Annotated in this window: 20 protein-coding genes; 5 read left to right on the forward strand and 15 right to left on the reverse strand. The window is 44.5% G+C overall.

The genetic code is table 11. From position 1 onward, the window contains the following. Window positions 1-550: 550 nt before the first annotated feature. The gene (locus QUB16_RS06020) at window positions 551-2,749 is read right to left on the reverse strand and encodes a transglycosylase SLT domain-containing protein (RefSeq protein WP_333314822.1); all 2,199 of its coding nucleotides are present in this window, start codon (window positions 2,747-2,749) and stop codon (window positions 551-553) included. A 338-nt stretch (window positions 2,750-3,087) separates the two neighbouring features. On the opposite strand from QUB16_RS06020, the gene QUB16_RS06025 reads away from it, so the two are divergent. Next, a complete protein-coding gene (locus QUB16_RS06025) occupies window positions 3,088-4,566 on the forward strand; it encodes a leucyl aminopeptidase (protein ID WP_333314825.1) in 1,479 nt (492 codons plus the stop codon). A gap of 411 nt (window positions 4,567-4,977) precedes the next feature. Then, window positions 4,978-7,200: a PAS domain S-box protein gene (locus QUB16_RS06030; protein WP_333314827.1), complete on the forward strand. Its 2,223-nt coding sequence runs from the start codon at window positions 4,978-4,980 to the stop codon at window positions 7,198-7,200. 235 nt (window positions 7,201-7,435) lie between these two features. Here the strand turns inward: QUB16_RS06030 and QUB16_RS06035 are convergent, their stop codons facing one another. The 13 genes from QUB16_RS06035 to QUB16_RS06095 all read right to left on the reverse strand — a co-directional run bounded on the left by QUB16_RS06035 (window position 7,436) and on the right by QUB16_RS06095 (window position 33,573). After that, window positions 7,436-12,778, reverse strand: coding sequence for an AAA family ATPase (locus QUB16_RS06035; protein ID WP_333314828.1), 5,343 nt, complete (start codon window positions 12,776-12,778; stop codon window positions 7,436-7,438). Window positions 12,779-12,939: 161 nt separating this feature from the next. After that, window positions 12,940-14,223: a response regulator gene (locus QUB16_RS06040; protein ID WP_333314831.1), complete on the reverse strand. Its 1,284-nt coding sequence runs from the start codon at window positions 14,221-14,223 to the stop codon at window positions 12,940-12,942. Window positions 14,224-14,232: 9 nt separating this feature from the next. After that, the gene (locus tag QUB16_RS06045; RefSeq protein ID WP_333314834.1) at window positions 14,233-16,428 is read right to left on the reverse strand and encodes an ATP-binding protein; all 2,196 of its coding nucleotides are present in this window, start codon (window positions 16,426-16,428) and stop codon (window positions 14,233-14,235) included. Then, window positions 16,425-17,390, reverse strand: coding sequence for a phosphate/phosphite/phosphonate ABC transporter substrate-binding protein (locus QUB16_RS06050; protein WP_333314836.1), 966 nt, complete (start codon window positions 17,388-17,390; stop codon window positions 16,425-16,427). Before QUB16_RS06050 ends, QUB16_RS06045 begins: the two co-directional genes overlap by 4 nt. 204 nt (window positions 17,391-17,594) lie before the next feature. Continuing rightward, on the reverse strand, window positions 17,595-22,973 hold the full coding sequence (locus tag QUB16_RS06055) for an AAA family ATPase (protein ID WP_333314838.1): 5,379 nt from the start codon (window positions 22,971-22,973) through the stop codon (window positions 17,595-17,597). A gap of 489 nt (window positions 22,974-23,462) precedes the next feature. Further along, entirely contained in the window at window positions 23,463-24,476 is a 1,014-nt protein-coding gene (cydB, locus tag QUB16_RS06060) for a cytochrome d ubiquinol oxidase subunit II (RefSeq protein ID WP_333314840.1), read from the reverse strand. An 8-nt stretch (window positions 24,477-24,484) separates the two neighbouring features. After that, window positions 24,485-25,927: a cytochrome ubiquinol oxidase subunit I gene (locus QUB16_RS06065; RefSeq protein WP_333314842.1), complete on the reverse strand. Its 1,443-nt coding sequence runs from the start codon at window positions 25,925-25,927 to the stop codon at window positions 24,485-24,487. 276 nt (window positions 25,928-26,203) lie between these two features. Next, complete coding sequence (locus QUB16_RS06070; protein WP_333153379.1) at window positions 26,204-26,677, reverse strand: hypothetical protein; 474 nt, start codon at window positions 26,675-26,677, stop codon at window positions 26,204-26,206. Then, entirely contained in the window at window positions 26,652-27,857 is a 1,206-nt protein-coding gene (locus QUB16_RS06075) for an urease accessory protein UreH domain-containing protein (RefSeq protein ID WP_333153378.1), read from the reverse strand. The genes QUB16_RS06070 and QUB16_RS06075 overlap by 26 nt, the downstream gene beginning before the upstream one ends. 374 nt (window positions 27,858-28,231) lie before the next feature. Further along, window positions 28,232-29,299, reverse strand: coding sequence for an LOG family protein (locus QUB16_RS06080; protein WP_333314844.1), 1,068 nt, complete (start codon window positions 29,297-29,299; stop codon window positions 28,232-28,234). Window positions 29,300-29,488: 189 nt separating this feature from the next. Continuing rightward, entirely contained in the window at window positions 29,489-29,812 is a 324-nt protein-coding gene (gene trxA / locus QUB16_RS06085) for a thioredoxin (RefSeq protein ID WP_006631199.1), read from the reverse strand. Window positions 29,813-30,479: 667 nt separating this feature from the next. Continuing rightward, complete coding sequence (locus QUB16_RS06090; protein ID WP_333314846.1) at window positions 30,480-31,643, reverse strand: GuaB3 family IMP dehydrogenase-related protein; 1,164 nt, start codon at window positions 31,641-31,643, stop codon at window positions 30,480-30,482. Between the two features lie 733 nt (window positions 31,644-32,376). Next, entirely contained in the window at window positions 32,377-33,573 is a 1,197-nt protein-coding gene (locus QUB16_RS06095) for a response regulator (RefSeq protein WP_333314848.1), read from the reverse strand. A gap of 825 nt (window positions 33,574-34,398) precedes the next feature. On the opposite strand from QUB16_RS06095, the gene QUB16_RS06100 reads away from it, so the two are divergent. Next, a complete protein-coding gene (locus QUB16_RS06100; protein ID WP_333314849.1) occupies window positions 34,399-35,307 on the forward strand; it encodes a sigma-70 family RNA polymerase sigma factor in 909 nt (302 codons plus the stop codon). A 174-nt stretch (window positions 35,308-35,481) separates the two neighbouring features. Here the strand turns inward: QUB16_RS06100 and QUB16_RS06105 are convergent, their stop codons facing one another. Further along, the gene (locus QUB16_RS06105) at window positions 35,482-39,219 is read right to left on the reverse strand and encodes a DUF7149 domain-containing protein (RefSeq protein ID WP_333314851.1); all 3,738 of its coding nucleotides are present in this window, start codon (window positions 39,217-39,219) and stop codon (window positions 35,482-35,484) included. 330 nt (window positions 39,220-39,549) lie between these two features. On the opposite strand from QUB16_RS06105, the gene QUB16_RS06110 reads away from it, so the two are divergent. Both QUB16_RS06110 and rodA read left to right on the forward strand, forming a co-directional pair. Continuing rightward, window positions 39,550-39,897 carry a VOC family protein gene (locus QUB16_RS06110; RefSeq protein ID WP_333314853.1) on the forward strand — a complete coding sequence of 116 codons (348 nt, stop codon included), beginning with the start codon at window positions 39,550-39,552 and terminating at the stop codon, window positions 39,895-39,897. 329 nt (window positions 39,898-40,226) lie between these two features. Beyond that, the gene (gene rodA / locus QUB16_RS06115) at window positions 40,227-41,486 is read left to right on the forward strand and encodes a rod shape-determining protein RodA (protein ID WP_333314855.1); all 1,260 of its coding nucleotides are present in this window, start codon (window positions 40,227-40,229) and stop codon (window positions 41,484-41,486) included. The last annotated feature ends 267 nt before the right edge of the window (window positions 41,487-41,753 follow it).

Below are 41,753 nucleotides of genomic sequence, written 5' to 3' on the forward strand. Positions count from 1 at the left end.
GTTTGTTTGAGACGATTATGGTTGGTGGAACCCGCCCCTACGAAACCATATTTTGTAGGGGCGGGTTCCACCAAAAATATCTAACAATTACCAACAATTTAGATAAACCCGCCCCCACACCGCGAATAATTCACATTAACCTGATATTTGCATTAAATTCTCAAATGTAAATGATGATTGTTTGTTGGGTGGGGGCGGGTTTTTGAGATTGTTTGTTTGAGACGATTATGGTTGGTGGAACCCGCCCCTACGAAACCATATTTTGTAGGGGCGGGTTCCACCAAAAAAATCTAACGATTACCAACAATTTAGATAAACCCGCCCCCACACCACGAATAATTCACATTAACCTGATATTTGCATTAAATTCTCAAATGTAAATGATGATTGTTTGTTGGGTGGGGGCGGGTTTTTGAGATTGTTTGTTTGAGACGATTATGGTTGGTGGAACCCGCCCCTACGAAACCATATTTTGTAGGGGCGGGTTCCACCAAAAAAATCTAACAATTACCAACAATTTAGATAAACCCGCCCCCACACCACGAATAATTCACTTTGCTTTTTTCTGAGCAGCCGCATAATGCTCACTCATCAACTGATTAACTTCTGGATTGTAAATCCGCAGATAATTCCAGTAATTCTCAAACACCGATTTCACGTATCCTTTCGTTTCAGGAAACGGAATCTTTTCCGCAAAAGCATCCGGATCACTAAAACTAAACCTCTTCAACCAATCTGCTACTGCATTTGGCCCGGCATTGTAACTCGCCACAGCTAACATCGAGTTATTCTTGTACTCGTCGTGAGTGTGATCCAAATACCACGTACCGAGTTTAACGTTGTCGTCCACATTCTCCAATGAATACTTTTTGAGGCTGATTTGTTGAGCAACCCAAGCTGCTGTTTCCGGCATTACTTGCATTAAACCGGTGGCGCCAACTGATGATTTTATGGCGGGCATAAAGCGCGATTCTTGGCGGATTAATGCTGTTACTAATACTGGATTTATTTTGCGATCTTGCGACCATTTGACAATGGTTTCTAAGTAAGGAAAAGGATAAAGTGCTTGCCAATAAATCGGTTGCTGTCTGAGTTCCAGGTATTGGGTTCTATCATCGGGTTTATCGCGCTGCCGCAAACTCCCAACCATCCACAAACCGTCTAAATTGTCTCCGACTGCTACTCGCATTAAACCGTCGGTAAACTGTTCGGCAATACTTGGTTCTACGCGGTCGATAAATTCTACTTGCCACAGCGTCCAAGCATCTCTATCTTGACCTAATTGATAGAGCTCTTTCAACGCAGGAGAACCGGCGGTTGGTTCGGGGCGCTGAGGCGGCCGCACTACATTGGGAGACAAATCTCGGACTGTGGTAAAGTCGCCTACGGGCCAGCCGAGAAGTACAGCCGATCGCCACGCAAAATATGATTCTGGATAGCGTAAGATCGTGTAGTCAAATGCAGTCTTAGCGTCTTGTTGGCGGCCGAGTTGCTGTGCCCATTTCCCGACCCAAAATGCTGCTTCTGGAGCTTGTTCGCTGTCGGGATTGTGGGTGGTTAATTCTCTCGCCCACTGCCAAGCTGATTTTAAATCTCCGCCTTTGGCAAACTGCTGGGCGATCGTCCACCGCAATTCGCCTGCTTTATCAGAATTATTGTATTTTGTCAATAGCAACTTGCGGGTATCTGAGGCGGATTGACCGCTGCCTGCTTTGTCGAGAAGTTGGGATTTATCTAACAAAGCTTCGGGGGCATAATTGGGGAATTTGCTAATAACTCGATCGAGCAAAACGATCGCTTCTTTGGGTTCGCTCAGCCGCGACAGGCGAATTAAACCCAAACCAGTATCTTCGGCATCGGGAAACTCGCGCACTAATTCTTGATAGGCAATTCTCGATTCCGGGATTTTTCCGTCTAGCCACAAACCGCGAGCTTTGCGGTAAAGATTTTTGGCGTTGCGGGGAGCTTTCCCGTAAGCAATAGCTCCTTTGCCGTAATTTTGTTTTTCCCAATAGCCAAAGGCAATTTCTTCCCAATCTTCCGGTTTCAAAGAGGCGCTGTTTCGCTGCACCAGTTGTTCCAAAATTGTCCCGTAATCTTTGACATAATGACCGTGTTTTGCTACGAGCAGCATCAACTTCGGCTGATTGGGATTTTCTTTTAACTTGCGGAGGGCAATTTCTACGCTGCGGGGATGACCAGGAAATTCAGTAATTGCCTGTTGCCAATATTCCGGTTTTGACTGGCCTAAAACATATAAAGCTTCTGCTGCTACCGGGTCGTTCGGATAGTTTTTGAGCAGTTCCTGCCAAGCTTTTTGAGTTTTGCCTTTGTCGCCGCTTAATTGGTAAGCTTGCGCCCTTTTTAGGGCAATGTGAGCAGCTAAAACCGGATATTCTTGCTCTAATTTGTCCAATAATTTTAATGCTTTGGCCGCATTTCCTTGCTGGATTAAATCGCTGGCAAGCAGGTAGCGGGCGCGGCTTTGAGGGGAGATTGGCTGCTGCGGGTTCGTACTTGCAGACTGACTAGCTGCGAGTTCAACTAATTTCGCCGATCGCTCGCTCGGTGACAGCGACACCAGCATCTTGACTTCCGATTCGGAATTCGCTGCATTCTGGGGCTGCTGAGCCTTCTGGACCGAGCCAAAACCCATCCATTTCATCGCAGCAACCAAAGAGCCGATCGCAATAACGCAAACTGAAACGCTGATTAAAACAGAAAATCGGGCCCGGCGTCGTTTTAGCATGGGAAAATTTAAGAGAATAAGATATAGAGAACCGATCGTTTGTCAAGAGCCATCAGAGGCAGGATGGGTGTTCTACGCCATCACAGGCAGGATGCCTGTTCAAGGAGAAATAAATGTTAATAGTGGGGCAAAAACGGACAGCCGACCCCCAAACAGATGATTGAGATTGGTGGAAGATCCGATCGCAGGCGGACTTGGCTGATATAGTAGCAGAATTTATTTCGATGCGGAGCGGAGAATTTGTGCGATCGATCTATTTCCCCGCACCAAGAAAAAAGCCCAAACCACCCAGTACAAAGTACAATCAAAAATCTAAAATCTAAAGTGTAAATCAAAACATGGAATTTCTAGTCACCGATACGCCCCGCTCTGTTTGGACAGGAGACGCCCTGGCAATTGGTCTATTTGAGGACGGCTTGGAACTCACCGGCGAGCTGGCACAATTAGATGAAAAGCTTGCAGGCACTTTGAAAGAGCTGCTACTGGAAGTAGATTTTAAGGGCAAAGTGGGCACAAGCGCCATCACCCGCGTCGGCGGCAATAATCCCATTCGCAAAATTGCGATCGTCGGTTTGGGCAAAACAGAGGACTTAAAATTAGACACCGTGCGGCAAGCTGCGGGCGTTTGCGCCAAGTTAGCCAAAAAAGAGAAATGCAAAACCCTCGGAATTAGCTTTCCGGTGTGGAAAAACGCGCCGGATTCTACAGCAAGCGCCATCGCCGAAGGTGTAGAACTCTCCCTGAATCAAGACAACCGTTTCAAATCGGAAAAGGAAGACAAAAGCCCGCAACTCGAACAAATTCATTTGCTCGGTTTTGCCGGTACCGAAAGTGCGATCGCCCGCGCCCGCCAAATCACTGCCGGAGTCATTTTAGCACGGGAATTAGTCGCAGCGCCGGCAAATTTTGTCACCCCGATTACAATGGCAGAAACCGCTCAAAGTCTAGCTGCCGAATGCGGTTTAGAATTAGAAATATTGGAGCGGGAAGACTGCGAAAAACTCGGCATGGGAGCCTTTCTCGGCGTTGCCCTAGCATCGGATTTACCGCCTAAATTCATCCACTTAACTTACAAACCAGAAGGCACACCGCGCCGCAAAATAGCAATTGTGGGCAAAGGATTGACCTTTGATTCTGGCGGTTTGAACATCAAAGGTGCGGGCAGCGGCATTGAAATGATGAAAGTAGATATGGGCGGCGCTGCGGCTACTTTCGGAGCGGCAAAGGCAATCGGACACATCAAACCCGATGTGGAAGTTCACTTTATCAGCGCCGTCACTGAAAACATGATCAGCGGCCGCGCCATGCGCCCAGGAGACATCCTCACAGCTTCCAACGGCAAAACAATTGAAGTCAACAATACCGACGCTGAAGGTCGTTTAACCCTGGCTGATGCTTTGGTATTTGCTGATAAATTGGGAGTTGACGCAATTGTAGATTTAGCAACTCTAACCGGGGCCTGCGTAATTGCTTTAGGCGACGATATCGCGGGTTTGTGGAGTCCTCAAGATAGCGTCGCCGGCGAAATAGTCGCCGCCTCAGAATTGGCCGGCGAAAAATTTTGGCGAATGCCGATGGAAGAAAAATATTTTGAAGGCTTGAAAGCATTGCACGCCGACATGAAAAACACAGGCCCGCGTCCCGGCGGTTCGATTACGGCGGCGCTATTTTTGAAGCAGTTTGTAAAGGATACTGCTTGGGCGCATTTAGATATTGCCGGCCCGGTTTGGACTGACAAAGAAAATGGCTACAATGGCCCTGGCGCTACCGGTTTTGGAGTTCGCACTTTGGTGCATTGGGCGCTGGGCGGTGCTTAATTGTGGATTGCCAGCGGAAAAATTGAGATTTTCTCTGCCTTAAAAGTCTGCTAGTCCATCTGTGAGCCAGGGGTTAAAAACCCCTGGCTCACTGCTTAAGTCATCTAAAAGAAAATTTAATAGCGATCATTAACAATTTAAATGTTTCGGAAGCAATAAGTAGGCGAACCTATGTATTCCGTCACAGGGAGCAACGTCAGCGTTGCTAGCCGTGACCCTCCCCATTGCTCATACTTGGGCAAAGCTTCCTTCCCAGGGCCCCACCTCGACAGTTTTGACATTTCCTGAAAAAATAGCTGTTTCATAAAAAATGAAAAAAGTATATAATTATGTAAATATTTCACTAGCCGAAATCAAATAATTAGATTTGCTCAGATTTGCATTGGTACAGATAATTTTTTCTTGAACTTTATGCAAGAACAATTAACAATTTTTTTTTCAACACTTGCTTTATCTTCTACACTAGCCTCCAACGTGGTGCCGGAGTTGCGACTGTACGCTGTTTTTGACTCGCTGACGGCACTGGCTTATTGCTCGATCGCCCTATCTTTAGTTTTTTTTACCCGCCAAGGTTCTCACCGCAAGATTTTCCGGCTGTTTGCGGTTGTTTTTTTTGCCTGGGGCGCTGCTAAATTGACGGAAGTTTGGACGCTTTGGCATTCCATATATTGGCTGTCGGTAACTCTCAAAGCTACAAGTGCTTTGATTTCTTGGCTTTTAGCCGCAATCGCCCTCGCCCTCATGCCAAAAGCACTTGCCGAGTCTGGTTTAAATCAAAAAGAAAAATTTCCACAAATCTCGTTAAAACAGTTAGAACAAAATCAGCCCCAACATGATATCGAGAAAGGAGAATTGGCAAAACAATCGATCGATCTTTACCCTTCAGATACTATTGTCGATCGCACTTTAGCTCTTAATTCGCTTAACCAACAGTTAGAAAAAGAAATTGCCGATCGCCACCGGGTTGAGGAAAAGTTGCAACTGACTCAATTTGCGATCGACCGATCGGCAGATGCGATATTCTGGATCGGGCCCGACGGTAAATTTTTGTACGTCAACGACGCTGCTTGCACTTCATTGGGATATTCTGAAGCAGAATTGCTCTCGATGACGGTGCACGACATCAATCCAGATTTTCCCCAAACTGCTTGGAGTTTGCACTGGAAAGTCTTAAAACGCTGCGGTTCGGTTAATATTGAAGTTCACCACCTCACTAAGTACGGTCGCATTTTTCCGGTAGAAATTACGATCGACCATTTGGAATTTAACGGCAAAGAATATCAGTGCGCGTTTGCTCGCGACATTAGCGAACGCAAGCGGATTGAGGCAGCTTTGCGAGAAAGAGAAGAAGAATTTAGGTCATTAGTTTCTAACATTCCCGGTGCGGTTTATCGGTGCAGTGCTGCAGGGCGATCGATCCTAACTTTTATCAGTAATGGCATAGAAGCTATTTCCGGCTATCCTGCTGCTAACTTTATGCAAAAACCGGTGCAGGCTTTTCCGAGTATAGTTCATCCCGATGACGTTGAGCAGATCGAGACAATTATCGCTCAAGCTATTAAGACAAAACAACCTTACATCATCGAATATCGCCTAATTCACTGCGACGGAAATGTGCGGTGGGTTGTAGAGAAAGGTCAAGCCATTTTCAACGCAGACGGTAAAGTTTTATCCCTCAACGGCGCCATTTTTGACATAACAGAGCGCAAAGCAGCGGAGGATGCTTTGCGGCTCTCCGAGGCGATCGCCAACAACAGAGCCCAGCAGCTAGAAATCGCTCTCAAAGAACTTCGAGAAACTCAAGCTCACCTAATTCATACCGAAAAAATGTCAAGTCTCGGTCAAATGGTAGCGGGAGTAGCTCACGAAATTAATAACCCTGTCAGTTTTATCTACGGCAATATTTCCTACGCCAGCCAATATATCCGAGATTTGTTGCAGCTTGTGGAACTTTACCAAAAACACTATCCTCAGCCCGTGGTAGAAGTTCAAGAATGTATTGACAATATCGATTTAGAATTTCTGAGAGAAGATTTACTCAAAATATTATCTTCGATGAAAATGGGAGCCGATCGCATTCGCGAAATAGTTCTGAGCTTGCGAAATTTCTCGCGTTTAGACGACTCGGTAAAAAAGCCTACCAACCTTCACGAAGGCATAGACAATACGCTCCTAATTTTGCACAACAAACTGCGCGCCAGAGGCGACTATCCCGAAATTCAAATAATCAAAAATTATGGTAAAATCCCTTTAATTGAATGTTATGCAGGTCAGCTAAATCAGGTATTTATGAACCTGCTTAGCAACAGTATTGACGCCTTGGAAGATGCTTGCAACCAAAAAAGGCGAGCGGCAGCCGTCGGCGACGATTGGAAACCAACTATTAGCATTCGCACAGAAGCCCTGAACGAAAATAGTATTTGCATCCGCATTTCCGATAATGCGATCGGCATGACAGAAGACGTGCGTAGCCGATTATTTGACCCGTTTTTCACGACAAAACCGATGGGAAAAGGCACTGGTTTGGGGTTAGCCATCAGTTACCGAATTGTCGCGGAAAAACACGCCGGAGCCTTGATCTGCCGTTCCACCGTAGGAGAAGGTACGGAATTTGCGATCGAGATTCCTTTATGAATTAGTGCGACGGAAGAATCAAGAATTTGGCAAAAGTTATCGCTCCCTATAAATTGTAAAGTGGGGTGTAAAAAACTTTTAAGTTTCAAGAAAAATCCCCAAATTGGCTATAATATCAAATCCGGTAGCATCGGAATTATTCATCTCTGTATTCTCTCCCTCTGCGTTCTCTGCGCCCTCTGCGGTTAAATCATTCCGATGCAACCGGAAACGATATAAATTACCAAGGTAATGCTCAACATGGCAGTGAAATTATAAATTCTGTACCTCTACCTAAAGTTGAGTTGACTTCGAGCATACCAGAGTGTTTCTCAACTACAATCTGCCGTGCGATCGCCAAACCCAACCCCGTGCCTTTACCCACACCTTTAGTTGTAAATAAGTGGTCAAAAATATGACCTTTTATCTCATCTGCTATCCCTGGGCCGTTGTCAGAAATGCGAATCGTTACCCATTCCTTAGACTGTCTTTCTGTGCGAATCGTGATGCAATGGGCTGGGGCTTTAATCTTCTCTAAACTCGGTTCCCGATTTGATTCTTCCAGTGCATCAATGGCATTGGCCAATATATTCATAAACACCTGATTTAATTGTCCGGGGAAGCAATCAACTGATGGCAAGTTCCCGTACTCTTTCACAACTTCAATCGCGGGACGCTGTTCGTTCGCTTTCAATCTGTGTTTGAGAATCAAAATCGTACTGTTAATTCCGTCATGAATATTGAAAGGAACTTTGTAATCTTTGTCGGCGCGGGAGAAGGTACGAAGACTGGTGCTGATACCTTGAATGCGATCGCACCCGACTTGCATCGAATTCAACATTTTGGGTAAATCTTCTAAGAGATATTCGATATCGCTCTCTTCAGCTTTTTCTTCAATCTCCTCACCCGGACTGGGAAATTTTTCTTGATAGAGTTGCAAGTATTCTGTAATATCTTTGACGGCGGCGATCGCTTCATGAATATTGCCAGAAATAAATCCGACGGGATTATTAATTTCATGGGCAACCCCGGCCACTAAATTCCCCAACGCCGACATTTTTTCGCTCTGCACTAATTGCAGTTGTGATTGTTCCACCTGGTGGGCGTAGTCCTGCGCTTGCTGATACAATCGCGCATTTTCTAAGGAAATGGCAGCCTGAGTGCAGAGGAAGTTGAGGATGAGGAGACGATCGCGAGTAAACACTCCTTTTGTCGAGCTATGTTCGAGATAGAGTATCGCAACTAAGCTCCCGCGATCGAGAATCGGAGTACATAGCATACTCTGAGAGTGATACTGGAGCGTACAGTCATTCATTAAACCGGGAATATCGGTCTTGCCACCTTCAATAACCACAGTTTCCAGGGTGTGTTTGACATAATAAACCAGCTTGAGGGGAATCACCACCGAGCCATCTAGAGGTTGGGTTTGCAGCAGGGTTGTGGGTAACTCGTTATCTGGATTGATGTGAGTTATTGCCCGGATTTGCCATTCATCCCGATTGGGGAGTAGCAAAGCACAAGTTTCGGCCCCAGAAGTTTTCAAAATAATTTGGTTGAGGGTGTCGAGCAATTCATCAATCTGAATTTTACTGGATAAAGCTTGAGCAGCTTGCACAATAGATGCGAAATCCAGGGCATCGGAAATACTGGTGCTGCTATTACTGGAAGTCTGCGAAGAGTGGCTAATCGTTGCCAGCGTCTCTAGAGGATTAAAGCGAAGTTTTGGCTGATTCAGGATAGGCTGAAGTAATTGGCGATAGCGTTGTTCTAAGTCTTCAACCTTGGCTAGTGCTCCCCAACGGGCATAACAGTAATATGCCTCCTGCATATAGCTTGCAGCAACTTTTTCTTTGCCCCAGTCAAGGTAGAACTTGGCAGCTAATTCGTTGGCGAGGGCTTCTTCTTGAAGATATGCGTTTTCTTTGGCTCCTGCGATCGCCAGGTCATAGAATTCTATGGCTTCTGTTTTTTGATGGAAAACGCGATGTTTTTCAGCTTCAACTAAATAGTATTTATGGTCGTAGTTCATCGGAGCGTGCTGCATCCAAAGCTGCATTTTTTCCTGATTGGCATCAACCTGACTTAGGTAGTGCGATCGCTCTTCCGAATCGACGTTAGAATAGTTCGCCAGCAGTGCCAGCGATTGGTATAAGTGCAGGGTGACAAAATATTCAGCGCCTGCGCCTGCGCCAGAGTGTTTGACTCCATTAGCGGCACTATCAACTGCTCGGTCGAACTCTTCCAACAAATAGAACAAAATTGTCTTGGCTAAATAGCCCATAAACAGGGCGTAGTGGCTGTTCTCGGCATGGAGGCGGGGAAACATAGTTGATTCATCAAAACTCTCACCCATTAACTTGAGTGGATTTGCTGCCTTCCCCAACAGATTTAACAACAGTTGATGCCATATCTGAGACAAACAGATGGCGTGTTCCTGTTTCAACTTCAACAACAAGTCTTGGTATTTTACCTGTTCTTGTTCAAGCGTTTCCAAGTTTTCTCCTACCAAGAATTTGTAGAAGCAGTAGTTGGTGGCACAGTAGCCAGCATATTCGTTGTTTCCGCTTTCCAGACCGCTCTGGAAGCCCTCAACGAGGGGAGATAGGCTTTCTCGTACAGGCTCCTTCCAGTGCTGGATGAAGGAATAGAACATATTGTAGGTGACGACTTTGTTATCCCTAGCATCAAGCAGTTGCAGCCCCAGTCGCCCTGCCTGATATCCGAGATCGATATTGCCAAGCCCGCCACACAGCAGGGTGCCGTACCAGGCATAGGTACTTGATGCCAGCGGAGAGTAACCGTATTTGATACACAGTTTCACTTGTGTCAGGACTACTGGCAGCAGAATTTGCGGTCTACCTGCGAAAACGGAAGTCAAACTGGCTTGAAGAATCCGCATGGCTGCTAGTTGTGCCCGATCGGTCATTATCGGGTAATCTTCCAGCTCTTCTATAGCGGGCAGTTCCACCAAAAAGTCCTGCTCGTTCAGATTAACGGGGTAGCCTAGTAGTTCTAATGCGTGCAATCCCGTGTCAATGGCATCGTTAAATTGGTGTTGCGCGATGTGAACTTGCATCTTGAGTTCGTAAGCTGGGATGCGATCGAGCAGCGTTTTTCCCTCCTGCAACACCAATTCAAATAAAGTATTGGCGGCAGCGAAATTGATATTGAGATATTGGGCCTCTGCCGCTTCTACAAAGATGTCTAGGGTCAAATCATACTGAGTTTCCCAGCGATCGCCTGAGAGCAAATCCATCGCCATACTTAGGTATTTCACTGCTGCTGCATAAGCTGTGGAGGCTTTTGCTTTCCGTCCTGCCGTCAAGTTCAACCGCGCTAGTTCTTCGAGTTCCGCTGGTTGAAAAATTAACTCCCATCCTATATTCAATTGGTTGACAATAGCAAAAATCTGCTCTTCCCGTTCTTGAATTGGGGTATTTTGGAGCAACAGTTGCCCGATTTTCAGGTGAGTTGCCTGTTTTTGGTCAGCAGCAATTAAAGAATAAGCAGCTTGCTGGACGCGATCGTGCAGGAATTTGTAATTGGCATTAGCAGCAATTTGGTTGACAGTGGCGATATCGTCACTTTGGGTGAAGAATTTATAGACTTCGGTGGTGGGGATAAGCAAGCCTTCTTGCAGGGCTTTCCACAAATCAGCCGCCGTTTCTTCGGGTGATTTTTCTGAAACGATCGCTAAAGTATCTAAATCAAACTGCGCTCCAATACAAGCCGCCAACTTCAGTACAGCCTGAGTTGCGATCGGTAGCTTCTGCAATTGCAGTGCCATAAACTCTACCACATCATCAGTGATAGCTAAAGCTTTGACTTGAGCAATATCGCATTGCCAATACCGTATATTCTCATCAAAGGTAATCAGGCGATCGTCATGTAATGCTTTGAGGAACTGGGTGGCAAAGAAGGGATTACCCTTAGTTTTTTGATACACCAATTCTGTCAAAGGTTGAGCCAGAGGCAAATCGCAAATCAGCGTATGTGCCACCAACTGATTCATATCCGCTAAACCTAACGGTTGCAGCGTAATAGTATTCACCGTCGCTCCAGCTTTGACAATCTCATCCACCGTCAAGATAAACGGGTGAACGGGGGAGACTTCATTATCTCGATAAGCACCCAACACCAATAAATGCCCCGTATCCTCCATCAACAGTTGTAATAACTTCAAAGATGCGCCATCCGCCCACTGTAGATCGTCCAAAAACATCACTAAGGGATGTTCGGCTGTGGTAAAGACTTGCACAAATTTCTGCATTAGCAGATTGAAGCGATTCTGTGCAGCACTTCCCGACAATTCTGGTGCAGGAGGTTGAATGCCAATGATGCGTTCTAATTCAGGAATTACCTCGATCAAGACTTGCCCATTGTCTCCAACTGCTGACAAAATCTTGGTTTTCCAAGTTTGTAACTGAGCGTCCGATTCTGATAGCAACTGCCCCATCAAATCCCGAAATGCTTGCACAAAAGCCGAAAAGGGAATATTACGCTGAAATTGGTCGTATTTGCCTTTAATAAAATAACCGCGTTGACGAACGATCGGCTTATGAACTTCATTCACCACTGCCGTTTTGCCAATGCCAGAAAAACCTGCCACTAGCATCATTTCTGTATTGCCTGCGCTGACTCGTTCAAATGCCGCTAATAGATTAGCAACTTCAGTTTCTCTGCCATATAGCTTTTCGGGGATGAGGAAACGGTCTGTAATATCCCGCGTTCCTAATACAAACGTCTCAATGTTACCCGTTTCTTGTAATTGAGCCAGACAATTTTCTAAATCGTGTTTCAATCCCAAGGCACTTTGATAGCGTTTTTCGGCATTTTTTGCCATCAGCTTCATGGCAATATCCGAAACCACCTGCGGGATTTCTTTGCTGTTTATTGAAGGAGGTTGTTTGGCAATATGGCAGTGAACCAACTCCATCGGGTCGTCACATTCAAATGGCAGTTTTCCTGTCAGCAGTTCGTAAAAGGTGGCTCCCAGAGAATAAAAGTCGGTGCGATAGTCTATGCCTCGGTTCATTCGTCCAGTTTGTTCGGGAGAAATATAGGCGAGGGTTCCTTCTAAAACGTTGGGATTTTGAATTTCTTGAGTTTCTCTCGGAAGTAGGGAGGCGATGCTAAAGTCAATCAGTTTGACTTGTTTAGTTTCGGGATGTATTAGGACGTTCGCTGGCTTAATATCTTTGTGGATGACTCGATACTGATAGAGTCCATGAAGAATGTCAGTTATTTGAATGGCAATTTCCAATATTTCTGCCAGAGTCAGCGAGTGCTCTTGGGCGTACTCTCGCAGAGAAATACCGCCAAAATCCTCCATTACTAGGGCATAGCTGTGGCGATAGGACTCCAAATTGTAGGGTTCAACTACTCCAGGCAGACGTAGGTTTTTGGCGATGGTATACTGGTTGCGGAATTGCAGCAGTTCGCTGAAGCTGGGATAGTCTCGATTTAATAGTTTGATGACAACCGGAAGGTGGTCTTTTTCTCGGATGGCTCGATAAACTAGGGTTCTCGAACCGCAGTATAGTTCCTCAAGCAGATGATATCCTGAAATTCGGTTCGTTAAATCCACTACTGCATTCATCTGGATTACTCCATCTCAGACATTGACTCTTGTAACTAAGTATACACATTTATTGGTCGAGTCTGAGGAAAATAGAACTGCGAAATCCCTAGCAGACAGACTCTACCGCTTTTATTCTTTTTCACTTTTGAAGAGAAAGATTGCCATCTATCAAGATAGTCTTATCCTTTCATTGGCAAGAAAATTATAAACTCCGTCCCTTCTCCCAATACAGAATTTACCTCGATTGTACCGCCGTGTTTCTCAACTACAATCTGCCGTGCGATCGCCAATCCCAACCCCGTCCCTTTCCCGACTTCTTTGGTAGTAAATAACTCATCAAAAACCTTCTGCCGCACCGTCTCACTCATGCCAATACCGTTATCTTTGATACGAATTATTGCTTTCTGCCGATCTTCCGATAATTCAGTCTTGATAATAATTTGATTAGGATTAATTTTAATTTCAGCATAACTACGTCCAGTATTTGATTCTTCTAAAGCATCGATCGCATTAGCCAACAGATTCATAAATACCTGATTTAATTGTCCTGGATAACATTCTACTTGTGGTAGATTCCCATACTCTTTGATCGCTTGAATGTCTGGACGAGTATCAGAAGCTATGAGGCGATGTTTGAGGATCATAATTGTACTATCAATACCATCGTGAATGTTGCAAGCAATGGGGCGATCGCTATCAGCACGAGAAAATGTCCGCAAGCTGGTGCTAATGTCTTTAATCCGGTTTACTCCTTCTTGCATTGAGCCAATTAACTTGGGTAAGTCTTCGCGGATGTATTCGAGGTCAATCGCATCAATTTCCTCTTGAATTGCCGCACTGAAATTAGCAGATTCTTGCTGAACTAAATCCAGCAATCCAAACAAATCTTTGATATAATCTAAAGCGGGCTGAATATTGCCATAAAGAAAGCCAACAGGGTTATTAATTTCGTGGGCAACACCAGCCACCAAGTTGCCCAGAGCAGACAATTTTTCGCGTTGAATGATTTGGAGCTGAGCTGCTCGTAATTCAGCAGCTTTTTGAGCCACTTGCTGTTCTAAATTTTGAGTCAAGAGACGCAACTGTAAATGAGTTTTCACTCGCGCTAACACTTCTTGTTCTTGGAAGGGCTTGGTAACGTAGTCTACTGCACCAAGGTTAAGCCCTTTAACTTTGTTGTCTACATCAGCCAGAGCAGTCATAAACATAACTGGAATATCGCAAGTTTTGGAATTAGCTTTAAGGCGTTGACAGGTTTCAAATCCATCAATTCCCGGCATCATTACATCCAGTAAAATCAGATCGGGCGGTCGCCGCTCAACTTGTTGCAGAGCGCGTTCGCCACTGGTAGCGATCGCCACCTTATACCCCGCATTACTCAACGCTTCTGAGATGACATCCAGATTGGTGGGGGTATCATCAACGATTAAAATTAAGCCAGTTAAACCCGTCGTCATAGTCATCCTTCAATCTTAAGTATCAGTAAGGTGTTCTTGAATCAATTGCTCGATCTTCTCTGTTTGGAATTGCTTAGCTAATTGTATGACTTCCTGAATAAAGGGCTGATAGCGCTCATCCTTTTGCCCAATTTCTGCAGCGGTTTCTGCCAGTTCTCTCAGCAGACCATCCTGTGCTAGTTCCAGTAAAATTTGCAAGTCCGCCGCCGATGGGGGAATTAGTTCTGTAGCGGATACTTTATTATCGCTTGTGCTTAACTCAGTTGCGTCATATTTCCAGATGAGTTGTAAATGCTTGGCCACCAACATCAACAACTCCTCTGCCTCAACGGGTTTGGTCAGAAAATCATCCCCTCCTGCTTCTATACTCATCTGTTGATCTATTTGCGCTACTGATGCTGACGATACAAGCACTTTCAAGTGTTTTAACTCCTGTGAGCTGCGTAATTTTTTGAGGAGTTCAAAGCCATCCATTATCGGCATCACTAAGTCAGTGATGACCAAATCCGGCAGTTTTTCTCTAGCTTTTTCTAAGCCTGCTTGACCATTCTCCGCTTCGGTAAATATGAATCCCAGCGGCTCTAGTAGGTTCACCAATACTGAGCGATTTTCCCAGCGGTCATCCACAATTAGAATATGACGCGATGCACCTTCATAGCCGATGATGGTGCGTCCGTCTTTGACTGAACTTTTTTGTGCCCAGTCTGTGGCGATTGGCAGTGCTACCTCAAAGTAGAAGGTGCTGCCTACCCCAAGCTGACTCTCAACTTGAATTTCTCCGCCCATTAATTGCACAATTCTTTGGCTGATGGCTAAACCTAAGCCTGTGCCTTCCGATTGGCGTTTGCGATCGCCTACTTGTTCAAAGGCTTGGAATAGTTTGTTTACTTGGTCAGATGCGATGCCGACTCCTGTATCTATCACTTGGAATTTGAGCCGAGGCAATGGCATAGTGGCATTTGGTTCTATCGCTTCTACTTTGAGGGTGATGCTGCCTTTGTCGGTGAATTTAATTGCATTTCCTAGGAGATTGAGCAGCACTTGGCGAAGTCGTTTTTCGTCAGTTTCAATCCCTGTGGGTAAGTTGGGATCTGGTTGATAAATGAAATTGATCCCTTTTTGGTCAGAACGCACTCGACAGATTTCTACTACTCCTTGCAGGAAGGATGGTAAATGAATGGCTTTGGGGGTAAGTTCGAGTTTACGGGCTTCGATTTTGGAGAGGTCTAAAATGTCGTTGATTAATGTCAGTAAGTGAGAGCCGCACTGGTGAATAATATTCACACCGTGACGTTCTTTCTCGGGGATAACTTTGGAGCGGCCCAGAATTTGGGCATAACCGAGAATCCCGTTGAGAGGTGTGCGGAGTTCGTGGCTCATGTTAGCTAAAAATTCGCTTTTAGCTTGGTTGGCCGCATTGGCATAGTCCTTTTTTGCCTCCAAATCGCGATAAGATTCTGCTAACTTGACAGTCATGCGGTTGAACTCGCTGGCTAATTGCTCGACTTCATCACCAGTCTGGATGTCTAATCTGTAGTCCAGATTACCCTCTCTAATTGTCGCTACTCCTGCCTGAAGTTTTTTGATAGACCAGACAGCAGGCAATAGAATTAAGAAAAACTGCCCCGTAAGAATTAGCAAAGTAAAAACAAGGATTCCCCACTTGACGATTTCCTCGGTTTGATTGAGATTTTCCCCTTCTTTAACGGCTTGTTTTTGCTGTTCTTGAAAAATTTTAATAATCTTAGAAGTAAAAAAATTAATGTCTCTGTTAAAAGTGTTGATAGATCTATAGTCTTCCTTAACCTCTGCTAGAGGTCGAATCTTTTGGGCAATAACCGATTGACTAATTTCGGTAGCCAACCGATCAAAAGTTTGATATCGACGATACACAATATCTAATTCTTTAGTGGCGGGACTGATTTTTTGCATTTCATCTAATATAGATAAAAATTGTTCCTTCTCCGTTTCATATTCGGCAATTTTGACTTGAGGATTTTCTAGCACTAACAAATCTTTTAATGTAATAATTTGACGCGCTAAGAGAGAATCTATAGTTTGAGCATTCCCCATCAACTTCAGGCTTTTATAATGTGCCTTTTCTACCACATTACGTGCGCGTCCCAGCACTATGTTACTCATTCCTAGGGCAATGACAATCATCCCTAAAGTTATTACCGAAGAACCAAAAAATTTTTGCCAAATTTTCATTTTTTATTACCCAATTTTTCCTCTAATTGTTTTTTGACTTGCTTGACCTGATAATAGTCCGAGTCTTGCACTAGGGTATATCCATTAGAAGGAGTACTATTAAGATTCAGCATTCCAACAGGGGCGCTGAGAAATGCCTCTTTCAATTCATCAATAAGCTGGGGAGATAGTTTCTGAGAAACAACAATAGGAGATTCGGGAATTGGTTCCGATTCCCAAATGATCTGATAAGAATCATTAATTGTGCCAGCTTCTTTAGTTTGATTATAAACGTCTAAATTAATGGCTATGGCATCAACTTTCCCATCTAGCAGCGCAGCTAAGGTGTTCTCTTGACTTTTAAAGAACTGAACCGAGGCAAAATCGGTATCAAAGGTGAAACCTAGACCTAACAAGTGAACTACAGCAAACATATAGCCTGATGTTGATAGTTTACTGACAAAGCCAAGCCGCTTGCCCTTAAGATCGTCGAGGGTTTTGATCCCATTCGCAGAATTAGCGACAATAGCTGATTTATACCAAGGCCGGCCCGTACTTTTATTGATATGGGCAACGATCGGCTCGATTTGCGGATTCCGTTGCTTTGCCTCAATATAAGAGAGTGGCCCTAATACGGCGACTTGCACCTTTTCTTCTACCAAGAGGTCAACTGTACGATTGTAGTCTTTGATCCCTTGGATAGATACAGGTCGTTTCAGGGTTTTAGTTAGGTATTCAGTTAAAGTTCGTAGTTGTTCCTGTTGCTGTTTGTCATTCCTTGAAGGGATAGATGCGATCGTTAAAGTTGAGGGCAGGCTTTCAGCGCTAACTTGGCTAGTTGCCGTTGGCTGAGGCTTATTGTTAATAGAAGTTTTAGTAGTGCAACCTGTACTAATCACTATTAATGTAGGGAGGGTTAAAGCAATAATTGCAATTTTTCCCTTAATCAATGAATGGAGTTGTTGCTGTAAATATGCTTGCATAGCTGGACGCTCCTTAAATTGGATATTAATACTAATATTTGGGAGGTTTAATTAAGCGGACATTAAACATCTGGTATAATTAGTAACTTTCTCTATTGCATAGCACGTTATCAGAGTTTTGTCAAGTATAAAAACATACAATCACAGCAATTTTATCAACTTAATCTAATGTTAAGGAATTGGTAATAACTCATCTTGTGTTCGCTAGTTTTTTAAGGGTAGGACGATCGCAAACTCCGTCCCTTCTCTCAATACAGAATTTACCTCTATTGTACCGCCGTGTTTCTCAACTACAATCTGGCGGGCGATCGCCAATCCCAACCCCGTACCTTTCCCGACTTCTTTGGTAGTAAATAACTCATCAAAAATCTTCTCTCGCACGGCCTCACTCATGCCCACACCGTTATCTTTAATGCAAATTATCGCTTGTTTTTTGTCGCTCGAAATGTCGGTTTTAATGGTAATTTGATTGGCAATTTCTGCAGAATGTCGTCCTTGATTTGATTCCTCCAAAGCATCGATCGCATTACCTAACAAATTCATAAATACTTGATTCAACTGTCCGGCATAACACTCCACGGGTGGCAAATTACCATATTCCCTAATCACTTTGATTTCTGGACGAGTATCGTTAGCCTTGAGGCGATGTTTCAGGATCATAATGGTGCTATCGATGCCATCGTGGATATTGCAAGCTACGGGATAGTTAGTATCCGCACGGGAGAATGTCCGTAGACTGGTACTAATATCCCGGATGCGCTTCACGCCTTCCCGCATCGAACCTACTAATTTCGGTAAATCTTCCCGGATGTATTCCAGATCGATGTTCTCGATTTCTTCTTGAATCTCTGGATCGAGTTGTGGATATTTTTCTTCATACAAATCGAGCAAGCCAAACAAATCTTTGATATAATCTAAGGCGGGTTGAATATTACCACCCAGAAAACCAACGGGATTATTAATTTCGTGAGCAATCCCAGCCACTAAGTTTCCCAAAGCTGACATCTTTTCGCTTTGAACTATTGTTATTTGTGCCTGCTTGAGAGCTGTAAGTGCTTGTTGAGATTCTTGATACAAACGGGCATTTTCTAAGGAAATAGCAGCTTGAGAAGCCAGCAAATTTAGCACTTCAATGCGATCGCTCGTAAATGCCCCAACCGTCAGGTTATTTTCCAGATAGAAAACTCCTATCAACTGCCCCTGATTAAGAATTGGAATACAAAGAATACTGATCGGCTGGTGCTGTTCAATATAGCGATCGCTCCCAACCTGGGAACTTACCCTAGCATCAACTATTACCACAGGTTTCAAACTGCGCTTGACAGTGTTAACCAAACTAATTGCTACATCCTTACTGGATTCTAGAGGTATTGATGGTAATAGCTCAGGTTCCTGTCCCTCTGCTACAAGCGCCGCTACCTGTAAATACTGTTTTTGTTTGAGCAATAAGACACACTTAGTGGCGCCAGCATTCGCGATCGCTATTTTTAGGAGAGTAGTCAGGAGTTTATCTAGTTCAATCTCCCCAGAAATGGCTTGAGAGGCTTGCATCAGAGTAGGCAAATCTAGAAAATCAGAGTTGCTGCTAGAAGAGTGAGTAGAAGTAATCGTTCCCCGGGCGATCGTTTCCTTAAAAGAACTAAAGGATTGAGCTTGCTGAAGGATAATACCGAGTAGGCGAGGATAACGTTTTTCCAAATCGTCTATTTTGGCTTTAGCTCCCCATCGGGCATAACAATAATACGCTTCAATCATGTAGGCTTGAGCTACTTTTTCTTTGCCCCATTCCAAGTAGAATTTCGCTGCGAGTTCGTTGGCGAGGGCTTCTTCGTTGAGGAAGAGATTTTCTTGAGCTAGTCGGATGGCGCGATCGTACATTTCAAGTGCATCTGCCTTGTAACCCAAAACCCGCTGCCGTTCTGCTTCCACTAAATACCACTTATGCAGATGATTCATGGGAGCATTTTGCGCCCATTGATGCAGAGTGGTTTGATGGGTTTCCACGAGGGCAAGAGTTTCAGCTTGCTCGGTTTCGGGTTGTGTGGAAAACACTGCCAGGTACGTCAGGGCTGCATAGAAATGGAAAATGGGAACATGAGCCAATCCCGATAATGCCATCAAATACGGCTTGACTTGGCAAATATGGTTTAAGGCAGCCGGATAATTGCCGCCTAAGTAGGCAAGCAGCAGTTTGTAAATATATACAAGAGCGATCGCACTGAATTCACGATCCTGATAGTGCTTAGGAATCATCACCGTTTCATCATAGGCAGTTCCGATTAAGCAATCCGACAGAGTACGAACTTCCCTCAAGTTATGCAACATCTGCTGCTCCATACGCAAATAAGTCTGAGCAGAATATTGCTTCACCTGAGCCAAGGTAGCACTGTAGACTGCAAGTTCCGGTTCCCAAGTATCCAGTTCTACCCCACCGTAAAAGTTGATGTAGCTGTAAGTAGCTATGTTGTAGCCAGCGTTGAGAAAATCCCCAGTTTCCATGCCAGCCATAAAGCCCTCTTTCAGCGTTGGTAGCCCTGCCCTCATAGCATTTTGATGGTGCTGAATAAATGCCCCAAACATATTATGAGTAATGCACTTAAATTCTCGTGCATTTACCCGATCGAGCAAATTCAATGCCAATTTCCCAAAGCTATAGCCCGTTTTTGCCTCTCCCAAAAAGGCACTTAATACAAGTCCGTGAATCGCATAGCCCACCGTTGATGCGGGTGCATTCCCAAAGGAGAGCGATAAACTTACCATTGTGGAGCTAAGTAGGGGTACTAAGCCTGGAATTCCCTGAAGAATGGGTGCAAATAACATGGCCAATATTGGCATAGCTGCCTGAGTCTGAGGATCGCTCATCACAGGCAGATCGATTAGTTCCTCAATCTTTCTGCCGCCGAGGGAGCCCGCAAGGCTCTGTAGCGCTTTACCAATCAAGGCTTCGTCAGCTTCGGTGGGGAGTTCAACCCCCAATTGCCAGAGTGCATCTCTGGCTACTGCAATGGCTTCTAACGTCTTACTCTGTGCTGTCTGTGCGACGATTTGAATTTCGTAAATTTTGATTTTGTCTAAGATTGTCTGTGCATTCTGTAACACCCGTGCGCCCATCTGTTCCATGCCATCAAAGTCAGCATTCAAATAGGCGACTTCAGCAGCCGCAACATAGAGGTTCAGGGTTAATTCATACTGGCTTTGCCAGCAGTTGGCTGTTAGTAGATCGATGCCTGTTTGCAGATAAACTCTGGCTGCCGTGTAGGCGGTAGAATTTCTGGCTTTACAACCGGCTTCTAAGTTCAGTTTAGCTAAGGCTTCTCGTTCGCTCGCTTGGGTGATTAACTCAATTCCTCGATTCAAATGCCCGACGATATCAAACAGTTTTTCCTCTAGCTCTATTTTTGAAGAATTTTGCTGAAGTAATTGTCCGATTTTGAGATGCGTTGCTTTTTTCTGTGAATCGGGAATTAGCGAATATGCGGCTTGCTGGACGCGATCGTGTAAAAATCGATAAGTTGGATTAGCTGAAGCCTTGAAAACTTCATCACTATCCGATTCCGTAAAGAACTTATAGATTTTGGTCGTGGGAATCACCAAACCTTCCTGTAATGCTTTCCATAAAGCGGTAGCCAGCACTCCAGCAGATTTCTCACTGACAATTACTAACGTATTCAAATCAAACTGCGAGCCTATACAAGCAGCTAAGGTGAGAAGATACTGAGTTCCTTTGGGCAGCTTCTGCAATTGCAACGCCATGAATTCAACGACATCATCAGTGATAGCTAAGGCTTTCACTTGGGCAATATCACACTGCCAATGCCGAATATCCCAATTAAAACTAATTAGCTGATCGTCATGTAATGTCTTGAGAAACTGAGTTGCAAAGAAAGGATTACCCTGAGTTTTTTGATAGACTAATCTTGTCAAAGGTTGGGCAAGTGATGATTCGCCATTCAGCGTATCCGCCACCAACAAATTCATATCTAGTTCGCTTAACGGTTCCAAAGTAATTGTATTCACTGTTGCCCCCGTTTTAACTATCTCATCCACTGTTAAGATAAATGGATGCACGGGCGAAACTTCATTATCTCGATAGGCCCCCAATACTAATAAATATCCTGTATCCATCATCAATAATTGTAGCAAATTCAGGGAGACTGAATCCGCCCATTGCAAGTCATCCAAAAACATCACTAAAGGATGTTCTTTGCTCGTGAAAACTTGCACAAACTTCTGCATTAGCAGATTAAAGCGATTTTGGGCGGCACTTCCTGACAATTCTGTTGCAGGGGGTTGAGCGCCAATTATACGTTCTAACTCAGGAATCACGTCAATCAAGACTTGTCCGTTGTCTCCCACTGCTGCTAAAATCTGGGTTTTCCATGTTTGCAGTTCGGTATCAGATTCTGATAGCAATTGACCCATTAAGTCGCGGAAGGCTTGCACAAACGCACTGAAGGGAATGTTGCGTTGAAATTGATCGTATTTGCCTTTGATAAAATAACCGCGCTGACGGACAATGGGTTTATGAACTTCATTGACAACGGCGGTTTTCCCAATTCCAGAAAAACCTGCTACTAGCATCATTTCGCTGCTACCTGTGCTGACTCGCTCAAAGGCAGCTAATAGTCGATCGACTTCTTTTTCTCTACCGTAGAGCTTTTCCGGGATAGTAAAGCGATCGCTAATATCTCGTTTTCCGAGTTCAAAATCTTCTATCTTGGCTGTTTTTTGTAACTGAAATAAACACTTTTCTAAATCGTGCTTTAGTCCTAATGCACTTTGATAGCGTTTTTCTGCATTTTTCGCCATCAGCTTACTGACAATTTTCGATAAAATTATGGGAACTTCTGGATTTGTTAGATGGATCGGTATCGACTGTTGAGCGAGGTGACAATGCACCAATTTCATCGGATCATCAGAGATAAATGGCAACTGTCCTGTTAACAATTCATAAAAAGTCACACCCAGGGAATAAAAGTCACTACGATAGTCAATGCCTCGATTCATCCGTCCTGTTTGTTCGGGGGAGAGATAGGCTAATGTTCCTTCTAAGATATTAGGGTTCTGAATTTCTTGGGTTTCTCGTGGTAGGAGGGATGCAATACTAAAGTCAATTAGTTGAATTTCTTGGGTGTCTGGGTTAATGAGAATATTAGCGGGTTTAATATCTTTGTGAATGACTCGGTTTTGGTAGAGATAGTGAATAATGTCTGTTAGTTGTATGGCGAGTTGGAGAAATTCTGCTAAAGGTAAAGCTTGAGATGGTTGGGTTTCATTTGTTGCTGTTTTGAGATAAGTAGATAGGGAGACTCCGCCAAAGTCCTCCATTACTAGGGCATAGCTATTCTGGTGTACTTCCAGCGTCAGGGGTTTGACGATGTGAGGGAAGTCGAGATTTTTGGCAATGGTATATTGGTTGCGAAAATGGACGAGCTCGTTGAAGGAGGGGTATTCGTTTCGCAGCAGTTTGATGACGACTGGGTATTCGTCACGGGTACGGAGGCCTCGATAGACTAGGGTACGTGTACCTGCATAAAGTTGCTCTGTAATCTGATAACCTGACAAATTTGCGATCGCATCCATAACTCGTTTATACAACAGTTAAATTAAAACCTTCTCTTCCATTGTATTTTATTATTTGACAAAGATAGCGATCGCAAACTCTGCACCCTCGCTAGGGACAGAATTAACTGTAATTTTTCCCCAATGTTTATCAACTATTATTTGACAGAAAGCAATTTGGTCCGGGGCCCCCGGATTCATCCGTGGATATTTGAAAAAATCTCCGCATCCCGATCGCAAGTCCCGAACTCATCCGTGGGAGCAATCTCAAATATCAAATCTCCAATTTCCCATTTCAAATCGCATGACGTGCGATCGCTAATCCTAAATTAGTTTCTTTGCCTACTCCGCACTATTTGCGCTATGTTATGTATAGTATGGTTGCGTAATTTCTGATAATATCAGAAAACAATAATTTGTAATTTTTCCCGCCAATATACGCAGATAAACCAGCATATAAACTTGATACTATCTGCGTACATTAGCCTGCATCTGCGGTTGTATTATGCTTTATTCCCCGTAGTGGCCGCCGACAACCTTACCCCGAAACACAACATAATTGTAGATGTTGTAAAAAATCATAATCGGGATCAGAATGCCCATAAACACAATCATAAATACCAGGGCGCTGGGCGAAGCGGCGGCTTGGTAAATCGTGATTTGCGAGGGAATAATGTACGGAAAAACAATCAATCCCAAGCCGATGAAAGTCAGCAAAAAAATCAGAATCGTCCAGATAAACGGCGTTCGTTCTTCCTTGCTTGCGAGACTTTTCAGCAGCAGTCCCACCAACAGCACTCCCAACAAAGGAATCGTGGCAAAGACATAAACTAGCGGTTTCTCGAACAACCTGGATCTAGCACTTTCGTAAAAAATCGGAGTGGCAATTGTAATTAAAATCGCTCCGATTAAAGTTGTCACCGCCGCAATTTTAGCCGTGCGATAGTGATTTGTTTGCAGTTCGCCCTCCGTTTTCATAATTAGATAGGTTGAACCGATCAAAACATAGCCTTGAATCAGCGTCAAAGCAACCAAGATCGATCGCCAATCCAGCCAATCCCAAGTAGTCCCCACAAAGTGACCGGCTTCATCAACCGCAATGCCTTCGAGCACCGCACCTAGGGCAAATCCTTGAGCTAAAGCTGCTAAAAAACTGCCAGCACCAAAGGCATAATTCCAGAATAATTTGCGATTAGAATGCTCGCGAAATTCAAAGGCTACAGCCCGAAATATCAAACCAAAAAGCATCATGCAAATCGGTATGTACAGCGCTGTCAAAATCGTGCCGTAAGCGAGAGGAAATGCGCCAAATAAAGCGCCTCCCATTAAAACCAGCCACGTTTCGTTCGCGTCCCAAACGTTGCCTAAACTCGTCATTAAAATGCCCCGGCGTTCCTCGTCGGAAGCAGTCAGAGAGAGGATGCCTACTCCTAAGTCAAAACCGTCTAGCATGACATATAGCAGGAGAAACAAAGCCAAAACTACAAACCAAACTTGTGGGAGAAAATGCTCCAAAGCTTGCATAAAATCTCCTATTGTTGTGCTTCTAAGGGACGTTGATCGGGAATGTGTTCTGCGGGTTGACTTTCGATTGCAGGTTCATTGTCTAAACCTGGCACAGGCAGACTTAAATTAGGGCCTTTGCGGATAATTCGGCTGCCAAAATACAAGGCACAAACAAACAAAAAGCTGTAAACAACGGCAAAGAAACTGAGAGAAGTTAAAACATTGCTGGCGGGGATGTTTGACACCGCGTCAGCAGTGCGAATTTGCCCGTATAAAGCCCACGGTTGTCTGCCGACACAGCGCACAATCCAACCCGATTCTACAGCAATATATCCCAGGGGAGCAGCTAATACCCAAGCGCGCATCAGCCAAGGTTGACTGCTAATATTTTCAGCAGAAAGTTTGCCTCGCAGCCACTGAATTATACTGAACAGCATCAGTCCTAAAAAGAAGAATCCAATCCCGGACATGATACGAAAACAATAGTAGATTAAACCCACCATCCGGGGTCTATCTTCTGGCTTCCATTCCTTCAATCCGAGTACGGGTTCGGAGAGTTTTTGTTTGAATTCCAGAACGTATCCTAAGCCATTGGGAATGCTAATTTCCCAGTCATTTTTTTGGGCTTTTTCATTAGGCAAAGCTAGCAAAGTCCAATCTGCTGACTCTCCCGCTGGTGAAGTTTCCCACTTAGCTTCGATTGCTGCTAATTTAGTGGGTTGATAGTGATAAACTTGTTCGGCGCTCAAATGTCCGATGTATATCTGCAAGGGTGCAACGGCGATGGCTGTCGCTATGGCAATTTTTAAAGACTTGGAAAAAAAGGCTTGGTTGCGCTTATTGAGAATGTACCAAGCGCTAATTCCGCCAATGACAAACAGCGAAGTTTCTAACGTCGCAAAAAACATATGGAGAATGCTGTTTAATGCGAACGGGTTCATAATTGCTTGAAAGTAATCGCTGACAATAAACTTGCCATTGACCATTTCTCCGCCTGCAGGAGTTTGCAGCCAAGAGTTAGCGACTAAAATCCAGACTGTGGATAGGTTTGCGCCGAAGGCTACCATGATTGTAGCGAAATAATGGACGATCGGGTTAACGCGCTCCCAACCAAACAGCATAATGCCTAAAAAGCCGGCTTCTAGCATAAATGCCATTGAAGCTTCAAAGCCTAAAATGCTGCCAAAAAAGTCACCTACTGCTTCGGAAAATGGTGCCCAATTCGTGCCAAACTGAAATTCCATCGGAATTCCTGAAGCTACTCCAATACCGAAGTTGAGGACGTAGAGTTTAGACCAAAAACGAGCGTGATGGTAGTAGTCGGGATTGCGAGTTTTCAGCCACATTCCTTCAACAATTACCAGATAAATTCCCATTCCCGTAGTCAGAACTGGCCACAGCATATGGAATATGGCGGTTAGCGCAAATTGCATCCGTGATAGCGCCACGGTGTTAGATAAGATATCCATCGTTATTTCCTTTGCTCAGTTCAAAAGAGGTTAGCTTGCACAAATTCCATAATGGACACTGGTTATAATGTAGTGTAAAAATTTGTGACATTTTGTAGAGTGGGGAATTTTTAAGGTTTTATACAGATTTCGGTTGTATTTTTTTTGTATGTTAAAATAGGTAGATTCTGCTTTGTCGTTGGGTGGGGGCGGGTTTATGAGATTGTGGGTTTTAGGCATTTATTGGCAGGTTTACCCGCCCCTACAAGATTTATGTTCGGTGAGGGAAATATTATCTTAGCGAACCGTGACTGTATAAGTCAGTTTAAAGGGTTTAAAATTAGCTTTATTTTTGGCTGTTCCGCTCAATTCAAGTTCGTAAATCCCCCCCTTGGGGAACACGATGTCTGCTCCTGGTATTCCTTGATATTTTTCCGCAGAGATGGCTTTTAAAGGCGGCTGCATCAGGGGTTTATCTCCTTCTTTGCGCTCTTTCGGATAAACCGCTAATTTGCAATTGCACTGCTCTAGTGGGATAATTTGACCGCCCCTGCGAGTTAGGGCAAACCACACTCTCGCAGGCTGTCCGGCGCGGGGGTTGTGGTTGGGTTCTAGGTGAAAGGTAGCGGCTACATCTGCGGATACTTCGACTTCGTGCGCCCAAACAGAAATTGAGTTTAACTGCGGCGCACTCGGAATTGCTGCTTCAATTAGCAATCCTAAAAAAACTAACAATCCTAAATTTTTACTTTTGTTTGACAGGCGAAACATAGAACTTCTCCAGTGATAAAATTGACCAAAATAAACGCGATCGCACAAACATAACTAACACCACAACCACCGCTAACACCGCTGTCAGCAGTTGATTGTGCAACTTCCATTCAAAACCGCCGAGATAGTGGGAACCGATGAGTGCCGCGTGTACAGCGCACAGCAAGAAAGCTGGAACGCTTAACAGGTGAAGCATTCGCCACAGTTGGCCTAAATAATTTTGAATGCGATCGCAACTTGTAACCGCCGCCGGCAACATCAACAGCAGCGCCGTCATCCCAGCCGCCATTCCCAACTGATGCTGTGGCAACATGAAGGACACAGCATCCAAATTCCATTTCAGCGTATGATCCAGCATATGAAACGTGTGGGCGACTGCGAGGACAAACGCGCCCACACCCAAGGCGCGGCGGTAGCGCAGCATTTGCGGCAAAAACTTGCTCACCGGACGCGCCAACAGTGCTAGCATCAAGCACAGCAGCGCTGCGTGGCCAGTAAAATCAACCATTTCATCGGTTCGCAGCAAGGTAAGAATCCCGATCGCCACAGTCACCCAACCACCCGCACGAAACAGTTGACTGCGCTTGTCCGCGCTCAATCTGCCAGCAAAAAAACCCACTCCCAGCATAGTTGGCAATGTGCCCAGTCCAAAAGCCAGCATCGTCGCCGCACCCAAAACCGGGTTTCCGGTTTCCGCCGCCTTAATCTGCGCCGCGTAGAGGAAACCGCAGGGAATCAAACCCCAAAGCAAACCCAAAGCAACCGGCACCCACCAGTTTTTTTGCGCCGAAAGCTTGCTCATTGCTTGTCCGACTCGATCGTGCGACATTGGGTGCAGCAGTGGCAATCCCGGCAGCAAACCCGGTTTAATTTGCACTACTCCGAACCAAATCAGCATCGTGCCCGTCAGAAGTGCGATCGCCCGCCGCAATTCGCTACCCGTACCTGCCAAAAGTCCGCCAGCAATTAACACCGAACCCAGCCCGCCAATTGCAGCACCAACCAAAGCGTAAGCAGCAATTCTTCCCAAATTCAGCAGCAGGTGAAAGCGGAAAGCAGCTAATTTATCGTTGCCGGAATTAGAAAGAGAAAACGCCATTGTCAGCGGGCCGCACATCCCCGCGCAGTGACCGAAACTGCCGAGAAATCCCAAAGCGCTAATTAGCAGCAGGTCTAGCATTTTGAGTCAGTAGTCAGCAGTCATTAGTTATTAGTTTTTTTACTGCTGATTGATAATTTATTAGTGTTGATTATCATAAATGCAGCCTATCAATTTTGTCAAAAGATTGTCGGTCAATCGATTTTCGATTTTCGATTTTCGATTTTCGATTGACTTGCGCGAGATAAATGCTCTTTCTTGAGGATTTTAGATTTTAGATTTGGGATTGATTCCACGGATAAATCACGTGGCGGGTACCACCTTTGAAATTCGTGGTCAAATTTATCTCCATCAGAGGGGCGGGTTTATTTATCCCCTGAGTTAGTTACAACTATTTCTCGTGAACCCAGCCCCTACAGACTAATGACTAATGACTAATGACTAATGACTAATAACTACTTTTGTGCTGGACGCGCGGCAGCCGGCGAAGCTGCACCCATTTGATTTATAGCAGCAATTAGCTGATAAAGCCGCCCTAAATCCCGCTGGTTGAAATGCAAAGTCAGGCGCGGCAGATCGAAAGTTGCATCTCCTATTTCCGGTGGCAAAGCTTGACTTTTTTCAATTTTTCCGGTGACAACAATATCGCTAAAATCAGTATTTAGCAGATCGACATTCTCCTCAGAAAGCTCTGTTTTCAAGCGAATTACCAGTTTTTCGCGCACGTAGCGGCAGGAGTGATAAACCAGATAAAAACTACCGATCGCCTCGCAAGCGACATTTACATCGTCAGTAATCGTATACAGGCTGCGATCGTCGGCTGAAATCAAACCCCGGCCCCGCAATTGTTTTTGCACAAAATAATTCCAATCATGCCAATAATCTCCTCCCGGTCGATCGATCAATACCAAAGGAGCCGGCCCGAACTTGCCAGTTTGAGTCAAAGTCAGACACTCAAAAGCCTCGTCCAGAGTGCCGAAACCGCCCGGAAACAGAGCTAAAGCATCGCTCTCCCGGAGAAAAAATAACTTGCGAGTGAAAAAATATTTAAAATTGAGCAATTTGGGATCGCCGGCAATGAAAGGATTAGAACTCTGCTCGAAAGGTAACTGAATGTTCAGCCCAAAAGAACGTTCAGCAGTCGCCCCCTCGTTCCCCGCCTGCATAATTCCCCCGCCGCCGCCAGTAATCACCATAAACCCCTGCTGGGCCATCGCCCGCGCAAAGTCTCTGGCCATCAAATATTCCGCTGATTGCGGTGACACCCTTGCCGAACCAAAAATCACAATTTTGCGAACGTGGCGGTAAGGATAAAACATCTCAAAAGCGCTCTCCATATCTCGGAGCGACGCCGCAATAATCTTCAAGTCTAGCCGATCGAGATCCTCTCTGGCCATTTGCACTATAGTAGAGAGCGATCGTTCGATCCACTCAGAGTGCTTCAACATTGGCAAGCGATCGAGCAAATCCATCACTTCAGCTTGGAGGGACTCAAAACCTTGACCAGACCCAGAACGAATCATGAATTTTTCCGAAACGATAACAAATTGTCGCTAATAAAAATTAAGGGGCAAGCCCAAGTTAGAAGCCAATAGCCACCAGCAAATTGCCCTGCTGGCCACTAATAACTTTTCCCGTAGCTTTGCCCCGGTTCTGAAGGGAGTTAGCTTTCGCGGCCCAAAAAGAACAGCGCGAAACCGCTCGCAGTTCAGTTAAATGTACTTTTCCAGAGTGTTGGCCAGAGTAGTTTTCGGAACGGCCCCAACCACCATATCCACACGTTGACCGCCCTTAAATATCATCAGCGTCGGAATGCTGCGGATACCGTATTGGCTGGCCACGTTAGGATTCTCGTCGGTATTAACTTTTACTACCTTGACCTGCCCTTCATATTGCTGGGCAATTTCGTCTACGACGGGCGCCACCATCCGACAGGGCCCGCACCAGGGAGCCCAAAAATCCACTAGAACTGGAACTTCGCTATCGAGCACTTCCTGCTTAAAGGTAGAGTCGGTTACTTGCGCGGCTGCTGACATCCCTAGCCATCCTTGTAAATACTATTTCTCGGATAACAAGTTTAGCAAAAAGTGTAACCACTTGCGTCAACGATTTTAACAGAATGGTTCAGAAGGAAGAAGGAAGACGGTAGAAGGAAGAAGGCACAAGGTTTCTGAAGGAACAAGGCACTTATGTTTCCGAAGGCACTTATGTTTCCGAAGGCAGAATGCACTTATGTAGAAGAAAAATTCTCGCCATCCCAGACTCTCCCACTCTCCCACTCTCCCTAGGGCTGTTTCATTCTCTTGTAGGGGCAGCAAAGAGTGGCTGCCCCCATGTCGCTCTTGTAGGGGCTGCCCCCATGTCGCAAACGCCTGCGATCATCGTCTGTGGGAGGGGTAGGCACGGGGGCACTACCCCTACAAAAGCCTGATTTTCGTGAGAATGAAACCGCCGTGCCCTCTTCCCCTCTCCGGAGCTAAAAGCCTCAATTCTGTATCTAGTAAGCAAGAGCCAAGATTTCCGGCAAAAAAGGAACCGCCCGAACAGTAGTCCGGGCGGAGTGTGGTGTGAGGAGTGAACGGAAACATGCGTCTCCGCTTCTTCTATTGTGACATCTCCTTCTCGATAATTCCACAATATTCTGTAAATTTCGAGACTGTGGAACAAATTTTGTCAAGGTATGCTGGTATTCGATCGGTAAATCTACTTACCCATGCCCAACTGCTGAGCTTTTTGATAGACTTTACCCTCAGTCAGCAGAGAAGGAGCAATGACCACTTCCACTTGCTGCATCTCCTTAAGATCCTTAGCGCCCAAGGTGCCCATGCTAGTTTTCAGAGCTCCGAGCAAGTTGTGCGTACCGTCATCTAGGAGGGCGGGCCCGCGCAAAATTTGCTCCACAGTACCCGTAGTCCCCACGCGAATCCGAGTGCCGCGCGGCAAAACCGGGCTGGGAGTCGCCATCCCCCAGTGAAAGCCCCGGCCGGGAGCTTCGGCGGCCCTGGCAAAGGGCGAACCAATCATCACTCCATCGGCACCACAGGCAATGCACTTGCAGATATCGCCGCCGGTAATTAAACCGCCGTCAGCAATCACCGACACGTATTTGCCAGTTTCGCGATAGTAGTCGTCCCGCGCGGCGGCGCAGTCTGCTACCGCTGTGGCTTGGGGAACCCCGACACCCAATACGCCCCTAGATGTGCAAGCAGCCCCCGGCCCAATGCCCACGAGAATGCCCGCAGCGCCAGTTTTCATTAAATTCAGGGCGACTTCGTAGGTGACGCAGTTGCCCAAAATTACTGGTATCGGCATCTCTTGACAGAATTGAGTTAAGTCTAGAGGCGCGATCGACTCAGGGGAAAGGAAAGCTGTCGAGACTACTGTTGCTTGCACAAAAAATATATCGGCTCCCGATTCAGCAACTGTTGAACCGTATTTGCTCGCAGCGGCCGGTGTACCGCTGACGGCGGCAATCCCTCCTCCAGCTTTAATTTCTTTAATTCTCAGGTCAATTAATTCTGGCTTGATGGGTTCGGCATAGAGTTCCTGCATCAGGGAAACAAATTCGTGGTTCCCCACACTCGCGATGCGCTCTAATATTGGCTGGGGGTCGGCATAGCGGGTTTGAATTCCTTCTAGGTTGAGCACCCCCATTGCTCCCAATTCCGACAGCAAAATCGCCATGCGGACATCGACTACTCCGTCCATTGCGCTGGCGATAATCGGGATTTCTCGATCGATCCCGCCAATCTGCCACTTGGTATCTGCCAAACTCGGATCGAGGGTGCGCTGTCCTGGTACGAGCGCGATTTCATCTATGCCGTAAGCTCGGCGAGCACTTTTGCCCCGCCCAATTTCAATATTCACGCTGTTTCACTTCCACAATGTATTTAAATTAGAGTAACAAAATCGTAGCCTGTCGGCAGGTAGCGATCGCGCAAATGAGTTTAACTACCAGCCGGGAAGTCCCGGACGTATATTTAGAGGGGATTAATCTGAGCGCTGCGCGAACTACCCCGTTGGGAATTACGCCCGCGTGATGAAAGGCTCGTCGGGTTTCGGTACCGAAACCGACAATTATTCTTTTATACCCCAAGATGCTCGGGAAATACTCTGATACTATATTAGCAAGTGGGGGTGGAACTACCTCACTATAAAAAGCCTGAGAAAAAAAAGGAAAAAGAAGCCTGCGGTCTAACTGTACTCAGTTGACCGTCAGGTTTGTTCACGTTGGTGAATGATGATACAGCAGATTGCAGGTTTATGAAATACACCTGGGATCGCTCCCCGTAGGGAAACGGCCCAGGGCATTGGTGACAACTTAAGCTGTCAGTCCGCCAAGTCCGCTAGTGGGCCCGCCAGTCCTTAGCGGTAATGAATTCCACGGGGCTTATAGCTAAAGTCCTCGCTATGAGGACTAATGAGTTTAAAATTTTTCTTCTCAGTCCTCATAGCGAGGACGTTCGCTTTGAGGCAGGGAATTCATTCCCTGCCGGACTATTGGTTGTATGTTAAGTTGACACGAGTGGGCATGGTGCCGTGTCCCTACTGCACTTCATAAACCCGGTTTCTGGGTCAGATTGCGTAAGCGCCGTTTATCCTATTTGATAACACGCCGTTGGTTCTGTTCCATCATTGACTTTAATGCCGACTGTTTTAAGTCTGTAAGATCGCGGATGGTAATTGAGCAACCGTCTCCCAATTTAACAGCAGTGAAATAATAGCATTTGCCAAGGTAATCACTTTCTAGATGAACCTCTCCTTCAAGCGATTCTCCAGTCTCAACAACTTCTACTAATAAATCAAACACTCCAGGACTCAATTGATTAAGCAGTTTTTTCAGCACTGGTTCGCTCGCGAAATCTGTTCGTTTTTTCCCTAAGAGTCTGGCAAAGACAGGGTTAACTACCAAGCAGCGAAAATCTTCAATTTCTCCAGCGATATCTCCCCTCACCGCCTCCACCGCAGCTATGCCATCCAGAGATGAGTTTAGCAAATTTGCCAGCAGGCTGCGAGATTGGTAGGCAATTTCTGCGGTTTGCTGGTGTCGCTCAATTGCTTCTTTAAGCTGGCGTTTTTGGTTCTGAATAGTGACCTGAGTTTCGAGGCGAACTACCACTTCTTCCAACTGAAAAGGTTTAGAGATGTAGTCAGACCCCCCTACCTTAAAAGCTTTAAGTTTATCAAAAACTTGGTCAAGTGCGCTTAAGAAAATAATCGGAATTTCTGAGGTGTTTTCATCGGATTTGAGGGCTTGGCAGACTTGATAGCCGTTCATGTCTGGCATTTTAATATCCAGCAATACAACATCGGGGGGATAATGGCGAACAGTCCTCAAGGCCATCGCACCATTGGTGACGCAGCGAACTTTATACCCCTCCTTAGTGAGAATTCTTGTGAGAAAACGCAGATTCTCTGGGAGATCATCCACAATTAAAATGTTGCCTTTGTAAGTTTCTAATTCATTGAGGTCACTTTCTCCTACCGAAGCCATCGTCATAGGTTCCCCTTCGAGTTTGGCCTCGGCGAGATCAGTTTGGGTGCTTTGCTTCTCTAGCAGAGAGCGGAAGTTATTCTTAGTAACTTTTTCCCCCATTACGTCTGAAATGCGCTGCCACAGGATGGAAGATAAATCTTTGATATGTCCTACACTGAGGTACAAGCTGTCAGCAACAGCACTATAAGTTGCGTTTTTCCAAGCAGCTTTTAAGATTTCCTGATCGAGCAAACTTAACGGTTTACTGGTTGGGGACTCTAAGGCTGATTCGAGAAATTCTAGGGCTTCTTCAAAAGTCATATACAAATCAATCTCATCGGGTAAGGTTTTTCAGTTTTGCACCCTAATTTTGAGTTATACACCGTAGTAAGTCGGTGGAGAAATTCCTAATAGCTATTATGACAGACTTATTGACACTTACGCTCCGGGACGATCGCCCCCGATCCTGATTCCACCTTGTCGAAACCCGAACAAGGGGATGGCCGCCGCCTAATTATGTGTGAGGGCGATCGGCTTAAACCCTTGTCAGCACAAGGCTTTTAAGTTGCTTGTCACCCCGTCAGCTATTTGAGTTTGTTCGCTTAAATTTTTGCCCACCTCTTTCTTCACCAGTCTTGGAGGCACTCCCACCAAAGAAACCGGGTTTTTTACCTTGGGTGCGGGCTGCAACCTCTGTATTTTCCTAAAAAAACACAGGTGATGGGCCCCCATGCGTAAGCCCTTTTCACATAACGCTCCAAATGATCCGACTTTTCCGACTTTACGATCCGACTTTTCCGACTTGCTTTATGCCGATCGCGCAAACATACTATTGAATAGCATCCACCAAAAGACAGAGAACAGTACCAGTCATGCTGTGATCTGCTCTATCTAAAGATAGTAAAACCAGGGCGTCCGACTTTTCCGACTTTACGATCGGACTTTTCCGACTGACAGGGGCGGGGGAGGGGAGCCAGGATACAGACATGGAAAGGATGCAGCCTCAAAAAAAGAGTAACTGAATCCAATCTTTATCCGCATAAATACTCAGACCACACTGAGCTAGATGTTTGCGGGATTGGGGTGCAACGAAAAAAGCAACAGAGGAATGTTCCTTCACCTTTATCTTTCACCACTTTTAAAATCATGTCAAATTCTCAATCCGTTATTGCAACAGACATTCGGACTTGTCCAGAAGATATAGAGAAAGCATTTTGGCAGCTATGGCAGCAGAACCGAGATTATCTTTACCGTTGCTGTCTCAGGTGGATGGGGGGGAATCCTACTGATGCTGAAGAGGTGCTCAGTCGCGCCATGCTCAAAGCTTTGGATAAATTGCCAGACTATGCCGAAAAAATCACCAATCTCCGAGCTTGGATCACCCGCTTAACCCATAATCTAGCTATAGATATACACCGAGAACGTCGCCGGAAAGCAATGCAGATGGAGGATATTGAAGAAGTAGCTGCTACAGGAAATTCAGCATTTATTTCTGGTTTGAACTCTCCTGAAGAGGCACTTCTACATCATGAGTTGGGACAGTACATTCGCCGCGCTATTGATACTCTTCCTTCTCGATTACGCAATCCGTTTATCCTGCGTTACTGCCACCAGATTGCCTATCAAGATATTGCCCAACAACTTGCTCTCTCGCTCAATAACGTTTACAAGCGCATCCAACAGGCACGAGATATTCTGCAAAAGCGTTTGAGCAGGTATGTTTCAGGGTTGGATGATGCTTTGTTAGATTCCTCCGAGTCGTCTAAAAAGGGGGACGTTGCCTCGATCGCAGATGAATTTACTGTAGGGGTAGTGCCCCCGTGCCTACCGCGTCAAGATTCTGGGGCAACTACGAGTGGGGCGATTCCCTACGGGATAGCTTCGCCGCGCGCGGGGGGATTGCCCCTACAATCCGATGAAACGATCGCATCCGACTCGATCGCCCCCATCCCTCAAAACATTGGCGAGACAATTAATTATCAGGTAACAGCAATATGTCTAGAAACACTACACTCCGGGTGGTATCCCTCACTCAGTCCTCTGGGGTGGAGTTGAATGCTTACCTGGTTGCAGACTCCAAGCCAACCCGACAAGAGCAGAAGCTGAAAACATTATCAGTAACCCGTGATTTTGAAATTCCTCAAAGACGACTATCCCACACCAGCCTAACTCTACCGATATCAGCAAGAATACGAAATCACTAGCAGTCTCAACATAGTTCGACGGGCATTAGCTAGCAACGGACAAATTATTCTCAACAATTTGAATTTCCTCTGCTGTCAATTCGTACAACTGATAAACCAGTTGATCTATTTCTTTTTCTAATTCTGTGGTGTCTGCTTTTGGTTCGGATTTTTTGGCGGTAAGGATTTGTTCGACTATTGATTCAATTCGTATTACAAGTTTTTCATTGTCAAATTTAACGGGTAAATTCTTTAAGATTGTTGGTTTAATTTGTGCCAATGTTCTATTCACTTCCATAGATAACAATCTATAGAAATAAGTTAATAATTTTGAGTTCAAAACTCCAACAATCAATTTATTGGAATATCTCCCATTACTCGCCATTACATACAATCCATCTGTCGGAAATATTTGATTAAAATCTAATCCCACAATTATTCGGTCTCCAGTAATTACACCAATAATCTTTTCTTGTTTAAGGAAAATATCTTTATTTCTTGGTCGATGCAAAGACCAGAAAGGATGTTTACCTTCCTCAACCTCTTGACAAGTTATCTGATCCTTAAACGTTTGTAGATAGCTGACAATATTAGGAATAGATTGATAATCGTCTGTTTTTTGTGTATAAATGATTTTTTTCCCCACATCTTGAACTAGATATTTTTTGAGATCTCGACCACCTGTAATCGTAGAAAAAATAAAATCTTTTTCTAATAAACATTTTTGAATAATTTGATCGTCAACAATAAAAGCATCTTTAAAATCAGGACTGATGCCTCTTTGAATCTCATCATGATCTACTAACTCAATCAATCTGGTATGTTTATATTTATTAATTATTTGATAGCCACTAATGTTTTTTGTAGGAATAGCTTTATTGGGAATATCCTCGAAAAAAGATGTATTGATTTCTGTTAGTAAAATATTAGATAGCTTGTCAGATTTGCCAACAAAATATTCGCCAATCAAAGAAATATTACTAATGTTAGATGTGAGGAGTATGATGCAAGAAGGTCTTGAGACATCTTCAAAAACTGTATCTCCTAAATTCAAAGCTATCTCTAATTGAGATTTATTGAATATTTTTTCCCGCAACTTTTCATTGTCAATTTGATATAAAATCACATCAGGAATAATTTGACAGACAAGACCGAATTTTGATTTAATGGAAAATGTTAAATTAATAAAAAACATAAAAGAATCTACCATCCTAACAACAATGTCAGAATTCATAGCTTTTATATGTTTTAGCTGATTAGGATCTATATTTGCCCCCCAAGGCGGATTCCCAATCACCACATCAAAACCCACAAAATCACCATCATTATTCAGCACTTCAGGAAACTCAAACCGCCATTCAAAGGCATTTTCGTAAATTTTGCCACTTTCTATTTCCTCAATTTCAACTTCTAACTTATCAATCTCATTACTTAACTTATTGATTTTCTTTTCCCGTGCCTTTTTATCCGTCGTTGATTCCTGAAATAACAACATTTGATTCTCTAAATTATAACGCTCACCCTCAATATTTCTCAATTTAGTCTTTTTCGGATCAATTCCTTGAAGTGTTGTGCGAAAATTTCCCTTAATAGATGAGATTATGCCTTCCATTTCCCGCTTCTGCTCTTTACTCTCAGCATTGCGGTAAGTTTGCACAGCATTTTTGTAACTATCAATATCACATTTACCCTTCCTTAAAGCTTGTCGCAAATCAACATCCAACGCAAAACGACTAATTAAAGAATTACCACATTTGATATTGATATCAATATTCGGCAAAGTTTCTAATTCAGTGGATCGATCGGGTTTGTAATACGCATTTTTCAAAAGTTCAATCCATAAACGTAACCGACAGATTTTGACGGAATTTGGGTTGATGTCCACACCAAATAAACAGTTTTCAATAATTGTTTGCTTTTCGTGAAATAGCGTTTCCTGTATGCGTTGGCTTTCCTGACTTTTTGGATTATATTCAAATAATTTTCCATCCTCATCGGTGACAATCAACTCATCATTTACAACTTCTACTTGATGATCTCTTAAAGTTTTCCCTTGTCTGTCAATCAAGATTTTTAGTTCACTTTTAATCGCAATAATTTCATTGAGTGCTGAAACTAAGAAGTGTCCAGAACCTACGGCTGGATCGCAAATTCTCAGACTGTTGATAATCTGGTTAGCTGCTTTTTTGTTGGTAATTTTGTCGTACAACTCATCGACAGTTTGGCATTCCCAGCTATTAGTTTGATTGAATTTGTGTAAAACTGCCCTGCGAATAGTTTCGCGGCACATATACATCGTAATGAAGCCTGGGGTAAAGAAAGAGCCATCTTTATAACCATTGATTTTCTCAAAAATTAACCCCAGCACAGAAGCATTAATCAGCCGTTTATTGTCTTCCTGAATTTCTGATGAACCTTCGCTGCTGAAATCGTAAGCATTCAGAAATTCAAAGAAATATTCCAAGCCATTAAGTTCGCCTGTGCGCTTTTTCCCGTTGCTATCTTTCAAGATGCTAGATGAGAAAATCGGCAGATTTTCATCCCGGAGATTGCTAATAGAAATAGTTCGGTGTTCGAGTTCGCTTAGCTCAAATAATGAACTGTTTAAATAAGGAACTTTGGCGAAAATATTTTGGAGACTACTATTTCTTTCCTGTGGTTTGCGTGCCAAAACGCTAAAAAAAAGGTTATTTAAATCGTCATAATTCTTTACTTTGCTTAAATGCAAAAATATAAAGGATTTATCGGTTTTGTGATATTTTATCAACTGCGCTTCTAATAATTTCAGGAACAAGATACGATTTACCCAAGTGATTGCTAATTCTAAGCCAACATTAAATAGTCTGTCTTGGTCAGTATCACCAAACTGTTCGGGTTTTTCGAGTCGAGATATTTTGTCTAAACTATCAAGTTGCTCCATCGCATTTTCAATCAGTGAACCAATATTGCGATCGGTTTTTTTCCGCCCGATCAGTTTTTTGCCCCCTGCTTTGGTTTCCGTCAAACCGATGATGTGCAGTAACTCGCTGTAAAATGTTTTATCGAGGCTGTTGTGATCGTTCGCAAAGGGTAATTTCAATAAATGCTCTGGTGAAAGCAGCTTAAATAGTGAAATTAGTTGATTGTCATCTTGCTTTTCGGCATTCCTTAAAAATTGTTCGTATTCTCGAATATCGAAATGGGTAAAAGTAATCTCGTCTTTGATTGCTTCAATAGCAGGCTCGGCAATTTGTTTATAGAAAAATTCAGTTGTTTTTCCTGTTAGTCTTCCTGCTTCAAAATCGGTAAATAGCTTTACCAGTTCTTGATCCTGAGCAAATGTTTTTTCAAAAGTGCCAGCATCAAAGATGAACCATTCGTAAACATTGGTTGCAACTAAGTATTTGATTTCAAGATTTTTCCCCGAAATGCGATCGCGCAAAAAATAAAGTACCAATTCCTGAAAGGCTTTGCTATTCAGATTGTCAACCTTCACCATCTCTCCTTGGTTGGTTGGCTTTTTAGCTTCCAGAATTACACCAACGGTGTTTTTGGCATTTTTTCCGTTATGAATAACTAGGTCATTACGCCCTTTTGTGTTGATGAAATAATTGCCTTCATAATAAGTTTCACGCAAAAACTGTATCACGAGATTTTTATGAAATTCCTCCGATTCTGCTTCGTTGATGTGGCTGAGCAATACACTCAGATTGTGTTTGAATTTTGCAAAATTATCTCGATTTACTTTAACTTTCAGAAATGCTTTATTTAATGCTTTTATCGGCAGTATTTTATTTTTGTTCATGTGTTTTAAGTTTTAATTTATCTATAAAAATTTAATTTAACTATAAAAATGGAAGTAGATAAAACTCAAAAGCTTTCTATATAGGATTCGCCAAGTCGCTTTGCTTATTGTTGCCACTCAGCTTCGGGTTGTCGTTCCCTTCGACCCTTCGACCCAACGACTACGCTCAGGGCGACGATTCGCTGACTGAACCGGGTAGTCGAAGGGTAAGTCGAAGAGTCGAAGGGAGCAATGACCAAGGTACGTTAACAGCCTTGGCGGTTGCTATCAGTGAAGACCAAGGAGAAAACAGATACAATCAAGTAAAGCACAAAAATAAAATTTGTAAATATGAAACTAAAACGATTGGGACACGTAGCCGTCTGCGTGCAAGACATAGAGAAGTCTGCTGAATTCTACCGCAACTTGGGTATGGAGTTAGTCTGGAAAGATCCAGACTGGGCTTATTTGAAAGCAGGAGAGGACGGATTGGCGCTGTTGAGTCCGAGTTACGACCAAGCAGGGCCGCATTTTGGGTTTGTATTTGACGATCGTACCGAAATGGAATCCGCCTACGAACAACTCAAAGCCGAGGGTGTTTCCGTCACCCACATCCACGAACACCGCGACGGTACTGCATCCTTCTACGGCAGAGATCCAGACGGTAACGGCTTCGAGTACCTTTACGAACCGGCCTGACGATTCTAGGGCTTACGAATCAAAACCCAAGAAACCGGGTTTTTAGGGGTTTCTGCGAGTTGTAACGCCTCTTCTCGACAAAAACCCGGTTTCTGACCACGTGCGCGAACTAAATTAAGTAAGCGCACAGAAAAAAATAAAATACCCAGATACCCGGTTGGGCGTTGCTTCTTCCGTTCCCGGAACCTCGCTACAACTCCCCGAATAATCTGAGGTACTCAAACCGATGCTTCTAAAGTAAGGTGCAGACTCTGAATCCGAAATATATCCACAACTTCCGAAAATCGGCTCGATAATCTAAAATCTAAAATCTAAAATCTAAAATCCTCATGTTGCAGAGAATACAAGTCAGAAACCGCTGGAAATCAATCTTCAAACCCTGGGAAGAAGCAGACCCTTGGCTGTTTGGCGCTTGCATCGCCCTCACCATCTTCGGGGGAATCATGATCCACAGCGTGGAAATTAATCAGGGACTCATCAACTGGTGGCGGCACTGGGTAACTGGGGCCGTTGGTTTGTTCCTCGCCATCATCATTTCCCGCTGTCGTTACCAAATACTGATTGAGTGGAAATGGCCGATTTACATATTAATCAATTTGTCCCTGATCGCAGTGCGTTTTATCGGTACTACAGGACTCGGCGCCCAGCGGTGGATCAACATCGGCGGCTTTTACCTGCAACCGTCAGAATTTGCCAAAGTAGGCATGATTGTCACTTTAGCAGCTCTCCTGCACGACAAGACTGTTCCCACGGTGGGTAATATGTTGAGGATGCTGGCGATTATGGCTGTACCCTGGGGATTGATCTTTGCCGAACCAAATTTAGGTACTTCCTTAGTCTTCGGCGCGATCACAATTGGGATGTTTTACTGGGGTAATGTAAATCCCGGCTGGCTAATATTGCTATTCTCTCCTCTAATTTCAGTTCTCTTCAATAACCTGTCTACACCGATTTGGATAGCCTGGGTAGTTGTTGCGGGTATTATCGCTTGGCGAACCCTGCCTTGGCCGTGGTTGGGGACTTTCGGTGCTGTGTTGGTGAACGTTGTTTCTGGACACCTCGGACATATTTTTTGGAATGTACTCAAGGATTATCAAAAAATGCGCCTGACAGGGTTTTTAAACCCCGAGAAAGACCCTTTAGGCAGCGGATATCACTTGATTCAATCTCGGATTGCTATTGGGGCGGGGGAACTGAAAGGCAGGGGTTTGTTTCACGGAACGCAAACTCAGCTTAACTTTATTCCCGAACAGCATACGGACTTTATCTTTTCAGCTATTGGCGAAGAATTGGGGTTTATTGGCTGCATTTGCGTGCTGTTGGTGTTCTGGATAATGTGTTTCCGGTTGGTGACGATCGCTCAAACTGCTAACGATAATTTTGGTTCTTTGCTGGCGATCGGCGTACTGTCAATGTTGATTTTTCAGGTGTTCGTAAATATTGGAATGAACATTGGCTTGGCTCCGGTTACGGGCATTCCGCTGCCTTTCCTAAGTTACGGGAATGCGTCGCTGCTGAGTAATTTTCTCGGCCTGGGACTGGTGGAGGCTGTAGCAAGCCAGCGACAGCGCAAGAAGCGTTGGAATTAGGTAATTGGTAATGGGTTCTGGGAATGCGATCGCCCTTTTGATTTCTTTCGAGAGATTCTGCGGGCGATCGTATTTTTTGTCGATCGACCAAGGCGCATCTAAATTTTACGCTTCCTGAGCCGAGCCTTGATGACTGCCAAGTTTGATAAAATTCTTGTGGGGTGCCCGCGAGAACCCGCCCCCAAATAAAATTTAGCTAGTCAGACGGGAATCCCTCGCGCGATACCGCTTCGGTTGGTGTGGGATGAAAGGCGCGTGAGACTCCTG

This window comes from Microcoleus sp. D3_18a_C4 (assembly GCF_036702415.1).
In the GTDB taxonomy this organism is placed as follows: domain Bacteria; phylum Cyanobacteriota; class Cyanobacteriia; order Cyanobacteriales; family Microcoleaceae; genus Microcoleus.

What these genes read in the sequence shown, in the direction of transcription:
- QUB16_RS06105 (WP_333314851.1), bottom strand. Translation starts at nt 39,219, where the DNA reads ATGAACAAAAATAAAATACTGCCGATAAAAGCATTAAATAAAGCATTT.
- QUB16_RS06110 (WP_333314853.1), top strand. Translation starts at nt 39,550, where the DNA reads ATGAAACTAAAACGATTGGGACACGTAGCCGTCTGCGTGCAAGACATA.
- cydB (WP_333314840.1), bottom strand. Translation starts at nt 24,476, where the DNA reads ATGCAAGCTTTGGAGCATTTTCTCCCACAAGTTTGGTTTGTAGTTTTG.
- QUB16_RS06040 (WP_333314831.1), bottom strand. Translation starts at nt 14,223, where the DNA reads ATGACTATGACGACGGGTTTAACTGGCTTAATTTTAATCGTTGATGAT.
- trxA (WP_006631199.1), bottom strand. Translation starts at nt 29,812, where the DNA reads ATGTCAGCAGCCGCGCAAGTAACCGACTCTACCTTTAAGCAGGAAGTG.
- QUB16_RS06095 (WP_333314848.1), bottom strand. Translation starts at nt 33,573, where the DNA reads ATGACTTTTGAAGAAGCCCTAGAATTTCTCGAATCAGCCTTAGAGTCC.
- QUB16_RS06030 (WP_333314827.1), top strand. Translation starts at nt 4,978, where the DNA reads ATGCAAGAACAATTAACAATTTTTTTTTCAACACTTGCTTTATCTTCT.
- rodA (WP_333314855.1), top strand. Translation starts at nt 40,227, where the DNA reads ATGTTGCAGAGAATACAAGTCAGAAACCGCTGGAAATCAATCTTCAAA.
- QUB16_RS06055 (WP_333314838.1), bottom strand. Translation starts at nt 22,973, where the DNA reads ATGGATGCGATCGCAAATTTGTCAGGTTATCAGATTACAGAGCAACTT.
- QUB16_RS06100 (WP_333314849.1), top strand. Translation starts at nt 34,399, where the DNA reads ATGTCAAATTCTCAATCCGTTATTGCAACAGACATTCGGACTTGTCCA.
- QUB16_RS06025 (WP_333314825.1), top strand. Translation starts at nt 3,088, where the DNA reads ATGGAATTTCTAGTCACCGATACGCCCCGCTCTGTTTGGACAGGAGAC.
- QUB16_RS06070 (WP_333153379.1), bottom strand. Translation starts at nt 26,677, where the DNA reads ATGTTTCGCCTGTCAAACAAAAGTAAAAATTTAGGATTGTTAGTTTTT.
- QUB16_RS06045 (WP_333314834.1), bottom strand. Translation starts at nt 16,428, where the DNA reads ATGAAAATTTGGCAAAAATTTTTTGGTTCTTCGGTAATAACTTTAGGG.
- QUB16_RS06080 (WP_333314844.1), bottom strand. Translation starts at nt 29,299, where the DNA reads ATGATTCGTTCTGGGTCTGGTCAAGGTTTTGAGTCCCTCCAAGCTGAA.
- QUB16_RS06050 (WP_333314836.1), bottom strand. Translation starts at nt 17,390, where the DNA reads ATGCAAGCATATTTACAGCAACAACTCCATTCATTGATTAAGGGAAAA.
- QUB16_RS06020 (WP_333314822.1), bottom strand. Translation starts at nt 2,749, where the DNA reads ATGCTAAAACGACGCCGGGCCCGATTTTCTGTTTTAATCAGCGTTTCA.
- QUB16_RS06075 (WP_333153378.1), bottom strand. Translation starts at nt 27,857, where the DNA reads ATGCTAGACCTGCTGCTAATTAGCGCTTTGGGATTTCTCGGCAGTTTC.
- QUB16_RS06035 (WP_333314828.1), bottom strand. Translation starts at nt 12,778, where the DNA reads ATGAATGCAGTAGTGGATTTAACGAACCGAATTTCAGGATATCATCTG.
- QUB16_RS06065 (WP_333314842.1), bottom strand. Translation starts at nt 25,927, where the DNA reads ATGGATATCTTATCTAACACCGTGGCGCTATCACGGATGCAATTTGCG.